This is a genomic window from Luethyella okanaganae, from assembly GCF_042660285.1.
GTDB lineage: Bacteria > Actinomycetota > Actinomycetes > Actinomycetales > Microbacteriaceae > Luethyella > Luethyella okanaganae.
The window spans coordinates 1-57,671 of sequence record NZ_JBHSTP010000003.1; the positions used below are offsets into that span (position 1 = coordinate 1).

At 66.3% G+C, this 57,671-nt stretch carries 49 protein-coding genes (1 of these 49 running past the window's edge); 23 read left to right on the forward strand and 26 right to left on the reverse strand.

Going from position 1 to position 57,671, the window contains the following annotated elements; genetic code table 11:
* On the reverse strand, positions 1–610 hold a 610-nt coding region (locus ACFQB0_RS11370; RefSeq protein WP_386731587.1), incomplete at its 3' end, for an aldehyde dehydrogenase family protein.
* Positions 611–849: 239 nt separating this feature from the next.
* Here ACFQB0_RS11370 and ACFQB0_RS11375 point away from each other — a divergent pair.
* Positions 850–1,506 carry a GntR family transcriptional regulator gene (locus tag ACFQB0_RS11375; protein WP_386732797.1) on the forward strand — a complete coding sequence of 219 codons (657 nt, stop codon included), beginning with the start codon at positions 850–852 and terminating at the stop codon, positions 1,504–1,506.
* 121 nt (positions 1,507–1,627) lie between these two features.
* Here ACFQB0_RS11375 and ACFQB0_RS11380 read toward each other — a convergent pair whose 3' ends face one another.
* From ACFQB0_RS11380 to ACFQB0_RS11400, 5 genes are read right to left on the reverse strand one after another with little or no spacing between them, the layout of a single operon-like run.
* Complete coding sequence (locus ACFQB0_RS11380; RefSeq protein ID WP_386731590.1) at positions 1,628–2,881, reverse strand: ABC transporter substrate-binding protein; 1,254 nt, start codon at positions 2,879–2,881, stop codon at positions 1,628–1,630.
* A gap of 2 nt (positions 2,882–2,883) precedes the next feature.
* Positions 2,884–4,008 carry a branched-chain amino acid ABC transporter permease gene (locus tag ACFQB0_RS11385; RefSeq protein ID WP_386731593.1) on the reverse strand — a complete coding sequence of 375 codons (1,125 nt, stop codon included), beginning with the start codon at positions 4,006–4,008 and terminating at the stop codon, positions 2,884–2,886.
* A complete protein-coding gene (locus tag ACFQB0_RS11390) occupies positions 4,008–4,889 on the reverse strand; it encodes a branched-chain amino acid ABC transporter permease (RefSeq protein WP_386731596.1) in 882 nt (293 codons plus the stop codon). The genes ACFQB0_RS11385 and ACFQB0_RS11390 overlap by 1 nt, the downstream gene beginning before the upstream one ends.
* 2 nt (positions 4,890–4,891) lie before the next feature.
* Complete coding sequence (locus ACFQB0_RS11395) at positions 4,892–5,602, reverse strand: ABC transporter ATP-binding protein (protein ID WP_386731599.1); 711 nt, start codon at positions 5,600–5,602, stop codon at positions 4,892–4,894.
* A complete protein-coding gene (locus ACFQB0_RS11400; protein WP_386731601.1) occupies positions 5,589–6,344 on the reverse strand; it encodes an ABC transporter ATP-binding protein in 756 nt (251 codons plus the stop codon). Before ACFQB0_RS11400 ends, ACFQB0_RS11395 begins: the two co-directional genes overlap by 14 nt.
* A gap of 270 nt (positions 6,345–6,614) precedes the next feature.
* On the opposite strand from ACFQB0_RS11400, the gene ACFQB0_RS11405 reads away from it, so the two are divergent.
* Entirely contained in the window at positions 6,615–6,788 is a 174-nt protein-coding gene (locus ACFQB0_RS11405) for a hypothetical protein (protein ID WP_386731603.1), read from the forward strand.
* Between the two features lie 7 nt (positions 6,789–6,795).
* The gene (locus ACFQB0_RS11410; protein ID WP_386731605.1) at positions 6,796–7,569 is read left to right on the forward strand and encodes a DUF1932 domain-containing protein; all 774 of its coding nucleotides are present in this window, start codon (positions 6,796–6,798) and stop codon (positions 7,567–7,569) included.
* 41 nt (positions 7,570–7,610) lie between these two features.
* Here the strand turns inward: ACFQB0_RS11410 and ACFQB0_RS11415 are convergent, their stop codons facing one another.
* On the reverse strand, positions 7,611–8,969 hold the full coding sequence (locus ACFQB0_RS11415; RefSeq protein ID WP_386731608.1) for an aminomethyl transferase family protein: 1,359 nt from the start codon (positions 8,967–8,969) through the stop codon (positions 7,611–7,613).
* Positions 8,970–9,118: 149 nt separating this feature from the next.
* Here ACFQB0_RS11415 and ACFQB0_RS11420 point away from each other — a divergent pair, with 149 nt between their 5' ends.
* Positions 9,119–10,051 (forward strand): LysR family transcriptional regulator, encoded by a 933-nt coding sequence (locus ACFQB0_RS11420; protein WP_386731611.1) that lies wholly within the window; start codon positions 9,119–9,121, stop codon positions 10,049–10,051.
* Between the two features lie 135 nt (positions 10,052–10,186).
* On the opposite strand, the gene ligM is transcribed toward ACFQB0_RS11420, so the two are convergent.
* Complete coding sequence (gene ligM, locus ACFQB0_RS11425; RefSeq protein WP_386731614.1) at positions 10,187–11,587, reverse strand: vanillate/3-O-methylgallate O-demethylase; 1,401 nt, start codon at positions 11,585–11,587, stop codon at positions 10,187–10,189.
* A gap of 538 nt (positions 11,588–12,125) precedes the next feature.
* Here ligM and ACFQB0_RS11430 point away from each other — a divergent pair.
* The 4 genes from ACFQB0_RS11430 to ACFQB0_RS11445 are packed head-to-tail and all read left to right on the forward strand — an operon-like array spanning position 12,126 to position 15,671.
* The gene (locus ACFQB0_RS11430) at positions 12,126–12,878 is read left to right on the forward strand and encodes a PIG-L deacetylase family protein (RefSeq protein WP_386731617.1); all 753 of its coding nucleotides are present in this window, start codon (positions 12,126–12,128) and stop codon (positions 12,876–12,878) included.
* Between the two features lie 2 nt (positions 12,879–12,880).
* Complete coding sequence (locus tag ACFQB0_RS11435; protein WP_386731620.1) at positions 12,881–13,585, forward strand: 4-carboxy-4-hydroxy-2-oxoadipate aldolase/oxaloacetate decarboxylase; 705 nt, start codon at positions 12,881–12,883, stop codon at positions 13,583–13,585.
* Positions 13,572–14,669 carry a 4-oxalomesaconate tautomerase gene (locus tag ACFQB0_RS11440; RefSeq protein ID WP_386731623.1) on the forward strand — a complete coding sequence of 366 codons (1,098 nt, stop codon included), beginning with the start codon at positions 13,572–13,574 and terminating at the stop codon, positions 14,667–14,669. The genes ACFQB0_RS11435 and ACFQB0_RS11440 overlap by 14 nt, the downstream gene beginning before the upstream one ends.
* A 51-nt stretch (positions 14,670–14,720) precedes the next feature.
* Complete coding sequence (locus tag ACFQB0_RS11445) at positions 14,721–15,671, forward strand: VOC family protein (RefSeq protein WP_386731625.1); 951 nt, start codon at positions 14,721–14,723, stop codon at positions 15,669–15,671.
* A gap of 181 nt (positions 15,672–15,852) precedes the next feature.
* Here the strand turns inward: ACFQB0_RS11445 and ACFQB0_RS11450 are convergent, their stop codons facing one another.
* Positions 15,853–16,968 carry a 5-methyltetrahydropteroyltriglutamate--homocysteine S-methyltransferase gene (locus ACFQB0_RS11450; RefSeq protein ID WP_386731628.1) on the reverse strand — a complete coding sequence of 372 codons (1,116 nt, stop codon included), beginning with the start codon at positions 16,966–16,968 and terminating at the stop codon, positions 15,853–15,855.
* Between the two features lie 447 nt (positions 16,969–17,415).
* On the opposite strand from ACFQB0_RS11450, the gene ACFQB0_RS11455 reads away from it, so the two are divergent.
* The 5 genes from ACFQB0_RS11455 (at position 17,416) to recQ (ending at position 26,355) form a co-directional block, all read left to right on the forward strand.
* The gene (locus ACFQB0_RS11455; protein WP_386731630.1) at positions 17,416–21,435 is read left to right on the forward strand and encodes an ExeM/NucH family extracellular endonuclease; all 4,020 of its coding nucleotides are present in this window, start codon (positions 17,416–17,418) and stop codon (positions 21,433–21,435) included.
* 163 nt (positions 21,436–21,598) lie between these two features.
* Complete coding sequence (locus tag ACFQB0_RS11460) at positions 21,599–22,264, forward strand: hypothetical protein (protein ID WP_386731633.1); 666 nt, start codon at positions 21,599–21,601, stop codon at positions 22,262–22,264.
* A gap of 103 nt (positions 22,265–22,367) precedes the next feature.
* The gene (locus tag ACFQB0_RS11465; RefSeq protein ID WP_386731636.1) at positions 22,368–23,102 is read left to right on the forward strand and encodes a YcnI family copper-binding membrane protein; all 735 of its coding nucleotides are present in this window, start codon (positions 22,368–22,370) and stop codon (positions 23,100–23,102) included.
* Positions 23,103–23,110: 8 nt separating this feature from the next.
* Positions 23,111–23,863 (forward strand): copper resistance CopC family protein, encoded by a 753-nt coding sequence (locus tag ACFQB0_RS11470; RefSeq protein WP_386731639.1) that lies wholly within the window; start codon positions 23,111–23,113, stop codon positions 23,861–23,863.
* 455 nt (positions 23,864–24,318) lie between these two features.
* Positions 24,319–26,355 (forward strand): DNA helicase RecQ, encoded by a 2,037-nt coding sequence (gene recQ, locus ACFQB0_RS11475; protein ID WP_386732799.1) that lies wholly within the window; start codon positions 24,319–24,321, stop codon positions 26,353–26,355.
* Positions 26,356–26,595: 240 nt separating this feature from the next.
* Here the strand turns inward: recQ and ACFQB0_RS11480 are convergent, their stop codons facing one another.
* Positions 26,596–27,867 carry a TetR/AcrR family transcriptional regulator gene (locus ACFQB0_RS11480; protein ID WP_386731641.1) on the reverse strand — a complete coding sequence of 424 codons (1,272 nt, stop codon included), beginning with the start codon at positions 27,865–27,867 and terminating at the stop codon, positions 26,596–26,598.
* Between the two features lie 151 nt (positions 27,868–28,018).
* On the opposite strand from ACFQB0_RS11480, the gene ACFQB0_RS11485 reads away from it, so the two are divergent.
* Positions 28,019–29,314 (forward strand): MFS transporter, encoded by a 1,296-nt coding sequence (locus ACFQB0_RS11485; RefSeq protein ID WP_386731644.1) that lies wholly within the window; start codon positions 28,019–28,021, stop codon positions 29,312–29,314.
* 2 nt (positions 29,315–29,316) lie between these two features.
* Complete coding sequence (locus ACFQB0_RS11490; protein ID WP_386731646.1) at positions 29,317–31,128, forward strand: glycoside hydrolase family 3 protein; 1,812 nt, start codon at positions 29,317–29,319, stop codon at positions 31,126–31,128.
* Positions 31,129–31,272: 144 nt separating this feature from the next.
* Here ACFQB0_RS11490 and ACFQB0_RS11495 read toward each other — a convergent pair whose 3' ends face one another.
* A complete protein-coding gene (locus ACFQB0_RS11495) occupies positions 31,273–31,464 on the reverse strand; it encodes a hypothetical protein (protein ID WP_386731649.1) in 192 nt (63 codons plus the stop codon).
* A 202-nt stretch (positions 31,465–31,666) separates the two neighbouring features.
* Between ACFQB0_RS11495 and ACFQB0_RS11500 the strand changes: the two genes are divergently transcribed.
* Positions 31,667–33,814: an acyl-CoA dehydrogenase family protein gene (locus tag ACFQB0_RS11500; protein WP_386731650.1), complete on the forward strand. Its 2,148-nt coding sequence runs from the start codon at positions 31,667–31,669 to the stop codon at positions 33,812–33,814.
* A 182-nt stretch (positions 33,815–33,996) separates the two neighbouring features.
* Here the strand turns inward: ACFQB0_RS11500 and ACFQB0_RS11505 are convergent, their stop codons facing one another.
* Positions 33,997–34,566, reverse strand: coding sequence for an HhH-GPD-type base excision DNA repair protein (locus ACFQB0_RS11505; protein WP_386731653.1), 570 nt, complete (start codon positions 34,564–34,566; stop codon positions 33,997–33,999).
* A 155-nt stretch (positions 34,567–34,721) separates the two neighbouring features.
* Positions 34,722–35,738: a malate dehydrogenase gene (locus ACFQB0_RS11510; RefSeq protein ID WP_386731656.1), complete on the reverse strand. Its 1,017-nt coding sequence runs from the start codon at positions 35,736–35,738 to the stop codon at positions 34,722–34,724.
* A 33-nt stretch (positions 35,739–35,771) separates the two neighbouring features.
* Between ACFQB0_RS11510 and pip the strand changes: the two genes are divergently transcribed.
* The gene (gene pip / locus ACFQB0_RS11515) at positions 35,772–36,728 is read left to right on the forward strand and encodes a prolyl aminopeptidase (protein WP_386731657.1); all 957 of its coding nucleotides are present in this window, start codon (positions 35,772–35,774) and stop codon (positions 36,726–36,728) included.
* Between the two features lie 9 nt (positions 36,729–36,737).
* On the forward strand, positions 36,738–37,604 hold the full coding sequence (gene ypfJ / locus ACFQB0_RS11520) for a KPN_02809 family neutral zinc metallopeptidase (protein WP_386731659.1): 867 nt from the start codon (positions 36,738–36,740) through the stop codon (positions 37,602–37,604).
* 609 nt (positions 37,605–38,213) lie between these two features.
* Here the strand turns inward: ypfJ and ACFQB0_RS11525 are convergent.
* Positions 38,214–38,417, reverse strand: coding sequence for a cold-shock protein (locus ACFQB0_RS11525; RefSeq protein ID WP_386731662.1), 204 nt, complete (start codon positions 38,415–38,417; stop codon positions 38,214–38,216).
* Positions 38,418–38,734: 317 nt separating this feature from the next.
* On the opposite strand from ACFQB0_RS11525, the gene ACFQB0_RS11530 reads away from it, so the two are divergent.
* Positions 38,735–38,911 carry a hypothetical protein gene (locus tag ACFQB0_RS11530; protein WP_386731665.1) on the forward strand — a complete coding sequence of 59 codons (177 nt, stop codon included), beginning with the start codon at positions 38,735–38,737 and terminating at the stop codon, positions 38,909–38,911.
* Positions 38,908–39,117 carry a hypothetical protein gene (locus tag ACFQB0_RS11535; RefSeq protein ID WP_386731668.1) on the forward strand — a complete coding sequence of 70 codons (210 nt, stop codon included), beginning with the start codon at positions 38,908–38,910 and terminating at the stop codon, positions 39,115–39,117. The genes ACFQB0_RS11530 and ACFQB0_RS11535 overlap by 4 nt, the downstream gene beginning before the upstream one ends.
* A gap of 447 nt (positions 39,118–39,564) precedes the next feature.
* Here the strand turns inward: ACFQB0_RS11535 and ACFQB0_RS11540 are convergent, their stop codons facing one another.
* The 11 genes from ACFQB0_RS11540 to ACFQB0_RS11590 all read right to left on the reverse strand — a co-directional run bounded on the left by ACFQB0_RS11540 (position 39,565) and on the right by ACFQB0_RS11590 (position 50,553).
* Positions 39,565–39,996 carry a hypothetical protein gene (locus ACFQB0_RS11540; RefSeq protein ID WP_386731670.1) on the reverse strand — a complete coding sequence of 144 codons (432 nt, stop codon included), beginning with the start codon at positions 39,994–39,996 and terminating at the stop codon, positions 39,565–39,567.
* A gap of 189 nt (positions 39,997–40,185) precedes the next feature.
* Entirely contained in the window at positions 40,186–40,833 is a 648-nt protein-coding gene (locus tag ACFQB0_RS11545) for an ABC transporter ATP-binding protein (RefSeq protein ID WP_386731672.1), read from the reverse strand.
* Positions 40,830–42,275, reverse strand: a complete 1,446-nt coding sequence (locus ACFQB0_RS11550) for a hypothetical protein (RefSeq protein ID WP_386731675.1) — start codon at positions 42,273–42,275, stop codon at positions 40,830–40,832. Before ACFQB0_RS11550 ends, ACFQB0_RS11545 begins: the two co-directional genes overlap by 4 nt.
* Complete coding sequence (locus tag ACFQB0_RS11555) at positions 42,272–43,123, reverse strand: hypothetical protein (protein WP_386731677.1); 852 nt, start codon at positions 43,121–43,123, stop codon at positions 42,272–42,274. The genes ACFQB0_RS11550 and ACFQB0_RS11555 overlap by 4 nt, the downstream gene beginning before the upstream one ends.
* Positions 43,124–43,552, reverse strand: a complete 429-nt coding sequence (locus tag ACFQB0_RS11560) for a hypothetical protein (protein ID WP_386731679.1) — start codon at positions 43,550–43,552, stop codon at positions 43,124–43,126. It abuts the gene before it with no gap.
* Positions 43,553–44,264: 712 nt separating this feature from the next.
* On the reverse strand, positions 44,265–44,660 hold the full coding sequence (locus tag ACFQB0_RS11565) for a hypothetical protein (RefSeq protein ID WP_386731682.1): 396 nt from the start codon (positions 44,658–44,660) through the stop codon (positions 44,265–44,267).
* A gap of 4 nt (positions 44,661–44,664) precedes the next feature.
* Positions 44,665–45,582 (reverse strand): nucleotidyl transferase AbiEii/AbiGii toxin family protein, encoded by a 918-nt coding sequence (locus ACFQB0_RS11570; protein ID WP_386731685.1) that lies wholly within the window; start codon positions 45,580–45,582, stop codon positions 44,665–44,667.
* The gene (locus tag ACFQB0_RS11575) at positions 45,579–46,577 is read right to left on the reverse strand and encodes a type IV toxin-antitoxin system AbiEi family antitoxin domain-containing protein (protein ID WP_386731687.1); all 999 of its coding nucleotides are present in this window, start codon (positions 46,575–46,577) and stop codon (positions 45,579–45,581) included. The genes ACFQB0_RS11570 and ACFQB0_RS11575 overlap by 4 nt, the downstream gene beginning before the upstream one ends.
* 114 nt (positions 46,578–46,691) lie before the next feature.
* Positions 46,692–47,105 carry a hypothetical protein gene (locus ACFQB0_RS11580; protein WP_386731689.1) on the reverse strand — a complete coding sequence of 138 codons (414 nt, stop codon included), beginning with the start codon at positions 47,103–47,105 and terminating at the stop codon, positions 46,692–46,694.
* A gap of 211 nt (positions 47,106–47,316) precedes the next feature.
* Positions 47,317–49,779: a MobF family relaxase gene (gene mobF / locus ACFQB0_RS11585; RefSeq protein WP_386731691.1), complete on the reverse strand. Its 2,463-nt coding sequence runs from the start codon at positions 49,777–49,779 to the stop codon at positions 47,317–47,319.
* Between the two features lie 309 nt (positions 49,780–50,088).
* Positions 50,089–50,553 carry a DUF2510 domain-containing protein gene (locus tag ACFQB0_RS11590; protein WP_386731694.1) on the reverse strand — a complete coding sequence of 155 codons (465 nt, stop codon included), beginning with the start codon at positions 50,551–50,553 and terminating at the stop codon, positions 50,089–50,091.
* A 356-nt stretch (positions 50,554–50,909) separates the two neighbouring features.
* On the opposite strand from ACFQB0_RS11590, the gene ACFQB0_RS11595 reads away from it, so the two are divergent.
* The gene (locus tag ACFQB0_RS11595; RefSeq protein WP_386731696.1) at positions 50,910–55,358 is read left to right on the forward strand and encodes an nSTAND1 domain-containing NTPase; all 4,449 of its coding nucleotides are present in this window, start codon (positions 50,910–50,912) and stop codon (positions 55,356–55,358) included.
* A 267-nt stretch (positions 55,359–55,625) separates the two neighbouring features.
* Here ACFQB0_RS11595 and ACFQB0_RS11600 read toward each other — a convergent pair whose 3' ends face one another.
* Entirely contained in the window at positions 55,626–56,333 is a 708-nt protein-coding gene (locus ACFQB0_RS11600; RefSeq protein ID WP_386731698.1) for a hypothetical protein, read from the reverse strand.
* Between the two features lie 140 nt (positions 56,334–56,473).
* Here ACFQB0_RS11600 and ACFQB0_RS11605 point away from each other — a divergent pair, with 140 nt between their 5' ends.
* Both ACFQB0_RS11605 and ACFQB0_RS11610 read left to right on the forward strand, forming a co-directional pair.
* On the forward strand, positions 56,474–56,671 hold the full coding sequence (locus ACFQB0_RS11605) for a helix-turn-helix transcriptional regulator (protein ID WP_386731701.1): 198 nt from the start codon (positions 56,474–56,476) through the stop codon (positions 56,669–56,671).
* Positions 56,671–57,671, forward strand: partial view of a tyrosine-type recombinase/integrase gene (locus ACFQB0_RS11610; RefSeq protein WP_386731704.1) — the 5' portion only. Its footprint extends 229 nt past the window's final position; the window shows 1,001 of its 1,230 coding nt (coding positions 1–1,001); its start codon is at positions 56,671–56,673; the stop codon falls past the right edge of the window. Before ACFQB0_RS11605 ends, ACFQB0_RS11610 begins: the two co-directional genes overlap by 1 nt.

The window sequence follows — 57,671 nt, forward strand, 5'->3', positions numbered from 1 at the left end:
GCTTCTCTGCGACCCGCTGCACGAGCCGGGTCGTGGCCAGCGGCGCCGAGGGCGGCGGCTTCACGATCGCGGTGTTCCCAGCCAGCAGCGCATGCGGGAGCGAGGCCCCCAGGATCGCGATCGGCCAGTTGAACGGAACGATCACCGTCACCACGCCCAGCGGCTGGTAGCCGACCTCCGTCGATACCGGGATCGCGCCAGGCACCACTGGCAACGTCCTGCCCTGGTCGACCTCCTCGGCATGCATCAACGCCAGATTCCAACGGATCTCGAACACCAACGCGTCGATGAAACCCTCGAACCGGATCTTCCCGTTCTCCTGCGACAACACCGCCGCGTCGACGTCGCGCTCATCTGCGATCCCCGCGATCGCGTCCGCCATCAACGCCGCCCGCTCCGGACCCGTCAACGCCGACCACGCCGGGAACGCCGCCCGCGCCGCGGCGACCGCGTCAGCGACATCCTCCGCCGACGCCGACGCCGCATGACCCACGACCACCCCCGGCTTCGCGGGATCCGCGATCGCAAGGGTCTCCGCGGTACTCCGCGCCACGCCCCCGATGAACAACCCGGTCCTCACCGGCGCCTCAGTGCTCACTGTGTCGGACATCGCCGGCACCCACCTCTCTGTGTCTTGGGCCATCCCATCCTCGCCGCGCTCGCCTGTCGACGGCGCGTCCTGGTGAACGGGACAAATAAACCGGGCGATCTCGGGATGCCCGTGGACATGATTATAACCGAGATTGTCGCTAAAATCGTCGACAAATTTTACCCATGCGATACTGTCAGAAGGTGCCCGAGGAGGGACGCACCGTCCGTGACCGAGGAGGCCGTCGCCTTTTGTCCACCGTGCCGCCCAACGCCCACGAGAACTCCTGGGCCGATCTCACCCAGCAGATCCGCAACGCCATTCTGGCGGGCGAACTCGCCCCATACCAACGGCTCATCGAGGCCGACATCAGCGAGCGGTTCGACGCCTCGCGAGCGGCCGTGCGGATGGCGCTGCTCAACCTGGCCGGCGAGGGTCTCGTCGAACGTCTCCCCAATCGGGGCGCGCGGGTGCGTGCGATCAGCATCGACGAGGCGATCGAGATCGTCGAGGTGAGGATCGGCCTGGAGTCGTTGTGCGCGCGCAAGGCCGCCGAGAACCTCACCGACGAGGGCGCAGAGGAACTGCTCGCCTTGCGGACGGGTATCTCAGCCGCTGTCGCCTCCGGCGATCTCGTCGAGTACGCGCGGCTGAATCAGGAGATGGACCGCTGCATTCGCGAGTTCAGCGGGCACGAGACCGCGACACAGCTGCTGGAGCGCCTGCGCGCCCAGTCGGCGCGGCACCAGTTCCGGCTTGCATTCGCGCCCGGTCGCGCCGCCGAGTCAGCACCGGAGCACATTGCGATCATCGACGCCATCCTGGCGCGCGACGCGGACGGGGCCGAGGAGGCCACCCGCACCCACCTGCTTGGCATCGTCCAGGTGCTCCGCGCTGGATCGATCGCCGCGCGCTGAGCGATTCGAGTGGATCCACGGCATCCGGCCCGCACCCGTGACCTCGCGCCCGCAGTTGGTCGCGGGCATGCGCCATGGCCCGACCGGGAACCCGACCAGGCCATGGCTGCTCAGGACGGCATCACTCCCACGAGGTGGCGGTGGCGTAGCCCTTGCCGTTGTACTTCTGGACGAACACCGTCGACACGGCGGGCTGGCCGTCGGCGGTCGTGTCGACCGCGGTGCCCTCCAGCATCAGCGGAGCCGAGAAGTCGGAGATCGACCGCAGCGCCTTCATGAAGTCGTCGCGCGTTGGCGAGGTCATCTTCTCGAAGGCCTGCTCGAGGGTCGCCCCGACCTGGTAGCTCCATGCACAGTGCGGGAACGCCGGGGTATCCGGATAGTCCGCATACGCCTTGAGGTCCGAGAGGAACGTCTTGACGTCCTCGTCGTCCGCGAACGCGGGGCTCTGCACCGCCTTGGTGAACGCGACCGAGTAGATGCCGGGGTAGACGCTCACGTCGTTCGCCTTCTGCAGGATCCCACCGGGGCTCGAGGTGTTCGACGGCAGGAACCAGTTGGGAGTCCAGCCGAGCGACTGGGCCTTGTTCAGCGATGAGATGACCAGCGGGGTGATCGACATCGCGTTGAAGAAGACATCGGCGCCCGTGGCGGCGAGCTGGGTGAGCTGGCCGTCGACCGAGGCGTCTGTGGCCTCGTAGCTGAGCTCCTCGGCGATCGTGATGTTCGAAGCGCCCTCGATGCCCTTCTTGAAGCCTTCGACATAGCCCTTGCCGTAGTCGTCGTTCTGGTACAGGACGGCGACCTTGTGCTCACTGCCCGACGTCGCCAGAAGTGTGCCGAACGCCTCGCCCTCGTTCTGATAGATCGGCACGAAGCCGAGCTGCCATGGACTCTGCTTCTGGTCGCTGAAAATCGGATCGCCCGTCATCACGAGTACCTGCGGGACCCCATCCGAGATCGCGGCCTCGCGCCATGCACGGTTGGTCGGAGTGCCGAGTCCCGCCGTCATCGCGAAGACGCTGTCTTTCAGCTGGTCGTAGTTGGCCTTCGCCTTTTGCGGGTCGTAGCCGTCGTCGAGCGGCTTGATCTCGACCTTGCGGGTCTTGCCGTCACCGAACTTCACGCCGCCGGCGGCGTTCTTGGCGCCGAAGTAGGCGGTGACGCCCGCGACGGTGCAGGTGCCGGGGCCAGCAGTGGTGCCGCTCATGGGCGTCGTGATGCCCAGTGTGATCGCCGTTTCGGTGATGCCGGGGCTCGGCGCCACGCTGTCGGACGAGGTTCCGCCTCCACCGCGCGAGCATCCGGCGAGGATGAGCGCGACGGCCGACGCCAGGGCGACGACGCCGATGGCGTTCCGTGTTCTCGTGCGCATGTTCATGCCTGTCCTTGTCTCTCTGTTGGGGGTCTCTTCGCCGCGGGATCCGAGGCTGTGGTCGCTGGCGAGGGGATCTGGTGCTCGACGGCCGCCGCATCCGCGCGCGTCGCAGGCGACGCTCCGATCGCCGGGACGCGCGTGGTCGGCGTTGCGCTGCGATGTACGCGCGACGACAGCCGGTCGATCGCACGCGGGAGCGAGACCAGGCCGCCGGGCAGCACGAACAGCACCACCAGAAGGATCGCACCCTGCAGCAGCGCGGTGAGGTTCGGGTCGATGATGTTCGTCAGCTGTGGGACGAGCACGTAGTACGCACCGCCGAGGACGGAACCGAAGATGCTCGCAGCACCGCCGATCACCATGGACGCCAACAGTGTGATCGAATGGCCGAAGCTCATCGTCTCGGGCGATGTGTATTGCACGACGACCATGTAGAGGAAGCCGCTCACCCCGCCGATGATCGAGGCGACGGTGAAGGCGAGAACCTTGTAGCGGTAGGGCGAGACGCCCATGGAGCCCGCTACCGCCTCGTTCCCCCTCACGATCGCGAAGGCGCGGCCATACTTGCCGCGCACGAGGCTGCGCGTGAGAAGGAACACGATCCCGCCGATGAGCAGCACGATGTACAGCTGCCACTGGTCGTCGTACAGCGTGCTCCACGCGGGCGCCTTCGAGAAGTTCGCCGAGAGGCCCTGCGATCCGCCGGTGAAGTCCTCGAGGCGTTTCGCGAGCGGCACGCCGACGATAGGGAGCGCGATGGTGACCATGGCTATCGCGAGTCCGCCGAGGCGCGCGGCGGCGAGGGCCACGAGAAGGCCGACGACGCCGGGGATGACGAGTGACAGCACGAACACCAGCACGATGTTCCACCCCTGGGTGACTCCGTATGCGGTGACGTATGCCCCGAGCCCGAGGAAGAAGATCTGGCCGAGCGAGACCTGTCCTGTGTAGCCCATGACGACGTTGAGGCCCAGCACGGCGACGGCGAACACCCCGATGCGGGCGATGGTCTGGTTCGCGAAGGCGGGAAGGACCAGCGGAAGGATGACGGCGAGCGCGGCGATCACGACGACGGTGACCCGGCGCACCCAGGCTTTGGCGAAGAAGGCTGTGAGGGTGGACATCAGACGCGCACCACGGCTTTCCGGCCGAACAGGCCCTGCGGGCGGCCGATCAGCACGACGAAGATGAGGATGAACGGAACCGCGATCTTCAGGTCGTAGCCGATGAAGCCGATGTAGGCGGCGGCGAGGTTCTCCAGCACCCCGATGAGCCACGCGGCGATGACGACGCCGATCGGGCTCGACAGTCCGCCCAGAATGACGGCCGCCAGCGCGTACACGAGCGCGTTGTCCATCATCCCCGGAGTGAGCGACAGCTGCGGTGCCACGAGGATGCCGGCGACGGCCCCCAGGCCGGCGGCGAGACCCCACCCGACCATGAGCAGGCGTCCGACCGGGAGACCGGAGAAAGCGGCGGACTGTGTGTTGATCGCGACCGCCCGCAAGGCGAGGCCGAGCTTCGTGCCGACGAACAGCACCTGCAGCAGCACCATGATCGCGACGATGACGATGATCGTGCCCAGCGAGCTGAAGCTCAGGACCGCGCCGAGGACGGTGACCGTTCCCGTCGGGAACAGCGGGGGGAAGATCTGGTTGTCGTACGACCAGATCCACGCGCAGATCCCGGTGATCAGAGTCAGGAGTCCGATCGTCACGACCACAGCGGTGTCCGGGTCGCCGCGCTCGAACCTCCGCATCAGGTACCACTCGATGAGGGCGCCCAGCGCGAGGGAGGCGACGATCGAGGCGAGGATCGCGAGGATCAGCGGCGCGCCGAGCTGGGTCAGCGCGAACGCGATGTAGGCGGAGAGCACAGCCATTCCGCCCTGTGCGAAGTTGATGAGGCCGGTCGCCTGGTTGACCAGCACGATCGCGAGTGCCAAGGCGGCGTAGACCGACCCTGTCGAGAGCCCGTCGATCACCAGCTGGATGAAGGTCCCCATCGTCAGCCTCCCAGGTAGGCGCGGCGGATCTCGTCCATGCCCTTGAGCTCGGCACTGGATCCGGTGAGGACAGTGCGACCGGTCTCCAGCACGGTCGCGGAATCGACGAGCGAGAAGGCGAGATTGGCGTTCTGCTCGACGACGAGCATCGCGATGCCGGACTCTTTGCGGAGCCGCCTGATCGCCTCGTACACGGACTTCGCGGTGCCAGGGGCGAGTCCGAGGGATGCTTCGTCGAGCAGCAGCAGCCGTGGTCTGGACATGAACGCGCGAGCGATCGCGAGCATCTGCTGCTCGCCGCCGGAGAGTGCCGATCCGTTGGAACGGATGCGGTTCTGCAGCTGGGGGAAGAGGGCGAGACAGTAGTCGATGTCGGTCGCGATGCCCTTGCGGTCCTTGCGCAGATAGGCGCCGACGCGAAGGTTCTCGTGCACTGTGAGGGCTCCCAGCGTGCCACGGCCCTCCGGCACATGCGCGATTCCGAGGGCGGCGACCCGGTCAGGGCGCATGCCTCGGATGTCGCGCCCGTCGTAGACGATACGGCCTCCGGTGCGCACAGTCCCGCTGATCGCGCGCAGCGTCGTCGTCTTGCCAGCGCCGTTCGCGCCGAGGATGCCGACAGCGCCCCCATCGGGCACCGACAGCGACACGCCCCCGAGCACCTGGACCGGACCGTAGGAGGCCGTCACGCCCTCCAGCTCAAGCAGCGTCACCCGCGGCATCCTTCCCGATGTACGCCTCGATCACCCGCGGGTCGGACTGCGCTTGCGCCGCCGTGCCCTCCATCAGACTCTTGCCGTGATCGAGCACGACGACCCTGTCGGTGAGCGCCGCGATGAGCCCCATGTGGTGCTCGACGATCACGACCGTCACGTCGTCCTCGTCGCGCACGCGCTTCACCGTCTGGATGAGTTGTTCGACCTCGTTGTGGGGCAGTCCGGCCGCCGGTTCGTCGAGCAGCAGCAGCTTCGGCCGCATGAGCAGCGCGCGACAGAATTCGATGCCTTTGTGCAGGCCGTGGGAGAGCTCGTCGGCGCGCACGTTCGCAGCCCAACCGAGGCCGTTGCGCTCCAGCAGCTCGAGCGCCTCCGTGCGCAGCGCCTTCTCTGAGCGGGTGGTGCGCGGCGAGCGCATCGACCACTCGAGAGGACCGCCGGGCAGCCGCGTATGCGCGCCAAGCAGCACGTTCTCCAGGACGGTGTCGCGCAGCTGAAGCGCGGGGTGCTGGAACGTGCGGGCGAGGCCGTGGCGTGCGAGCGTCGCCGGACGGGAGCCGCGCACCTCGACGCCCTCGATGAGGATCGACCCCGCGCTCGGCTTGTAGTGCCCGCTGATGCAGTTGAACAACGAGGTCTTGCCCGCGCCGTTGGGGCCGACGAGTCCGAACACCTGGCCGGGCTCGACGTCGAAGCTCACGCCTTCGAGCACCGTGACGCCGCCGAAGTGGAGATTCACGTCACGCAGGGTCAATCGAGCGGCCATCGCCTGCCTTTCGTGTCGTTCGCCTCATTGCCACCGACGCGGGACCCGGACCGTCCCCGTTTCTGAGACGCTACGGATTCGCGCTGAAATTGTCAACGATTTTGGTTTGAAAATCTGGATCTTTATGGCTTCCTTGTCCGCGATCCAGGTTCGCGGAATCTGCATGGTCTTCGCTCGGATCGAAAGGAAAGCCGACAATGACATCCCACTCTCTCGCTCGGGCGATGTCGGGGCAGAGGCCGTGTGGAACTCCGAGATCGCGGTCGCCGCGCGACTCGCGCGATCGACGACTCGCGCGATCGACGACTCGCGCGATCGACGACTCGCGCGATCGACGACACACCGGCCATCGACATGGGCGGTGCGACGGTCGCACGGGCGGATGCGTCGACTCCCGTCGTCGGTGGTCTAGGGTGAACACTCTATGACGACCATCGCGATCCTCGGCCTCGGAGAGGCCGGACGGCTGTATGCGCGCGGGCTGCATGACGCCGGCGCGGATGTGCGCGGCTACGATCCCTTCCGGCGGCTCGACGACCCTCCGATCCGGCAGGTCCCGACCATTGCTGAGGCCGCTGAAGGCGCGGATGTCATCCTCAGCCTGGTCGGAGCGAACGTCGCGCGCGCCGTCGCCGCCGACGTTCTTGCACAGACCCCGCCGACCGCCGTGTACGCCGATCTCAATACCGCAGCGCCCGCGGTCAAGCTCGAGATCGCCATGCTGGCTGCGCTGCAGGGTGTCCCGATGGCGGATGTCGCGGTGCTCGCCCCCGTGCCCCGTGCCGCGCACCGCACGGAACTGCTGGCGAGCGGCCTTGGTGCCCGTGCCCTGGCGGAGCGGCTCGCACCGTTCGGTGTTCCGATCGTCACCGTCGACGGTGAGGCCGGGGAAGCCGCACGCCTCAAGCTCCTGCGGAGCGTCTTCATGAAAGGCCTTGCCGCACTCGTCATCGAAGGGCTCGGCGCTGCGCGCGCGGTCGGTGCCGAGGAGTGGCTGCTCGATCAGATGGCACAAGAGCTCGGCCACGAGGGGCGGGCCCTCATCGATCGGCTGGCCGAGGGGACCTATCAGCACGCCGTGCGGCGGGAGCACGAGGTACGCGACGCGCTCGCCGCGCTGGAGGCGTCGGGCCAGCCCGCGGACATGACCCGTGCGACGCTCTCCTGGTTCGAACGGATCGTCGCCGAGAAGGGCTGAGCCCGGTGGCCAAGCGAGCACGAGGGCGAGGCGAAGCGCGCTCAGTCCTTCCGGTAGGCCTCCCGGGCGAACGACGAGTACGGCGCGGGCTGCACGGTCGCCCGGATCTCGACCTGGCGGTGCGCCTCGACGGCGGGCTTGCGTGAGTTGGGCTCCTCACCCCACACGACTGCGACCTCGGTGCCGGGCGCCGCATGCGTGGCGTCGATGCTCGCCAGCGACACGAACACCTGCTCGCCCGTGATGTAGCCGACATCGTGGGAGATGCCGACATCCTTCCCGCCGGCCAGCACACGGTCGACCTGATACACGCCATACCGTGCCTTGGGGAAGTCGATGTATTTCGCCGGCAGCCCCGGTTCCAGCAGCGATCGCTGGACCGCGGCCACGTCCTCGGGGCTCCACACCAGCGTGACCTTTGCGCGCACTGGCCCCGCAGCGTGTCGTTCGAGCGCCGCGCGGCCGATGAAGTCGTGGTCGAAGGCGACGCTGCGACCGTAGCCGAGGTCGTAGGGGGTGAGATAGTAGTCCTCGATGTCGTCAGAGGCGAAGCTGCCTGCAAGCGATCCGGCGCGGGCCGCCGGTAGCCACCTGAGGTAGTCGGCCATGCCTTCGCCCGTGAAGATCGCTGGCAGGGGTGATGGCACCCACGCAGATTCGAGGTTCGCCGACGAGTACGCCTTCGAGCCGATGAGCGCGAGATCGAGACCATCGCCGGCGGCGATCAGCGCGCTTCGCACCCGCTCTCCCTCCTCCCACGGTCCGAACAGCTCGAAGCCGGGCTGCCCGGCCATGCCGTGGCGCAACGAACGCACCTCGAGCCCATCGATCGTGAAGGTCGTCATGTGGAAGAACCTCGTCGGCGGCACTGGAACGCCTGTGACCTTCTCCATCAGGGTGAGGGCGTTCTTGCCCTGAAGCTCGTAGCGATACAGCGTGGGGTTCTCGCCGGGGGCGCGCATGAGCGAGTTCGCGTCGCGCTCGAAGGTCACATCGTAGTCGCCGGTCTCGCCGATGTACTGCACCCAGTCGAGCACCATGAACCACCCGACGAGGTCGAACGAGTCCTCTGCGAGATGGAACAGGATGGCATCCCCGATGAGATACCCTTCGTGGTTGACCGCCACGAACTGCTTGGCGTTGTCGACCTGAAAGTTCGCGAAGCTGTTCACGCCGATGTCGCTCAGGAGTCTCAGGGCGTCGGGACCCGAGATGAACAGGTCGGTCATGTGGTGGGACTGGTCGAGCAGGGCGACGGAGTCGCGCCAGGCGCGCTGCTCAGAGCGCCAGTTCGTGAACTCGGGAGTGACCGGGAAGATCGTCGGACGCGCCTGGGCGTTGCGCAGCAGCTCGACAGGGCCTCCCACGCGGGAGATGGCCTGGAAGACGGACTCGGGCATCGTGAACTCCTTCGTTCGATCACGGTGGATGCGGCAGCATCCGGTCTCATGTTAGTAACACAGGCATATTGCGGGACCGTATGGGCATAACCTCTGCTTATGGAGATCGAAGGATGTCTTAGCCTTCGCGCGGCTGGTCGGAGGCCGCGATGGACCTGAACCTCGTCCGCGTCTTCGTCGCGATCTACGAGACACGTGGCCTGACGGCCGCGGCCTCGCGGCTCTATGTGACGCAGCCGGCGGTGAGTCAGGCCCTCGGACGGCTGCGCCGCGAGCTGGACGATCCGCTGTTCCTGCGTGCGGGCCGCACAATGGAGCCGACGCCTCTGGCGGTGAGCGTGTTCCCCGGCTTCCGTGAGGCGATCGCGGGGATCGATCGCACGCTCGACGCCGTGCACGGGTTCGATCCGTCCGACTCGCGCAAGCTGTTCCGTGTCGCGCTGTCGGAGCTCGGCGAGATCGGCTGGCTTCCGGCGATCCTCCGTGCGGTGCGAGCCCGCGCGCCGCACATGCGTCTCGAGATCGTGCCGCTCGATGTCGGCGAGCTGCCCGATTGGCTCGCGCGCGGCACCGTCGACCTCGCGATCACGCCGGTCGCGCTTTCCGGCGCGTTCGACCGGGTGCTGCTGAAGTCGCAGGGCTATGGAGTCGCGCTGTCGGCCGCGAATCCGCTCGCCGACCGAGCGTTCGACCTCGACGCCTACCTCGACGCAGCACATGTCACGGTGGCGAGCGACTCCGGGGCACCGATGCTCGCGGCCGCGCAGCGGCGCGCCGGAGCGGAGATCGAAGCGCAGGTGGCCGTGCGGCACTTCGCGACGCTTCCGCCGCTCCTGTCGGCGAGTCGAGAACTCATCGCAACGGTGCCCGACACCATCGCGGCCGGGTGGGCGGGGACCTGGCCGCTCGTCGTGCGCGAACTGCCGTTCGAGATGGCCGAGATCGAGTTGTGCCTCTACCGTCGTGCGACGACCCAACAGACGGCAGCACTCGACTGGCTCTACGCGACCGTGGCCCGCGCGGTGCAGGGCTCCTCCGGGCAGTTCTTCGTCATCCACGGCGACGGTTCGGCACCGGCCTGAACCCCGACGGTCCGAGCGCGGCGCCTCGGGCCCGTGACGCCCGTCGCTGGAGCGTCCCAGACCTTCGGAACCGGTGACACCCGCCGCGATGCGTGCGGGTCCCGCTAGAACCGGCTGAACCCGGTTTCGGCCGTCTCAGGCGCCGCCGGTCCTCCATCCGCCGTGGTACGTGTTGCGTGCCGTCACGGCGTACGGCACCGGGCTCACGATCGCGCGCACCGCCAGTTGCTCGTGCGGCTCGACCGTCGCTTTCCGCGATCCGCCGCCCGGTTCACCCCAGACGACCTTTAGCTCGGTGCCGATCGGCACGTCGTGGTCGACCGTCGCCAACGAGAGGCCGCGTCTCTCGTTGGCCGTGACACCCGTGAACAACGAGAGCCCGACGACGGTCCCGTCGGCGTCGACGACCGAGTCGTAGTTCGACGAACCGTAGTTGGCGTTCGGCAGGTCGAAGAACTGGTAGCCGAAGCCATCACGGTCGATCACCGAGGTGAGCAGCTTCGCGAGGTCTTCGTCGTTCCAGGCGAGCGTGACCTTCTTGCGCTGGGTCGCCGGGTCGATCTTCTCGAGCGCGTCGCGGCCGACGAAGTCGTGGTCGAACTTCACGAACGAGCCATAGCCGAGCTCCCAGGGGTTGAGGTAGTAGTCCTCGATGTTCTCGGACACGAACGAGCCGGCGAGGGCGTTGATCGCCTCGTAGCTCGTGGCAGGCAGCCACTCGCGGTAGGCACGCTCTGCCTCGCTCGTGTAGATCGCGGGGAGCGGAGAGGGGATCCAGCCCGACTCCAGGGTGTTCGACGAGTAGGCACGTGAACCGCACGGTTCGAGGCCGAACTCGCGCCCGGCCTCGAGCACGGCGTCGCGGATCTTGCCGTGCTGCTCGTATGGACCCCAGATCTCGAGGCCAGGCGCGCCGGCCATGCCATGCCGGAGGGTGCGCACCTGCTCGCCTGCGATCGTCAGCTCGCCCATGTGGAAGAACCGCACCTGCTCGACTGGACCTCCCGCGAGCTTCTCGATGATCGGCCAGGCTGCCGGCCCCTGAATCTGGAACCTGTAGTACTCGCGGTGCACGGCCTGCCCGTAGGGGCGCGACGGAGAGCGGTCGTCGTAGCGCACCTCAACGTCGTACCCGCCTGTCTCGGCGTGGAACTGCAGCCAGTTCGCTCCGGGGGCGCGTCCGACATAGACGTAGTCGTGCTCCGCCTCGTGGAACAGGATGCCGTCACCGATCACGCCGCCGTTGGAGGCGGTCGGCACGAACTGCTTCGCGGTGTTCACCGGGAAGTTGGCGAAGCTGTTGATACCGGTGTCGTTCAGCAGCTTCAGTGCGTCCGGACCCGACACGAAGAGGTTCACCATGTGGTGCGTCTGGTCATACAACACAGCGGTGCTGCGCCACGCCTTCTGCTCGCGACGCCAGTTGGTGAACTCGGCCGGCACGACGGGGTAGATATATGTTCCGAGCTGCGAATCACGCAGCATCCTGACCGTGTCGCCCTTCTCGTCCAGCAGCTCTTGCAGGTTGTTCGCCATGGTTCTTCCTTCTCTCGGGGTGGTGCGATGGGCGGCCACGCGTGCCTGGCCCCTCAGTTCTTGTGGTCGTCTCTTGTGGTCGTCACTTGCGTCTTGCTTGCGGGTCTCTCGTGCGTGTGACCAGGGGTCGCGGTGCACCCACGGGAGCCGTCTCCCCGCCAACGCGGCAGTTCGGGATCGCGGCCGTTGTTCTCGGCGGGACGCGAGGATCGTGTCGTCGGTGGGCCGACTGTCGTGACGGTGAGAGCGATCCGCGTCTCGCGGCAGCCGACGGGGAGGGAGTGCGGTCGGCGGTGCCTCCCGGCGATTCCACCGCACGCGATACCGAGGCATCCGACATCGAGACTCCTTCGTCATTCGTTCCGAAGAGCGCGCGATCCATCGCTGGGAAGGATCCGCACGTTTCGTCGCCAAGATTGTATCCATAATCTTGACCAGAGCACCAGGGTTGTGGTTCGCTGAGGGATATCGGGATGCACCGCGCCCTCGATGACGAGCCGTACGCTCCCCGATTCACGGGACCGAGACAGGAGGACCCATGACCGAGACCGTGCCGACGCTTCTGGTCGTCAGCGCCCATGCCGGCGACTTCGTGTGGCGCGCGGGTGGTGCCATCGCCGCCGCCACGATGCGCGGGGAGCGCGCCGTCGTGGTGTGCCTTTCGTACGGTGAGCGGGGAGAGTCGGCGAGCCAGTGGCTGCAGGGCAAGCCGCTGGCCGAGATCAAGGCCATCCGACGGCAGGAGGCGGAGGCCGCGGCCACGGCGCTGGGTGCCGAGGTCGAGTTCCTCGACCTCGGCGACTACCCTCTGCTCGAGACCCCCGAAGCAGTCGAGAAGCTGGTGGGGGTCTTCCGTCGTGTGCAGCCGACGGTGGTTCTGACGCATCCGCTCGCCGACCCGTACAACGGCGACCATCCCGCCGCGGCGCGCATGGCGCTGCAGGCCCGCATCCTCGCACAGGCGATCGGGGTCGCCGTCGATGGCCGGTTCCCGACCACGGACGAGATCATCGGCGCCCCGCCCGTGTTCTTCTTCGAACCGCACCAGCCAGAGCAGAGCGACTTCAAGCCGAACGTGCTGCTCGATGTCACCACGGCGTTTCCGTTGAAGCAGAAGGCGATGGAGTGTCTGCCCGCTCAGAAGCACATGTGGGAGTACTACACGCAGCTCGCCATCCGCCGAGGCGTTCAGGTCAAGCGCAACGCCGGCCCGAACCTCGGGCTGCCCGTCGACACGAGGGGCGAGGCCTATATGCGCTACTACCCGCAGGTCACGGACGTGCTGGAGTGAGCATGGGACACGTCATCGTCACCGACATCGAGCGCGCGGATGCCGCGACCATCGATGCGCTCGCAGCCCACGGCGTCGCGACGGTGCACGAGGCGTTGGGCCGCACAGGACTCGCGGGAGTCTCGCTGCGGCCGATTCAAGACGGCACGCGCATCGGCGGCTCCGCTGTGACCGTGCTGAACTGGCCCGGCGACAACCTGATGATCCACGCGGCTGTCGAGCAGTGCCGGGCCGGAGACGTGCTCGTCGTCACGACCGTCTCACCGTCGCTCGACGGTTCGTTCGGCGAGCTGTTCGCCACCGCGCTGCAGCACCGCGGCGTGCGCGGCCTCGTCACGACGGGCGGAGTGCGGGACGTCGCCGACCTCAGGTCGATGGGCTTTCCCGTCTGGTCGGGTGCGGTCAACGCGCAGGGCACGGTCAAGGCGACGCCCGGCTCGGTGAACGTGCCGATCGTGGTCGGCGGAACCATCGTGCGGCCCGGTGACGTCATCGTGGCCGACGACGATGGTGTGCTGTGCGTGCCACGTGAGGAGGCCCCATCGGCGCTCGCCGCCTCCGATGCGCGCCTCGAGAAGGAGGCTGCGTCGCGCGTCGCCTATCGGAACGGCGAGCTGAGCCTCGTCCGCAACGGCTTGCGCGAAGTGCTCGCGGACCTGGGCGTCAGCTACATCACGCAGGCGGAATACGACAATGGCAGGCACTGACGGCATCCGCTGCCTGCTGATGCGGGGAGGCACGTCGAAAGGGGCGTACTTCCTCGCCTCCGAGCTGCCAGCCGACCCGGCCGAGCGAGACGAGCTGCTGCTACGCATCATGGGCACTCCAGACCCGCGGCAGATCGACGGGCTCGGAGGCGCGCATCCGCTCACGAGCAAGGTCGCCGTGGTGTCGCCTTCGACGGGTGGCGTGTCCTGCGCGGGCGGGGGCATCGATGTCGACTACCTGTTCCTGCAGCTCGGCGTCGACCAGGCGTTCGTCACCGACAAGCAGAACTGCGGCAACATCCTCGCCGGGATCGGACCGTTCGCGGTCGAGCGCGGCCTCGTCGCGGCGCTCGACGACCGCACCAGCGTCCGCATCCGCATGGTCAACACCGACTCGGTCGCCACGGCCACATTCGCGACGCCAGGCGGTTTCGTCGACTACGACGGTGGTCTCGCGATCGATGGAGTCCCGGGCACGGCAGGCGCTGTCTCCCTCGACTTCGAGGGCACGGCCGGCTCGTCGACCGGCGCGCTGTTCCCGACGGGCCGCCTCGTCGACGATGTCCTGGGCGTCCGGATCACCTGTGTCGACAACGGCATGCCGAGCGTGCTTCTTCGCGCTGGCGACCTCGGGATGACCGGCGATGAGTCGCCGGCGACCCTCGAGGCCGATACGACGCTGAAGACCGAGCTCGAGCGCATCCGCTTCGCGGCCGCCGCGCTCATGGGCATGGGGGACGTCTCTGACGCGACCGTGCCGAAGATGGTGCTGCTGTCGGAGCCCCGCGAGGGCGGAGCGATCTCGACGCGCAGCTTCATCCCGCACCGGGTGCACACCTCGATCGGGGTGCTGGGGGCGCTCACGGTGGCGGCCGGAGTCATCCCGGAGGGAGCGATCGGACACGACCTCGCCGACCTCCCCGCCTCTGGCGCGCCGTTCGTCATCGAGCACCCGACGGGCCACTTCGATGTGGATGTCGGGGTCCGGGCGTCCGGTGGCTCGTTCATCGTCACCCGCTCGGCGGCCCTGCGCACCGCCCGCAAGATCTTCGACGGCCTGGTCTTTCCGAGACCGCGCATCTAGCCGCACGACTTCATCCGCACCTCAGATCCGCACCTCAGAGAGGACCCCACCATGGCCGACCAGAACGCCTTCGACATCGCCCACATCGGCAGCGTCGAGCTGCTCACCGCAACCTTCGACAAGAGCCTGTGGTTCTTCCGCGAGCTGCTCGCCATGCGTGTTGTCGCCGAAGAGGGCGACTCGGTGTTCCTGCGATGCTGGGACGAGTACCAGCTCTACACGATCAAGCTCACCGCGTCGGACAACGCGGGCGTCGGCCGCACGACGTTCCGCACGACGAGCCAGGAGGCTCTCGAGCGGCGGGTCGCGGCCGTGGAGCGGACGGGGCTCGGCGAGGGATGGGTCGACGGCGAGGTCGGCACCGGGCCGAGCTATATGTTCCGCGACCCCGACGGTCACTCGATGGCCCTCTACTACGAGACCGAACGCTATGTCGCCACAGACGACAAGCCCGCACTGAAGAATCAGCCGTCCGCTTTTCCCGGGCGCGGTGTGAACGCGCGTCGCCTCGACCACATCAACTACCTCGCAAAGGACGTGGTGGCCAACGGCAGATTCATCGCCGAGGCGCTGGCGGGCCGCGAGAGCGAGCGTATCAAGCTCGATGACGGTGGCTATGCCGCGTGGTGGTTCCACTTCCAGAACAAGTCGTACGATGTCGTCTACTCCGACGACTGGACCCGGCACGGCAATCGTCTGCATCACATCGCGTTTGCCCCCGACACCCGGGAGGACATCCTCAAGGCGGCCGACATCTTCCTGGAGAACGGCATCCACATCGAGTCAGGGCCGCACAAGCATGCGATCAACCAGACCTTCTTCCTCTATGTGTGGGAGCCGGGCGGCAATCGCATCGAGTTCGCCAATGCCGGCGCGCGCCTGCTCCTCGATCCCGACTCGCCGGTCGTGGAGTGGACGCAGGAGGAGCGCAAGAAGGGTCAGGCCTGGGGCATGAAGACGATCGAGACCTTCCACACGCACGGCACGCCGATCGTGGAGTAGTCGCTGGGGAGAGGCCAGGAAGGCCGAGCTACCGTTCCTGAGCCGCGCGACGGTCCGATCGGGTGTACTGGATCCGTCGATCCGTCGATCCGTCGATCCGTCGATCCGTCGGCCGCATCGACCAGCCGTCGCGACTCTCCGATTCCTAAGGATGGCGACCGCCGCCGTTCCAGTGTCGCGGTCAGCGCCAGATCTCGGCCGCGATGTCGACGACCTCGCGCACCTTCGCCCATTGCTCGTCCTCAGTGAGCTCGTTGCCCTCCTCGGTCGAGGCGAAGCCGCATTGCGGGCTGAGAGCGAGCTGGCCGAGAGGAGCGAAGGCGGAGGCCTCATCGATGCGCTTCTTCACGTCGTTCACATTCTCGAGCTCGCCGCTCTTCGACGTGATCAGCCCCAGCACGACGGTCTTGTCGCCCTCTGGCAGGAATCGCAGCGGCTCGAAGCCTCCTGCGCGCTCGCTGTCGTACTCGAGGAAGTATCCGTCGTAGTCGGTCACGCCCAGCAATTGCTCGGCCACCGGCTCATAGCCACCGGACGAGATCCAGGTGGAGCGGAAATTGCCGCGGCAGACGTGGGTCGTCACGACGAGGTCATCGGGTCTACCGTCGAGCACGCGGTTCAGCAAAGATGCGTAGCGCTCGGCGATGCCGTCGGTGTCGATCCCGCGATCGCGGGCCTTTGCGAGCTCGGCCTCGGAACACAGGTAGGCCCACGCAGTGTCGTCGAACTGCAGGTAGCGGGCACCGGCATCGTAGAACGCCTGAACAGCATCGCGGTAGGCGTTCACCAGATCGTCGACGATCGCCTCGCGACCGTCGTAGGAGTCGGGTGCGATGTGGCCGGGTTCGAGACGGAAGTCGAGCACGGTCGGTGCGGGGATGCTGAACTTCGGAGCCACGCCGGTCGTGCGCTCGAGCAGGTCCTTCAGTGAGCGGAAGTGGTCGAGGAACGGGTGTTCTGGAGAGAAGCCGATCGGTCCGCTGATGTGCACCCCACGGGGCTTGGTCTGCACGCCGTGGAACTGGATGCCGTGATCGAGTTCGACGATGTCGACGCCGTCGAGGAAGCCGAAGAAGTCGAAGTGCCACCACGACCGCCTGAACTCGCCGTCGGTGGCCAGCCGCAGCCCGGTATCCGCCTCCTTGGCGACGAGATCGGCGATCTTCGCATCCACGATGGCATCGAGCTCTGCAGAGTCGATCTCCCCGGCTGCATGCCGGCTGCGGGCATGCGCCAGCTCGGCGGGACGGAGAAAGCTGCCGACGATGTCGGCGCGAAACGGTGGGCTCGTGGTCACGCTGACATGGTATCGCCGCGCACGGCAGAACCCCTCCCGTTCAGTCACGATGCGTCACACGGCCACACCCCCATCTCCCTCGAGTTCCTCCCCTCGAGTTCCTCCCCTCGAGTTCCTCCCCTCGAGTTCCTCCCCCTCCCTCGAGACTGCGTGAATCGTTGGAAAGAGGGCTCTTTCCAACGATTCACGCAGTCTCGAGGGAAAGAGGAAGGGAGGAGGGAGGAGGGAGGGAGAGGAGGAGGGGGAGGGGGGCGTGTCAAGAAGCGCATCCGCGCAGCGAACCATGACGTGCAACTTAAGAGCAGATGACGTTTGCGTTCAGCCTCTTGGCAGTCCAAGCGCCGACCCCTAGGCTGCGGGTGTCCCCTGAATCGGGGCCGAAAGTCGTTCTACTTCGCGCACCGTGGAGGGCTCGACGAGGACGTGTCCACCAACGAAGGAGACCTCTTGCACCGGCATCACAGTCCCACGGATTCACGAAACCGTTCCGGAAAGAGACGTCTCGCGGCCGTCGCGATCGCGACGGCCTCCGTGCTCGGCCTCTCGGCGCTCGGCGCGGCCCCGGCCTCCGCAGCGGAGGTCACCAAGACCATCGCCGACGTGCAGGGAACCGGTGCGACAAGCCCCCTCGTCGGCAGCGTCGTCACCGTGGAGGGCATCGTCACCGCCGACCACCGCGTCGGTGGGTACAAGGGCCTCTACATTCAGACGCAGGGCAGCGGCGGCGACGTGGATGCCACTCTTGGCGCATCCGACGGACTCTTCGTTTTCCTCGGCACCGCCAGCCCAGCCGTCGCCATCGGCGACCTCGTGCGTGTCACCGGTCCGGTGAGCGAGTACTTCGGCCTCACCCAGCTCACCGCTTCCGCCGCCGGAGCCGTCGAGCTCGTCACGGCCCAGATCGGCGTGCCCGCTGCGACCCCCCTCGCCGACAGTGTTCGCGGCGCGGACCGCGAGCAGTTCGAGGGCATGCTCGTGCAGCCGACGGGAAGTTACCGGGTGGCCTCGAGCCATCAGCTCTACAACTTCGGCACTCTCTGGCTCTCCGCAGGCGAGGAGCTTCCGGTCAAGTCCACCGAGCAGGTTCGACCTGGGCCCGACGCCAATGCGATCGCCGCCGCCAACCGGGCGGGCCGTATCTTCCTCGACGATGGATACGGCATCCAGGTCGGCAATAACGCGCACCCCGGCGAACAGCCGTACTTCAGCGCCGGCACCGTCGTGCGCAATGGTGACACGGTCGTGTTCCCCGAGCGGCCGCTCGTGCTCTCCTGGGGCTTCGACGACTGGCGCCTGCAGCCGACCATCCCGATCAACGACGCGAGCGACGCGAGCTACAAGCCGACCTTCCAGCCGACGAACCCACGGCCGGCCGCCTCACCCGAGGTCGGTGGCGACCTGCAGTTCGGCGCGTTCAACGTCTACAACTACTTCACGACCTTGAAGAGCGAGAACTCGGCGGCCCGCGGCGCGGCGAACCAGGCCGAGTTCGACGTTCAGAAGTCGAAGATCGTCGCGGCCATCAACGGCCTCGACGCCGACGTCGTCGCACTCATGGAGATCGAGAACTCGGTCAAGCTCGGCAAGCCGATCGACACCGCGCTGGCCGACCTCGTCGCAGGCCTCAACACAGCCCTCGGTGCCGAGGTGTGGGCGTACGTCCCCACACCCGCCGCGCTCAACGACGCGGCGATCACCGACTACATCACGACGGCGATTATCTACAAGAAGGATGTCGTCACTCCTGTTGGCGGGAGCCAGACCACGATCGACGAGACGGTGTGGGACATCGCACGCGAACCCATCGCCCAGACCTTCAGCTTCCAGGGCAAGACGGTGACGGTCGTCGCAAACCACCTCAAGTCGAAGAGCAAGCCGAGCGGATCGACGGCTCCCGAGCCGGCCGACGGCCAAGGTTTCTTCAACACGGAGCGCGTCGAGCAAGCCCAGGCCACACTCGCCTTCGTCCAGCAACTGCAGGCGACGAGCGGCAGCTCTGACGTGCTGCTGCTCGGCGACTTCAACGCCTACGCGAAAGAGGATCCGATCGACGTGTTCGCCCAGGCCGGCTTCGTCGACCTGCTGCCGAGCATGGCGAGCGGACAGTACAGCTACACCTTCGACGGTGAGCTCGGCTCGCTCGACCACGCCATCGTCTCTCCGTCTCTCGCGGCGACGGTCACAGGGGTCGGTGACTGGGACATCAACGCCGCCGAATGGTCCGACCGGGGCTACGCCTTCGGTGCGGCCGAGGCGGGCACCCCCTTCCGGTCGAGTGACCATGACCCGCTCAAGGTCGGCATCACCACGGAGGTGCGGCCCGTCAACATCGACGTGGTCACGGTCAACGACTTTCACGGCAGGATCGAGCAGACCGGTGCTTCCGGCGGTGCGGCGGTGCTCTCCGGAGCGGTCAAGCAGATCCGTGCGACCAATCCGAACACGGTGTTCGCAGCGGCCGGCGACCTCATCGGCGCGTCGACGTTCACCTCGTTCATCCAGCAGGACAATCCCACGATCGACGCGCTCAACGCGGCTGGTCTTGACGTGAGCTCTGTGGGCAATCACGAGTTCGACCAGGGTTTCGCCGATCTGACCGACCGGGTCGTGCCGCGAGCCCTGTGGGAGTATCTCGGAGCCAACGTCTACGACAAGGCGACCGGAAAGCCCGCGCTGCCCGAGTACTACACGAAGACGTTCGACGGCGTGACCGTTGGCTTCATCGGCGCGGTCACGAACGATTTGCCTTCACTCGTGAGCCCGTCGGGTATCGAGAACCTCGAGATCCGCGACGTCACGATCGAGACGAACCGGGTGGCCGACGATTTGCGCGACGGCGACCCGGCCAACGGTGAGGCCGACGTCATCATCCTGCTCGTGCACGAGGGGGCCGCCACGACCGACATCGCCTCGGCGACGGATGACTCGCCGTTCGGCCGCATCGTCAACGGCGTCGACTCCGACGTCAACGCCATCGTCTCCGGTCATACCCACCTCGCCTACAACCACGTGATCGGCGGGCGTCCCGTCATCTCGAGCGGCCAATACGGTGAGAAGTTCGGCCTCATGGACATCTCGGTGAACCCGCAGACCAAGGAGCTGATCTCGATCAGCAACGAGACCCTGCCGCTCATGAACATGTCGACGACCCCGCCGACACCGCTCTACCCTGTCGATCAGGATGTCGCTCCGATCGTCGCCGACGCGGTGACGGTAGCGAGCCAGCTCGGAGCGGCCAAGGTCGGCGAGATCACGGGCGACTTCAACCGTGCGAAGCAGACGAACGGTTCCGAGAACCGCGGCGGGGAATCCACTCTCGGCAACTTCGTCGCCGACGTCCAACTGCGGGCGACCGCTCCCGCCGGTGCGCAGATCGCGTTCATGAACCCGGGCGGCCTGCGCGCCGACCTGAAGTTCGCGTCGACGGGGCCTGCGGACCCCGACGGCAATGTGACCTACAAAGAGGCGGCGAGCGTCCAGCCCTTCGCCAACACGCTCGTCACGATGGACCTCACCGGGGACCAGGTTCGGCAGGTGCTCGAGCAGCAGTGGCAGCCGGCGACGGCGAGCCGTCCATTCCTCAAGCTCGGCGTGTCGAAGGGACTCAGCTACAGCTATGACCCGACGGCGGCGCCCGGTGTGCGCATCGGTGCGATCACGCTCGATGGAAGTCCCCTCGACCCGGCCGGCAGCTACCGCGTCGTCGTGAACTCGTTCCTCGCCTCGGGCGGAGACAATTTTCCGACCCTCAAGAGCGGCACCAATCGCGCCGATTCGGGCAAGGTCGACCTGCAGTCGATGGTCGACTACTTCGCCGCCAACACCACCGCATCGCCCGACCTCGCACAGCGCGCGGTCGGCGTGAGGCTCTCCGCGCCCGACGCCGACGGCTACAGCGCCGGTGACGTCGTGACCGTCGACCTGTCCTCGCTCGCCTTCACTGCCGGCGAGACGCCGGCTGCGACGGTCGACGTCTCGCTCGGCGGCTCTGTGCTGGCCTCGGCCGCCGTCGACCAGACGATCGTCGACACGACCGACGAGGCAGGCCGGGCATCCGTGCAGATCACTATTCCCGAGGGGATCGGCGGTGTGCAGCAGCTCCGCGTCGCCGTCGCCTCGACCGGAACGGCGATCGCCGTTCCGATCACGATCGTGAAGCACGAGGAGCCGGTCAAGGTCGATAGTGTCACGATCGGCTGGCCGAACAAGTTCATCGCCAGCCGCAAGGCGACGATCAAGTACACGGTCGTCGTCGCCGCGGCGGGAACCAAGCCGACCGGGACCGTCGAGATCCTCGATGGCACCTCGGTGATCGCGACGGCGAAGCTGACGGAGGCAGCCAAGGGCAAGCTGAGCGTCAAGCTGCCGAAGCTGGGCGCAGGCTTGCACCTGCTGAGCGCACGGTACAGCGGGTCGGAGACCGTCAACGGGTCGACGAGCTTGGCGGTGCCGCTCTTCCTCCGGTAGGCGACGGGCCTCTCGAAGCCGGAACCCCCCGGAGCTCAGGCTCGGGGGGTTCCGGTCTTCTCGCGCTTCCGGCCGAGCTGATCGCGAGACGGTGCACCGAGGACTCGGTCGCCGGAGAGGTCTTCGCAACCACCCCTGCCGCGGGCCGGGTATCGTTGAACGCATGACGAGCACGAGGTGGGCGCGGTTCACGCGCGGCTGGCTCGTGGCCGGCACCGCCACCTTCGTCGCAGCGCTCTCGCACACCCTCGGCGGCGGCTCGGTACCAGGTGTGCTCCCCGTTGTGATCTCGCTCGCATTTGCCGGCATGGTCTGCATCGGCCTCTCCGGCCGCACGCTCTCGCTCTGGCGCCTGACCGTCTCGGTCGTCGCGAGCCAAGCCGTGTTCCACACGCTCTTCAGCCTCGGAGCGCAGGTGTCCGGCGCCGTGGGCGATGCTGGTTTCGCCGCCTCGGCCGCGCATCATCTGACGCAGCCGGAGATCGCCCGGCAATTAGCGTCCACCGTGCCATCGGCACCGTCTGGGCTGTCCGATACCGGTGCCGGTATGGCGGGCATGAACCACGGCGACACCATGGTCGTCGCCCACATCGTCGCGGCGATCGTGACCATCGCCCTGCTGCGTCGCGGCGAAGGGGCCTTGCTGCGATTGCTGGAGCTCGCGCATCTCGGCGCCCTGGCACTGTTCTCCCCAGCTGTCGCCGTCACGGTTCCGGATGTTGCCCCCGCGCCTGTTCCCTCGCTCTTCATCTTCCGTCCCCGCGAACTCGGGGTCGTGCTCTCGTCGATGCGTCACCGCGGGCCGCCCGCGACGGCTGCGACCGTTTAGGCCCACCGCCAGCGGTCTTCAGACCTTTTTTCACTTCTGGCACCGAATCATTCAGTGACGCCTTCCGTGGTGTCCCGGTGCCCACAATCGACCAAGGATACTTATGACCACGCGTACCCCCCTCCGCCGCACCACCCTCGCCGCCTCCGCCATCGGAGCCGGCCTGTTGCTCGCCGTCGCCGCGCCGCTCTCTGCGAGCGCGCATGTCGGCGTCACGTCCGAAAACACCGCAGCCGGCTCTCACACAGTGCTCACCTTCGCCGTTCCGCACGGTTGTGACGGCTCGTCGACGACGAAGATCGCGATCGACATCCCCGAGAGCATCGTCTCGGTCACCCCGACGGTCAACCCCGGCTGGGAGGTCGAGAAGGTCTCGGTGCCGCTCCCGAAGCCGGTCACCGACAGCATGGGCAACTCCGTCACGGACAGGATCGGACGGATCGTCTACACGGCGAAGACCCCGCTGCCCGACGGGCTACGCGACACCTTCGCCCTCGCGATGACGCTGCCGCAGGATGCCGCAGGCAAGACGCTCGCCTTCCCGGTCCTGCAGAGCTGTGAGCAGGGAGTGACCAGTTGGGATCAGCTCGCAGCCGAGGGCGAGCCGGAACCGGCTCACCCCGCGCCGAGCATCGCCGTGACCGCGGCGGTTGCCGGCAACGGGCATGGTGGTGCTCACGGTGGTGCTCACGGCGCTGCAGCGAGCGCTGCCGGAGGCGGTGCCGGCGCATCGGCCGGTGACGATGTGCTCGCGCGCGTCCTCGGCGTCGGCGGCCTCGTCGTCGGGGCCGTCGGCCTCGTGCTCGCCGTCGCGGCCCGCGGCCGGGCTGCGAAATAGGGGGGATCATGCGACGCGCAACCCACCCGTTCCTCGTCGGTGCCGTCATCGGTGCTGTCGTCAGCGCGGCCGTCGCCGGTCTCGCGCTGGGTGCCGCGCCGGTGTCCGCCCACAACTACCCCGTCGAGACGGTGCCTGCGGACGGGGAGATCGTCACCGAGCAGCCCGGCGTGTTTAGCCTCACCACGAACGACGTGTTGCTCGAGGGTGGAGCGAGTGCGATGGAGATCAGCGGTCCGTCCTCCGCACCGAAGTTCTACGGAGACGGCTGTGCGACCGTGCTCGGTCCGAAGCTCGAGGCGGAGGCGCAACTAGGGGAGCCGGGCGAGTACACGGTCACGTGGCAGGTGGTGTCGGCAGACGGTCACCCGATCTCGGGCAGCTACAGCTTCGACTGGCAGCCGACCGCGGGGATTGTCCTCGCCGAGGGCCGAGCCACTGCGCCGGCGTGCGGCGGTGGCACGGCCTCGGTGACAACGCCGGCGCCGGGCGGCGATGGATCTGGTTCCGGTGCCGTCGGTCTTGAGACGTCGGAAGCGGTTCTGGGCGATATCGCCTGGGTCGCCAGCGCTCTCGGGGCCGTGCTGCTCGCGGTGCTTGCGACGTTGCTCATCCTGCGGCGCAGGTCCGCGCCCGGTTCCGGCGCAGCGGATTCCGTCGATGCTGGAGCCGACGAAAGCTCCGGCGGCCCGGGTTCCGGCGGCTCGGGTTCTGACGACGTGAGCGGCAAACCGGACCCCGGTCCCGACCGCGCCCCGTAGAGTCCCGGCCGGCATTCGCATTGCGGAAGTGGCCGGCGGCACGTGTCGTCCGTCGTCTCGGCGTCGGCGTGTCGTCGGCACTTCCGCTCAGCGGGTGCGGCCAACCGGATGAGGTGAGCGTGCCCGCTCGGACCTGTCTCGCCGGACCGACTCGGTGCGGCACCTGTCCAGACGACACGCACTTGAAGGGAGCACTGCGCGAGCCTGCCGTGTGATGGAGCCTGTCGTGTGATGTCGTGTGATGTCGTGTGATGTCGTGTGATGTCGCGTAATGTGCGTGATGTGGCCTGTCGCGTGACGAGCTGCTGGAACAGGATGCTGTCACGGGCGCCGGATACACTCTCCTGGTGACGTGGAACGTGGAACCCTCCTGGGACGATGAGGCGTTCCCTCCGCCGCCACCCGACGACTGGCTCCCATCGCACGACGACTGGCTCCCATCGGACTCCGTTCCGATGGCCGGATCTGGGAACCCACCGACCAGACCCGGGAACCCGTTGATTGAGCCTGTCGAAATCGGCGGAACGGCACAGGGCTTGGCGATCTCAACAGGCTCGATCGCCGAGAGCGCAGGCTCGATCGTCGAAAGTCCGGGCTCGATCGCCGAAGGAGTCGCCCAGGGCCGGCGTGGGGCTGCAGCGGCCCCGGCGAAGTTCGCCACGGCCGAGCAAGCACTGCACACCGTCTTCGGCTATGACTCGTTCCGGGGCGAGCAGGCCGAGATCATCGCGCAGCTCGCGGCAGGCGGAGACGCTGTGGTGCTCATGCCGACCGGCGGCGGCAAGAGCCTCTGCTATCAGATTCCCTCCCTGCTGAGGGAGGGGACCGGCGTCGTCGTCTCGCCGCTCATCGCACTCATGCAAGACCAGGTCGACGCGCTCACCGCGGTCGGGGTGCGGGCGGCCTATCTCAACTCCACCCAAGATGCCGCTGACCGGGCATCCGTCGAACGCGCCTATCTCGCCGGAGAGCTGGACCTGCTCTACGTCGCGCCCGAGCGTCTCGGCACCGAACAGGCGAAGCAACTTCTCGCACGCGGCCGGATCGCCTTGTTCGCGATCGACGAGGCCCACTGTGTGTCGCAGTGGGGGCACGACTTCCGTCCGGACTACCTCGCGCTCGGAGAGCTGGCCGAGCGTTGGCCCGAGGTGCCCCGCGTCGCCCTCACGGCGACGGCGACAGAGGCGACACACAGGGAGATCACTTCGCGCTTGCAGCTCGAGCGCGCGGCGCATTTCGTGTCGAGCTTCGACCGGCCCAACATCCAGTACCGCATCGTCTCCAAGAACGAGGTGCGCAGTCAGCTGCTCGATTTCATCCGCACCGAGCATGCCGGCGACGCGGGCATCGTCTATGCGCTCTCGCGCGCGACCACCGAGAAGACGGCGGCGTTCCTGCAGACCAACGGTCTCAACGCTCTGCCATACCACGCGGGCCTCGACGCGGCCACGCGTGCTCGCACGCAGTCGCGCTTCCTGCGCGAGGAGGGCGTGATCGTCGTCGCCACGATCGCGTTCGGCATGGGCATCGACAAGCCCGACGTGCGCTTCGTCGCCCATATCGACCTTCCCAAGTCGGTCGAGGGCTACTACCAGGAGACCGGTCGAGCCGGCCGCGACGGGGAGCCGTCGACGGCATGGCTCGCCTATGGCCTGCAAGACGTGGTGCAGCAACGACGTATGATCGAGGCCTCCGCCGGCTCGGCGCAGGCGAGTGACTCGGAGAACATCGCCCACCGTCGGCGCCTGGCGCAGCATCTCGACGCCATGCTCGCGCTGTGCGAGACCGTGCAGTGCCGACGGGTGAACCTGCTCAGCTACTTCGGCCAGGCGAGCACCCCGTGCGGCAATTGCGACACCTGTCTCACCCCGCCAGCCGCCTGGGATGGCACGGTTCCCGCTCAGAAACTGCTCTCGACGGTGGTGCGTCTGCTGCGTGAGCGCGGCCAGCGCTTCGGTGCCGGTCAGATCGTCGATATCCTGCGCGGCAAGGAGACGCCGCGCACTCGACAGCACGGTCACGAGAAGCTCGCGACCTGGGGTATCGGCGCAGACTTGAGCGACCAGCTATGGCGTGGGGTCGTGCGGCAGCTGCTCGCCCAAGGACTGCTTGCGACGACCGGCGAGTATGGCACCCTCGCGCTGACGGACGCCTCGACCGAGGTTCTCTCAGGCAGCCGAACGGTGTCGCTGCGCACCGAGCCGGAGCGGCCGGTCGGCCGCTCGGCGCGCTCTGCCAAGACCTCGGCGGCGCTCGCGGACCTCAGCGAACCGCAGCGGGAGCTCTTCGAGACGCTTCGTGCATGGCGGGCCGAACAGGCGCGAGAGCAGGGCGTGCCCGCCTACATCGTCTTCGGGGACGCGACCTTGCGAGCGGTCGCTGCAGCCGCGCCGACGACTGTCGGTGAACTCGACGGCATCACGGGTATCGGTGCGAAGAAGCTCGAGGCCTACGGCGAGCAGCTCATCGCCGTGGTCATGGCGCGCACGTAGGCACCGCATTCCCGCAGCGTGCGGTCTCGGCGCGCGGCCTTCCGCAAACTGTCTCCCTGCTGCTTGTGGCCCCCATCTCCCCCGCAAGGGAGGCCCTCGGGGGCTAAGGAGGCTGATCCCAGCCCCACCGGCCTCCCTTCCGAGCGAGATCCTCCCGTCCGGTGAGAGATGGGGTCCAATCGGTGCGGGGCGTGGGTCCAATCGGCGCGGGCGCCCCAACGAGGCTGCCTGCCGGGATATCTATCCGAGCGCGGCCACCTCAGGCACGAGCAAATGTGCGATGTGGTCGTCAAGCAGTGCCGCGATATCGATCGCGTCGCGATCGTAGAGCCACTGGTACTGCAGGCCGTCCCACAGTGCGATCAGCCAGGTGGCTTCGAACGCCGGGTCGAGGTCGGGGTCGATCGCGCCCTCGGCGGCGGCCCGGGCGAACACGTTCGTGAAGTAGCCGATGCTCGCGTCGAACCTCCACGTGAAGTAGTCGTGCGCCGGATGCGAGACCGCGGCGCCCTCGCAGGACAGCACGGCGTACAGCTCGACAAGCCCGGGCTCTTCGCGGGTGTTCCGGCGTGCGCTCTTCGCGATGCCCATGAGTTCGTCGCGGGCCGTCGCGGCGGGTGCGGCCACGCGATCGACCATTGCCGCGTCACGGTTCAGCAGCACGGCCGTCAGCAACTCGTCCTTGGTGGAGAAGTGGTGCAGCAGGGTGGACTTGCCGATGCCGACCTTCTCGGCGATCTCGCGAAGGCTGGTCGTGTGGAACCCGCCGCTCGCGAACAACGCGGTGGCATCCGCGACGATGCGCGTACGGCGCTTCCTGCCCGACTCGTATCCGAACACCCGGGGGAGGATGCTTGTGAGAGGCGTGAGTGGGGGCGCATCCGCCAGCCGGGCCTCGGAGGATCCGGCGATGCCGGAGAGCCGCTCCATGTGCCGTTCGAGCATGCCGGAGACGTCGATGCGATCGGGAAGGTAGAGCGAGATCACCTGCAGTCCGTCCCAGGCGGCGAGGATCCGTGTGGCCTCCGCGGCCGGATCGGCCACGCCGGGGAGTCCTCCTTCGTCCGTCATAGCCCGGAGGAAGGCTTTCTCAGTCAGGTCGCGAATCCGGCGATAGCGCTGCTGGAACCGCGTGTGCGACGGATGCTCAGCGCTCGTCGCCTCACCGGCGAGCGTCGCGAAGAGCTCGACGTAGCCGGGGGTGTCGGCGTTGTGGCGGGCGAGGACGGCGAAGCCCGCCAACCCCCGGTCGTGTTCAGCGTTCCACCGCTCGTTGAACTCCTCGAAACGGTCGACGACGGCGTCGAGGATGGCATCGGCCGAGGGGAAATGCCTGAGAACACCGGGATGCGAGATGCCGGCGCGCGCGGCGATGTCGCGCAGTGAAACGGCGCGGAAGCCCTCGGCCACGAAGAGCTCCTGTGCGGCGTCGAGGATGGTCTCGCGCGTGGCCATGCCACGCGCCGTTCGGCCGTCGACGGATGCTGCGACGGCGGTCCGGAAGTCGATCACTCTGCCTCCCTTGCAATCCTCACCCACTCGAGACTACGTCGATACACGGGTGCGACGATGTCACCCCGGAAAATAAATGTTACCAATCGGTCTGGGTTCGTGTATTCTCTCGGTGAACCAAAGACGGTTCACCTTCCGTGAAAGGACCCCCATGACAGAGTCGTCGACAACCGAAGGCGAGTCCCTCGGCACCCTGACCGAGACCTCATCCGTGCGCATCCGCGAACCACGCAGCTACCTTCCGGGGCTCGCAATCGCGAACTTCGGCATCTACATCGCGCTCCTCACCCCCGTGCTGGTCTCGATGGCCTTCAAGGTTCAGCACATCACCGCATCGCCAGAGGAGGCGACCGGCTCTCTCGGCCTTGTGCTGGGTGTCGGTGCGCTCTTCGCCCTCGTCGCCAACCCGCTCATCGGGCGGCTCTCCGACCGCACCACGTCGCGGTTCGGAATGCGTCGGCCGTGGATCATCGGCGGCTCGTTCGTCGGATTCCTCGCGTTCGTCGTCATCGGCACTGCGACATCCGTCTGGGTCGTGCTCGTCGCCTGGTGCCTCGTGCAGACCGCGATGAACGGCGTGCTGGCCGCGACCAACGCCACCCTCCCCGATCAGGTTCCGGCCGAGCGCCGGGGCAAGATCTCCGGCATCATCGGCCTCACGACGCCGCTCGGCATCCTCGGCGGCAACTTTCTGGTGAGCTTCCTCTCCGACGACGTCAGCCGCTTCGTCGTGCCAGCGGCCATCGGCGTGGCCCTCGCTGTGCTGTTCGCGCTGATCTTGAAGGACCGTGTCCTCGCCCAGAAGCCCGCCTCGCGGATGACCGCCGCGCAGTTCCTCGGTTCGTTCGTCTTCAACCCCCGCAAGCACCCCGACTTCGGCTGGACCTGGCTCACCAAGTTCCTCGTCATGTTCGGCTACGCCGGGATCGCCACCTTCCTGCCGTTCTACCTCATCGAGAAGTTCCGACTCTCCGAGCAGGACGCGATCACCACGATCCTGCTCGCCAACCTTGCGTCAATGGTCGCCATGATGGTCTCGAGCCCGATCGGCGGAATCCTCTCCGACAAGATCGGCAAGCGTCGCCCGTTCGTCGCGATCGCCGGCGTCGTCATGGTCGTCGGCCTCGTCGCCCTCGCCGTCGCCCCGAGCGTCCCTCTTGTCATCCTCGCCCAGGCGGTCATCGGCTTCGGTGCCGGTTCGTTCTTCTCGGTCGATCTCGCGCTCGCCACCCAGGTGCTGCCGAACCCGGACGACACGGCCAAGGATCTCGGCGTGCTCAACATCGCCAACGCCCTGCCACAGTCGATCGCCCCGGCTATCGCGCCCGCCATCATCGCCTTCGGCGCCACGACCGCCATCGGCGGCTACACCACCTACTACCTGTTCGGTGCGCTCGTCGCTCTCGCCGGCGCCGTTCTCGTCTACCGCATCAAGGGAGTGAAGTAGGCGTGTCCGACATCATCGAGACCGCGGATGCACGCGCGTCCGCCCCCGTCGACCCGAGCTATCGCGACGCGTCGCTGCCCGTCTCGGAGCGCGTCGAGCGCCTTCTCGCACAGATGACGCTCGAGGAGAAGGCCGGTCTGTTCTTCCAGGCGATGATCACGTTCGGCGAGGGGGGTGAGCTCGCCGGACCCGACCCCGCGTTCGGTCTGCCGGGCACCGATGAATACGTCGTGACCAAGGGCATGACCCACTTCAATGTGCTCGGCGCCGCCGAGACGGGTGAGCAGATGGCGGGCTGGCACAACAAGCTGCAGGCGCTCGCGGCATCGACCCGGCTCGGCATCCCGGTGACCGTCTCGACCGACCCGCGGCATTCGTTCAGCGAGAACCCCGGCGCCGCGATGCTGGCCGGCCCGTTCTCGCAGTGGCCGGAGTCGATCGGCCTCGCCGCCATCCGCGATGCGTCGCTCGTCGAGCGCTTCGGCGACATCGCCCGCCAGGAGTACACGGCGGTCGGCATCCGGGTGGCGCTGCATCCGCAGATCGATCTCGCGACCGAGCCGCGCTGGTCGCGTCAGGTCGCGACCTTCGGCGAAGATCCAGAGCTCACCTCGCAGCTCGGCGCCGCCTACATCCGCGGCTTCCAGGGCGGCGAGCTCGGCCCCGAATCGGTCGCGACCATGACCAAGCATTTTCCGGGCGGTGGCCCGCAGAAGGACGGCGAGGACCCCCACTTCGCCTACGGTCGCGAGCAGGTGTACCCCGGCGGTGAGTTCGAACTGCACCTCAAGCCCTTCGAGGCCGCGCTCGAGGCCGGCACCAGCCAGATCATGCCGTACTACGGCATGCCGGTCGGCACCGAGTATGAGGAGGTCGGCTTCGGCTTCAACAAGAGTGTCATCACGGGGCTGCTGCGTGAGCGGTACGGTTTCGACGGCATCGTCTGCACCGACTGGGGGCTTGTCTCCGACGCCGAGCTCATGGGCGAGCCGTTCCCGGCGCGCGCCTGGGGCGTCGAGCACCTCAGCCCGCGCGAGCGCATGATCAAGGTCTTGAACGCCGGTGTCGACCAGTTCGGCGGCGAGTCGAACCCCGAACTGCTCGTCGACATCGTGCGGAGCGGCGAGGTGAGCGAGGAGCGCCTCGACGTCTCGGCACGGAGGCTGCTGCGCGAGAAGTTCGTGCTCGGCCTGTTCGACCGGCCCTTCGTCGACGTCGAGCGGGCATCCGTCGTCGTCGGCTCGGCCGAGTTCGTCGCTGCAGGCGAAGCCGCGCAGCGTGCTTCGATCACGGTGCTGACGAACTCGTCCACCGAGGCCGGCATGCCCGTCCTTCCCCTCGCTCGTGGACTCCGCCTCTATGTCGACGGCATCGCACCAGAGATCGCGGGGGAGTACGGGACGGTCGTCGAGTCCGAGGCGGAGGCGGATGTCGCGATCCTCCGGATACAGGCTCCCTACGAGCAGCGCGCGACGATGTTCGAGAACTTCTTCCATGCGGGGTCGCTCGACTTCGCCGATGAGGTAGTCGAGCACATCCGCTCGGTCGCGGCGGTCGTGCCAACGGTTGTCGACGTGCTTCTCGATCGTCCGGCGATCCTCACGCCGATCGTCGGCGAAGTCGGGGCCGTCGTGGCGAACTATGGCGCCAACGCGCGGGCGCTGCTGGACGTGCTGACCGGTGCCGCTCAGCCGAGGGGGCGGCTCCCGTTCGACCTTCCGTCGAGCATGGTCGCCGTCGAGGCGAATCGTCCCGACGTGCCGTTCGACACGAAGGATCCGCTCTTCCGTTTCGGCCACGGCCTCACTCTCTGAACTCGTCGGCCGGATAGGGCGAGAGACCTTCGCGAACCGGCAGTAGACGCCCAAATCCGTCAAGGATTCGGGCGTCTACTGCTGGTTCACCGGTTCCGTCCACGTTCACGTCCACGCGGAAGTCGGTGCCTGCGACGTCGGCGATCACGACCTTCGCGTCTCGGTGGTGTCGGCGACTCGTTCGGCAGGGGTGAGGTTCACCGAGAATGTGCACGCGGTGAGAAGGAGCGCAGCCCCGGTCACCGCGAACAGGCCAGACGCACGCTCCTTGTCGATATCGATGCCGGGCTCACGCAATAGACGGCTGCGGCGGTCGACAAGGGGGCGCGGCGGCATTCACTCTTGAGTCATGCGCGAATCAACCCCAACCTTTGTCGCAACTCTCGCGACTCCACAACCTGTATTTGTCGTGACTCTACAGTTTCCTCGGGGTGCCGCGCGCTGGCCTTTGTAGGCCGCCGACGCAGTATTTCGCGGCTTCCATACCTCGTCCTACCGTTGAGGCAGACCACCCCACGCACGAAGGACGATACCGACGATGGTTGAGACTGGCGCACGTTCCCGCATCACGAAGGCTGCATTCGCGCCGAAGGGTGCTCCGACCGCGACATCGAAGACAGTCCAGGCCGAAGACATCGACACCGGGCCCGTCAAGCTCGCGGGCGATCCGACGGCGCCCACGGTCGACGTCGAGAAGCTCGGGCGCCAGCTGCTCGGAACATGGGCAGATGTGCGCTTGGCGGCGCGCGAGGTCACGGCCAAGCCGGAGATGCAGCGCATCGAGGGGCTGTCGATGGCGGAGCACCGGGAGCGTGTGCTCGGCCAGCTCAAGCTGCTCGTCGCCAACGGTCAGGTGCACCGTGCTTTTCCGAAGGGCCTGGGCGGCCTCGACGATCACGGCGGGAACATCGCCGCCTTTGAGGAGCTTGTCACCGCCGACCCCAGCCTGCAGATCAAGTCAGGCGTTCAGTGGGGCCTCTTCGGCGCAGCCGTTCTGCACCTCGGCACCGAATACCACCACCAGACCTTCCTGCCGGGCATCATGAGTCTTGCCGTGCCAGGAGCCTTCGCCATGACGGAAACCGGTCACGGTTCGGATGTCGCGTCGATCGGCACGACAGCCACGTATGACCCGGCCAGGAAACAGTTCGTGATCAACACCCCGTTCCGCGGCGCATGGAAGGACTACCTCGGCAATGCGGCCCTGCATGGCACGGCGGCGGTGGTGTTCGCGAAGCTCATCACCAACGGAGTCAACCACGGTGTGCATGCGTTCTACGTTCCGATCCGCAACGCGCGCGGTGGTTTCGTGCGTGGCGTCGGCGGCGAGGACGACGGTCTCAAGGGCGGGCTCAATGGCATCGACAACGGACGGCTGCACTTCACCAACGTGCGGATCCCCCGCGAGAATCTGCTGAACCGCTACGGCGACGTCGATGCGGACGGCACGTACACCAGTCCGATCGCGAGCCCCGGTCGCCGTTTCTTCACCATGCTGGGCACGCTCGTGCAGGGACGTGTCTCGCTCGACGGCGCCGCCACCGCGGCATCCGCTCTGGCACTGAAGATCGCGATCACCTACGGGAGCCAGCGCCGCCAGTTCACCGCCGCGAGCGACATCGACGAGGAGGTCATCCTCGACTACCAGCGTCACCAGCGTCGCCTGTTGCCACGTCTCGCCACCACGTACGCTCAGACCTTCGCACACGACGAGTTCCTCGTGAAGTTCGATGCCGTCTTCGGCGGCAAGGCCGACACCGACGACGACCGCCAGGACCTCGAGACCCTCGCGGCGGCACTCAAGCCGCTCTCGACCTGGCATGCGCTCGATACCCTTCAGGAGGCGCGGGAGGCGTGCGGCGGCGCCGGCTTCCTGGCCGAGAACCGTCTCGTCGGACTGCGCCAGGACCTCGACGTCTACGCGACTTTCGAGGGCGACAACAACGTGCTGCTGCAGCTCGTAGCCAAGCGGCTGCTCACCGATTATTCTCAGAAGTTCGCCACGGCGGATGCCGGCGCACTCGCCCGCTATGTCGTGACCCAGGCAGCCGACCGTGCCTACCACGGCACGGGTCTGCGCACGCTCGCCCAGACGGTCGCAGACTTCGGGTCGACTGCCCGCTCGGTGAGCGAGCTGCGCGATCCGCGCACGCAACGCGAACTGCTGACCGACCGAGTAGAGACGATGATCGCCGGGGTGGCCGCGAAGCTGCGCGACGCCCGCAAGCTGCCAAAACGGACCGCTGCGGATCTCTTCAATTCGCAGCAGAATGAACTCATCGAAGCAGCCCGTGCGCATGCCGAGCTGCTGCAGTGGGAGGCATTCACCCGAGGGCTCGACGAGAGCACCGATGCGGGAACCCACCAGGTGCTCACCTGGCTGCGTGATCTCTTCGGCCTCGGCCTGGTCGAGAAGAACCTCGCCTGGTACCTCGTCAACGGCCGGCTGTCCGCGCAACGTGCCCAGGCGGTGACGGCCTATATCGACCGCCTCATCGCGCGACTCCGTCCACATGCCCTCGACCTCGTAGACGCGTTCGGCTACCGGCAGGAGCACCTGCGCGCACCGATCGCGAGCGGCACCGAACTGGATCGTCAGAACGAGGCGCGCGAGTACTACCGCGCCTTGCGGGCATCCGGCACCGCTCCAGTGGACGAGAAGGCACTCACGGGCGCCAAGAAGTGACGCCGGCTCGGCCCCGGTCTGAGTGCCGTGGTCGTGCCATCGTCGTGGCCGGTGCCGAATGCTCCGGCCTCGGAGCACGGCCGATGCGCGGATGCCTGCGAGGGCGTGATTGCTGCGGATGCGCGGGATGGCTGCGGGCCCTCAATCATGCGCTCGCGCACCACCGGTGAGTCAGGGGTCGGCTAGGCCTTCTTGGCCGCGGCCTTTGCGGCCTTCTTGTGCTCGCGCACCCGGGCGAGGCTCTCGGCGTCGACGATGTCGGCGACTGAGCGGAACGAGCCCTGCTCGCCGTAGGGGGACGAGGCCTCGCGCCATCCCGGCGCCGTGAGGCCTTGCTGCTTGCCGAGCAGGGCCAGGAAGATCTTCGCCTTCTGCTCGCCGAATCCGGGCAGAGCCGTCAGCCGGCGCAGCACCTCGGCGCCGTCGGGTTCGCCGCGAATCCAGAGCGCTGACGCCTCCCCGCCCCAGTCCTCGTTCAGTGCGGAGCACAGTGCCTGCAGCCGTGCGGCCATCGACCCGGGGAAACGGTGCACGGCCGGAGGGATTCTGCACACCTCGACGAAGGCGTCGGGGTCGTACGCGGCGATCGTCTCCGCATCGAAACGGCCGAGCCGGTCACGCAGCTTGGCCGGGCCTGAGAAGGCGGTCTCCATGGTGACCTGTTGGTCGAGCAGCATCCCCAGCAGCAGGGCGAGTGGATTCTCTGAGAGGAGGGCGTCGGCCTCGGCGTCGCCCGTGATGTGCATGGTCATGCCTTCATCATCTCATCGGCCGCTCGCGGCCAGAAGCGGCTGGTGGCAGGTTCGCGCAGAGTCCCTCTATGACGGTCGCGTGCGCGCCACTTTCTGCGTTGAGCGCCATCCGAGGTGGCGTTCAACGCAGAAAACGGCGCGATGGGTGCAAGTCCTCAGATCAGACCGAGGGTCAGAACGGCATCGCGCTCCTCAGTGAGCTCGGTGACGGATGCGTCGATCCGTGCACGCGAGAACTCGTCGATCTCCAAGCCCTGCACGATCTGCCACACACCGTCGACCGAGCGGACGGGAAAGGACGAGATCAGTCCCTCCGGCACCCCGTAGGAGCCGTCGGATGACAGCGCGACCGAGGTCCAGCCGTGCGGCGTGCCGGTGATCCAGTCATGCACGTGGTCGATCGTCGCAGAGGCGGCGGATGCCACGGACGACGAGCCGCGCACCTCGATGATCTCGGCGCCGCGCTTGGCGACGCGGGGGATGAACTGGTCGGTGATCCAGGCGCGCACGGTGGCGGCATCCCCCAGCCGCTCGGCAAGCGCGTCGACGACGGGCCGCCCCGCGACCGTCGCGTGTGCGACATCCGGAAACTGCGTCGCCGAGTGGTTGCCCCAGATCGTGACATCGCGGATCTCACCGGGCGAGACGGCGAGGGCAGCGGCGAGCTGTCCCAGAGCACGGTTGTGATCGAGCCGGGTGAGCGCGGTGAAGCGTTCGACCGGGATGTCGGGTGCGTTGGCGCTCGCGATGAGGGCGTTCGTGTTGGCCGGGTTGCCGACGACCGCGATCCTCACGTCGTCGGCCGCTCCCGCATTGATGGCCGCGCCCTGCGGGGCGAAGATGCCGCCGTTGGCGGCGAGCAGGTCTCCGCGTTCCATTCCGGGGCCACGCGGGCGGGCGCCGACGAGGATGGCGACGTTGACGCCGTCGAACGCGGCGGACGCGGCGTCCGTCACCTCGACACCGGCGAGCAGAGGGAAAGCGCCGTCTTGGAGTTCGAGCGCAGCTCCCTCGGCCGCTTTGAGGCCCTGCGGGATCTCGAGCAGCCGCAGGCGTATCGGCACTCCGGGGCCTAGCAACTGGCCAGAGGCGATGCGGAAGAGCAGGGCATAGCCGATCTGGCCGCCCGCTCCGGTGACGGTGACGGTGACGGGTGAGGGTGTGTTCGCCATGCTTCAGCCTAACCGCGACAATAAGCTCGATGGATGCGCGACTTCTATCCAGACATTGAACCCTACGACAGCGGCCTGCTCGACGTCGGCGACGGCCAGCAACTCTACTGGGAGGTCTCCGGCAACCCGGATGGTAAGCCCGCCGTCTACCTGCACGGTGGACCGGGCGGAGGCAGCAACCCGAACCAACGCAGGGTGTTCGATCCGGAGAAATATCGTATCGTGCTGTTCGACCAGCGCGGTTGCGGCAAGAGCCTCCCGCACGCGAGCGCCCCGGACGCCGACCTCAGCACGAACACCACCTGGCATCTCGTCGCCGATCTGGAACGGCTGCGCGAGCACCTCGGCATCGACCGGTGGCTCGTGTGCGGCGGATCCTGGGGCAGCGCTCTGGCGCTCGCCTACGCGCAGAGACATCCGAGCAGCGTCACCGAGCTGGTGCTGCGCGGCATCTTCACGCTGCGCAAGGAGGAGCTCGACTGGTTTTACGAGGGTGGTGCCGCCGCATTGTTCCCGGACCTCTGGGAGGGCTTCGTCGCTCCCGTCCCCGTCGAGGAGCGCGGTCACCTCGTGCGTGCGTATAGTCGGCTGCTCAACGATCCCGATCCTGCCGTGCATCGTGCCGCGGGAGTGGCTTGGTCGCGTTGGGAGTCGTCGACCATCACGCTGCTGCCGTCGCCGGAGACCGTGGCGAAGTTCACCGAGCCCGACTACGCCGTTGCCTTCGCACGCATCGAGAACCACTACTTCATGAACGGCGGCTGGTGGCAGGAGGGGCAGCTCATCCGCGATGCCGGAACCCTGCGCGGCATCCCCGGTGTCATCGTCCAGGGCCGCTACGACGTGTGCACCCCGGTGATGACCGCATGGGAGCTGCACAAGGCGTGGCCCGAGGCAGAACTCCGGCTTATCCCCGATGCGGGACACTCCTTCGACGAGCCGGGGATCCGATCTGCGCTCATCGAGGCGACCGATCGCTTCGCGCGATAACGTTCTCTCATGACGTTCAACGACGACGCCGACATCAGCACAGGCAAGGTCAGCAAGCGCGGCCGGAATGTCGGCATCGCGGTCGGCGGCGGCCTGGGGGCCGTCGCGTTGTTCGTCCTCTCCCAGTTCCTCGGCGTCGACCTCACGGCACTCGTCGGTGGCCAGCAGCAACAGGTCACCGAGGAGAGCCTCGATGCGTGCCGGACCGGGGCGGATGCGAACGTCGACATCGAGTGCCGAATGAAGGGCGCTGCGGCGTCGCTGGATGCGTACTGGAGCGAGGAGTTCGTCGCGGTCGGCGGAGAGTACGTCTCGCCGCAGGACATGCAGCTGTTCACGGCATCCACCCAGACCGGATGCGGTGCGGCGTCGAGCGCGACAGGGCCGTTCTACTGTCCGCCGGACCAGACGATCTACATCGACGTGTCGTTCTACGACGAACTGCGCAACCGCTTCGGCTCGTCCGGCGGACCGCTTGCGGAGATGTACGTCGTCGCGCACGAGTGGGGTCACCACATCCAGAACATCGCCGGAATCCTCGGGACGCAGGGCGGCACCGGCCCGGCGTCGAACCAGGTGCGCGTCGAGCTGCAGGCGGATTGCTTCGCGGGAGCCTGGGCGGGGGCGGCCTCAAAGGTCGACGACTCCGCGGGCGTGGCCTTCCTCAAACCGATCACCGAGGCGCAGATCCGGGATGCCCTGAGCGCCGCGGCCGCCGTCGGCGACGATCGTATCCAGGCTGCGGCGAGCGGCCAGGTCGACCCGGAGGCGTGGACCCATGGTTCGAGCGAGCAGCGCCAGCGCTGGTTCCTCACCGGGTTCACACGGGGTGCTGGCGTCTGCAACACTTTCGCGGTCGACGCCTCGCGGCTCTAGTGCTCCTGCCCCGTCGGTCTTGTGCGTCACCCCAGTCGTGGTCGGCTGAGTTCATGGTCAGCGGTTACGACGACGGTTTCCTCGGATTCGACGTTCCGCTTTCGCTCCCTCGCGATCAGAACGCCGTATCGGGGCGTTCGTGCCGCTTCCGTTTCTGGAAGGTCGCGTTCTGGAAGGTCGCGGCTTGGTCGTCCGACGATGAGCTCGCGGCGGCCGGCTTCGTCCTCGACCAGTCGCCGGTTCTCGACCGCAATGAGCTGGAACGACGGATGCGGCTGACTGCGACGCTCGGCACCCCTTCGCTCGGCACCCCTTCGCTCGGCACCTTCGCACTTTCAGGTGTCCGTCTCCGATGTCGGCGCTCTCGCCGGGCTCGACGTCTCTCGGGTCGCCTCCGTCGATTGCTTCGTGCGCGGGGTGTTGCAGCTCGCTTGGCGGGAACTCGCCGACCGCATTCGTGCTGTAGCGGCATGCGCCGGCGCCTCTGCGCATGCGCTCGCGCCTCTGCCCAGCCTCCGTTACAGAAGGAAGGACCCCGCCGAAGCGGGGTCCTTCCTTGTTCCGTTAAGCCGGAGCGGTCTCTGTGTGAGAACAGAGCCTGTCTGAAGACTAGAGCGGGCGAATGTTCTCAGCCTGGAGGCCCTTGGGGCCACGGGCGGTCTCGAACTCGACCTTCTGGTTCTCTTCAAGGCTGCGGTAGCCATCGGTCGCGATCGCCGAGAAGTGCGCGAACACGTCTGCGCTTCCGTCGTCGGGGGTGATGAAGCCGAAGCCCTTTTCAGCGTTGAACCACTTCACGGTGCCTGTTGCCATTATTTGTCTCTCATTCTTGAGGTTCGATCGAATCCGACTGCCGGATCCGAGCGTCGCGGTGTTTTTGATTCGCCCTCAGAAAAGCACCCCCGAACCGGCTGGAACGGCGGCTGCTTGAAATACAATGCGCAACACAACAACTTGAGCGTCAACACTAGCCCATCTTGGCGACTCTGTGGTTAACAATCTTTCGGTCTGTGTTAAAACCGCCGTGCCGCGCCCATCGCGAACGAGATCGAGTCGCGAACCCGCGTCATGAATTCGGCGGATCCGAGTCTCCTTGAACGGAGTGGTTTTCGATCGGAGGAGTGATTCTGATGCAATCGACCGAATGGGCGGAGCAGCCATGGTTCCTGGCGACCGGGAACGTCGAACTCCCGCCAACCCGCCTGCGCGGGTTTCCGTTGCCATCCGATTCCTGGCGGCGGACCGACGGCGTCGAGCTGCGAGGCGCATCCGTCGTGAGTGGCGAGCACCTCGAGAACGGCTGGTGACGGCGATGCTGCAGAACATCCTCGCCCTGGTCTCGTCAGTCGCGCTCGTCGCGCTCGGCGGGATCGCCTGGTGGCTGACATCGGCGACGACCCTGCCAGAGTTGCTGTCCCTGCCGGATGCGGCGAGGACGGCGCTCCTCGCCGGCGCGCTCGCGGTGGTCGCGCTCGGCGCCGTGAGCGCCGTCAACGTCGTTCGTCGTTGGTGACGGCAGCAGGATCACGATCGACCGGGGGTGTCTCCGTGTGGCGAGGCGAGACCGTGAGGTGCCTCGAAGTTGTGATCGATCCCTCTGGCACAGTGACACAGCACGTGGATGGGCTCGCCGGACCGCGTGCTGAGGAATCGTTCGAGGTGGACGGTCGGCGGCTCCGCTGGGCACGGTCCGTCGAGTAATGGGGAAGTGTTCATCGGGTCTCCTCGACAAAGAGACGCCGACCCCGCCGATTCATGACGCGGTTCGGCGACATCCGTCGCGCGTGATGACCTCCTTGAGGCCGTGCGGCTCGACTTCCGCGTGCAGTGGCTGGCCTTGTTCGAGTGATGCGGGCTGATCAGCGTTCGCCGGGAGGGAGGACCTCGCGCGGACGGGAGGCCGCAACCTGCTGGATTGGCCTCCTCAGCTCGCGAAGGCCTCCCGTGCGGTTGTGGGTGGCTACCTCGGCCACGCGGGCGCGACTACGCCGACGACAGCCGCGGCACCGCCCTCAGCAGCGAGCGGGTGTAGTCGTGTCGCGGCCGTGACAGCACGCGCTGTGTCGACCCCGCTCGACGATGCGGCCGCCCTCGAGCACGGCGGTGTCTCTTCGAATGCCTGACTCGCCGGCGAATCGGCGCGCCAGATGCGGTATCCCTCCTGCGGCAGGCCGGTGTCGATGTCGGTGCGCGTCAGGCGTGTGAAGAGCGCATGCTCGGGGTGCCCCGCACGGGCCGTCGCCTCGGCGACAGGCGGTTCCCCAGGCGGAGACCAGTGCGTCAGCACGAGCGCCAAGGCGCCCAGAGGCTCGGTCACGGCACGGTGCCGCGCGTTGTTCCACTCCGCCCAATCGGCGAGCGGTCCGGCGTCCACGGCCGTGTCGGAAGTCATGGATCCATTCCATCGAATCGAACGGTGGGTCGAAATCGTGTTGCGGCGTGTGTCGCAGGCCGTGCTCGCTGTGTGGTCGGGCGCGCAGCCGAGGGACGGTTTCTGCGCAGACGACGACTGCCAGGCCTCCGAGGATGGTCGCCCAGCCGAGCTGTTCGCCCTTGCAGGCCCTTACAGGACAGACCCTGGTCAGCCTCGCCGACGGTTCATGAGGACGGCTCCCGCGTCGATCTCGAACACTTCGTCGGTGAGCTCGTCGATGTCTGCTCCATGATGGCTGGTGAAGACGATGGTGGCTCCCGCTCTATGACGGGCATGGATGAGGTCTTTGACTCGATGCATGCTCTCACGGTCGAGCGCGTTGAATGGCTCATCGAGAAGAAGCACATCAGGTGACTCCATGAACGCCTGGGCGAGGCTGAGTTTCTGCTTCATGCCTTGGGAGTACGCTCGAGCCTTCTTTCGCAATGGTGCATTCAGACCGATCTCCTTCAACACGTCGCGCACTTCCGCGAGTCCGATGCGGTTTCGGATGCGAGCGAGTTCGAGGAGCTGGGCTTCTGCGGAGAGCGACGGTATGTAGGCAGGACCGTCAATCGCGACGCCAAATCGGTCTGGGTACGTTCTGTGCTTGTCTAGGTAGTCGGGGTGAATGATGACTTCGCCGGTGCTGGGCAACGTGAGCCCACACATCAAGCGGAGGAGAACCGATTTGCCTGCCCCGTTCGGCCCGACAACGCCGTAGGTGCGACCTGCCTCGATGCTGAGCGTGACGTTCGCGAGAACCGACTGGCCGCGATAGGTCTTCGAAACCCCGTTGAACTGGATCACTGTCATGTGCGTGCTTTCCTTCTGAGCGTGTTTCCGGCGTGTGCGGTGACGAATGCGACCCCGAGCGCGAGAGCTGTCACAGTCAAAGTGAGTGTGGCGATCAAGACGTCGGCCCACCCGCCGTCGAGGCGCGCTGTCGCTCCACCCCCGAGCGGCGAGAACTTCATGCCTCCGGTGGCGATCAGCATGATCAGGAGTGCCGCGATCACTCCGAGAGACCAAGCGCGGGAACCTACCGTGAAAGCGAGTACGCACGCCCAGACACAGACGACCACCTGCAGAGTTCCGTTGACGAGGATCTGATATAGCCAGATGCCGAGACCAACGGCAGGCTGCGAGAAGTCTTGCCCGCCCAGCGCGACGTAGCAAGCACCCGCCAAAACCAAGAGCCCAGCGAACGCAGCCGCCGCTCGGAGTCCTTCTCCCCACGCCAGGCCGACGGCCCATCGCAAGCGCGAACCGAACCGGACGAGCTGGGCCGCCCGCTCCGCATCGGAAACGACGAGCAATCGCACCAAACTCGCGACACCGGCACCCACGAACACGAAACAGAAGATGAGAAGCTGCGTGATCGTCTGCCCGACCCCAAAGAGGGCGCTGCTCACAGCGTCGAATGCTGACTGCCGCTCGGGCGAACCGAACGCGATCCACAGGGCGGTGATGATGAACCCGCCAACGAGGTACACCACTGTTGGGCTGACTTCAAGGGTCTGATAGCGGGCTCGCCGGTCGATGCTCCACACCCAGACGACAACGACAGCGGCGACCACCGCGACAACGGTGTACGCAACGGCTGCTGTCGTTGGCTCGCGAAGTGCGCCGCTGACGTCGAGACACCAGCCGGCACTCGCGGCGCTTGATGGTGGCACAACGCCGACCGCCGACGCGACCGACCACACCCAGATGGCTGTTGCGAGAACGATCACGGCGGACCAGCGGCGAGTAGCGATCAGCACCACCATGAGCAGGGCCTGCATCACAACCAGCACCACCGTGACGAGCAGGAGCTGCAGCCCGAGAGCGAGCACGGGGGTGATGCCGGCGTCTCGGAAGAGACTGCCGATAGTGTTTGGCGCTGCCGCGGACGGTAATGGCAGCCCGGCCGACGCCACCGACGCCGCAGCGAGGACGACAGCTGCCAGTAGCAGCACTCGCAAGGTTCCCTGAATTGAGATCCACCGAAGTGCGCCGGTTCCGCTACCAAATCGCACGAGGTGCGGAGGGTTGGCGAGCTTGCGCAACATCAGAAGCGAGATTCCGAGCCAGCATGGCAGGCACACGAACGTGAGGTACTGCGGGCTCATGCTGGTCTCGAGCAGCAGATCCCACACCCCGACGTTTCCCGGACCGAACATCACATCCGCGAGGTACCGGGCGTAGAGGGCGTATCCCAGGGCGAGTGCGCCGACGATCCATGTGAGCGGCGATTTGATGGTCGACTGAATCATCCGAGACGGGCGTTTCTGGTGAGCCCGTGCATGACCAGAATCCAGCAGCAAGCGACCACGACCGCGACGACAACCGTGGGCGCAACCGTGACGGCGACAGGCTGCTGCGTCAATCCAATCGGGAACAGCGAGAACATCGGGGCGAAATGGGGAAGCTGTAGCAGTGACGTGAACAGCGTGAGTCCGAAGTACACGAACATCGGGGTGAGCAACGCGACGAATCGGTTGTTGAGTGTGACGAGTGCCGCGGTGCCGACCGCCGCGTAGACGGCCGCGCCGAAGCCGATCCAGGTCGCCATGAGCAGACTGTACACAATCGGCCCTCCCGCCATCGCCTGGCTAAGCCCGAACCGCTCGAGTTGGTCTGCCGCAAGGTCACTCTGGCCCATTCGATACACGGACGGATCCACAGATGGGTTCCCCAAGAGGGGCCAAATGGCGAACGCGAGGACGGCTTGTGCGAGGACGGCGATGAAGAACACGCCGAACGCGACAAGCATCGACGCGGTCAGCCGTGTGGCGATGGTAGCGCGGACGCTCGACCGCATCCTCGTGTTCACGATTGCCCGATGCCCGAGCTCCTCGAAGAGACGGAAGCAGCCGACGAGGACGACAAGAAGTGGGAACACGAGTGAGACTGGCGAGTTCATGAGGTCGCCGAAGAAGTCAAGGTTGTCTCGGTAGACGCCTCCGCGCGCATCGACGATTCCGAGGATGAGCGGTCCAACCCAGACTGCTACCGCGACGACCACGACCGGCCATCGCAGGATTAGCCGCGACTCACGGGCGATGTCCTGGGCGAGTCGTGGCCGGCCCGCCCAGGACCGCTTGTCAGCGAGTGCGACCACTTACTGACTACGCCAACTGCCGATGACCTGAACCTTGACGGAATTCCAGGTCGAGATCTGCATCTGCATGCGCACGGTCGTCCCCGAGGCATATGAGTTCGGCAGGTTCTCGAAGTCTCCGTCGTTCAGGTAATACACTTTCGCCCCGCAATTGGTCGGGACGTTCGTGCACATCTGTGCGTCGACTTCATAGCTGGATCCGACGGAGGAAATGCTGATCTGCCCTGGCGTGTTGTTGTACGCCTTCGTCTGTGACGTGGTCCAGCCAGCAAACTGGCCGACCGGCAAGACCGTGTCAAATGACTCGTAGGCAGTGCCGGCGTACGCGACGCCGCTCACTCCAAGCAGTGCGATGCCGCCAAACAGCCCGGCGATGATCACTTCATTGATTTCTTCATCTTCATCCTCATCGTGGGACGGAGCAACCACCAAGATGCCGCGACCGCTCCCAGCGGCGCCCGGAGCGGCCCGACGCAGATGAGGCGAGCCACCTTGCCGGCACCATATCAAGGTAGATGGATTAAGCGCCAGTACCCCGGCGCTCGAGGACTACCCGGGCGGCATCGCCACCCACCACGATCGTCTGACGGAAGAGCGCGCACGCGTCACACGCAATCGTCGAGGCTTCGCATTTTTCGACCCAAGCGGGCTAGCGCTCGCGGTCACCTACATCGACATCGGCAATCGCCGCGCCGAAACCTGCCTCGCTCCAGAAGTCGTTCATGCAATTCCCTGATCACAGCTGTGGTAACCGACACGTCAGTCCGCATACCGTCGTTGCCTCTCTTGGGTGCTCACGCATGACCTCGGGCTTGCTGGCATTGACCCGGCCACCACAAGCAGGGGAAACGATACGACCGTCTCTCCCTGTTTCCCCGAGCGACACGGTCAACTGCTTGATAGGTGGTTCCTGGGATATTGAACTGTCAAAGTGAGCGCGTCGCTTCTGCTCGAGCTCTCGTGCTTGCCTCGATGGAGAAGGAGCGGGCAAGAATGCATAAACAGATTGCTTGCGGAGTGAGCGCCGCACTCGGTTAGGCATACGGCCGAGTGCGACGCCACACCATGAGAGGCCTAGACCCGCGCCGATTCTTCGCCAGATCGACGGAGGCCACTCAACAGGTACGCGGCTGCAACACACTTAGCTCAGGCGATCGAGGAGGCGCTCCGCCTCTGTATCGCTCAGAGTCAACGTGGTCCGGTCTGCCCACAGGACAGTCGCAATTCCGCAGATGCGCGATCCCTCGTGCATCCTCAGGACGTCGCCCGGCCCGACTTCCCACCACTGCGGAACATGATCGGCGAATATCGGAATGATGACGGCCTCGGTTGTGTCGCCGGGGTGGATGTTCGACGTTCCGAAGCCAAGGACCGGCGCAGCAGTCTGATCGTTGTCGGGCCAGCCGGGCAGCCCCCAGTTCGGACGGTACTGCATGCGAGCGTCGGGCGCGTTGCCGCCGAGCAGTGGTGTTCGCCGGCCCCCCGATTCAGTGATCGTGAATGCGAGTCGAATGCCAAAGACTGGTCGGGCGTCCATTTCGTCAATCTCCGTTCCAGGTAGTCGACTCGGGCGACCAAGTCTTGGAGTGCACTTCGCCGCACAGTACGGGGTTGATGAAGATCTCCATGAGTTTGATCGCGAGGTCGACCGTCCGATAGTCGGTGCAGTACGGGACATCCTTCGCCTCCCTGGCGTACACGCGCCCCCAGGTCGAAGGGACGGTCAGCGCGGTGAACGGTGGAAGCGAGCGCGAGCGAGCCTCGGCGCGGATAGCGCGATGCAGCGCGTCGGCGTTCACGGTCTGCGTCGTCGCGAGCACGACGAGATCGACGAGGTCCTTCTCACGGCTCGACGGCCGGCCGTGGTAGTCGGCCATCGTCGCGCAAACCTTGTCAGCGATCTGGTCGACGACGGGATACAGCCAGTATGGGTTGCTCCTCAACTTCGGGAGGTCGAGCGCGTTCGCCGGTTCGGCGATCTCGACTTCGTCGGTCATGGTGACGTTCACGACGAGGTCGACGTGAAAGCTGTCTTTCTTCTTCGCGCCGATGGATACGTCGAAGCTCACCTGATAGCCCTCGGTGTAGGTCTGCTGGTTGCCGTCGATAGCGTTCAAGTGGCCGGCGTAGTCGAAACGAAAGAAGTCCCCAAGGTCGATCGCTGCCAGCCGGCGGAGGTCCTCGAGCGCAGCATCCAGTGTGCGACTTCGCCGGAAGAGGTCCACATCGGTTGTGCTGCGCGCCGACCCAACCCGAGCAAGCATGCCCGTGCCGCCCTTGAGTATCCAATCCGAATCGTTGGCCTCGGAGAACACTCGGCTGAGGAAGCGGTGGAAGTACTCCAGTCGGATACGTTCCTGAATCGTGAGCGACGGGTCCGCGCCGAATGCATTGCGGGCCGCGGACTTGATAGCCGCCTCGACGGCGCGGGGGCTTGCGTATGATTCAGTCCCGGTCACGACGTGGCCTCGCTGTTCGGTTGCGCGGTAAGCGCAAGCGACGCCCAGTCGGCCGCGCGCAGTTGTTCTGCGAGCTGAGCGCGGACGGGCTCCATCGCTGATGACGCGATCTCTCCCGCGATCTTGCTCATATCCGGTAGCGCGGAGAGGGCGGCCTTGCTCAGTGCCTCTGATATAGGCGCGATCAGTTTCGAGTACTCCTCGCGCGGGTACAGGTCCGCCAGCTGCTGCACCAGCAGTTCGAGGATCGATGTGACGTCGAACTTCGGAAGGCTCGCGAGATATCGCGCTGTGACGAGGCCGCCCAGAGATGAAACCGAGGCGATCTGCTTCGCGAGGTTTTCCTGGTCTATGCCGGCGACATGCATGAGCTCGTCGAGCAGTGCATTGCCGTCGCCCTTGCGATACCCGTTCCGTTCGGCGACCGGGCCGAGAAGCTCGGTGAGTCGATCCACATTGAGGCGAGACTGCCTGGCTGCGTCACGCAGCGCATCGCCGACGATGCTGAAGTCGTGGCGGTCCTCGACCAGGTCGGCGATCGTGCGCTCCCGAGTCGTCGTGGGCAGTCCATCCCTCACGGTGACATCCTGCTCGGGCAGTGCACGCGTTCGGTACCTGACGTCTGCTCGCTGGGTCTGCTTGCGAGTCGGGGTCGTGAATTCGCTCTTCATTCCCCGCAGATCGCCGATGCCGTGGAGTCGAGCCGCCGATTCGCCGGAGACGACGGCGCTCCCAGGGCGTTCGCCGAGGCGCTCGTAGGCGAGCTTCGCGGGATCGGTGGCCAGCCATGCGGCGTGTAGTTCTTCGTGCTGCCCGCCCGGCGCGCCCGCATCCTTGTAGACGCCGTGCGAGAGTCGGACCAGATCCCCGGAATCAGTCAGCCGAGTGAGGTTCATGTGGCTGACGCCGCGCGCGCTGGCCTGTGCAGAGGTGACCATGCCCCATTGGGACTCGGACACCTCCGCCAGTACCCGGAGCGCGTCGCGCGATTTCATGCTTGGATTCTAACGCACTGAGTGTGAGTTTCCAAGCAGCCTATCGGGGTTTGGGTCCATCCGAGGTGTGCGTTCGAGTTCAGCGTTACCACCGCGGCCATCAGCTCAAAGGTGTCAATCGCGGAGCGCATCTTCGTAAGCGCCGAGCCAGGTCGTTGCGGTGACGCGGCGGATATGCGCTGCGAACGACACGCGCACAATCCAGAACGCGCCGACAGCCACGGCGGCACCCCAGCAAAGCCAGAGCATTGAAACCCACCCTGCTGGCACTGTTGGACTGACCGCTGCGGCGAGGAAGAGGGCGAGGGCGGCGAACAGGGTGCCGGCTCCTGCTAGCGGCGCTTCAGCTCCGTTGACAGCGTGAGCTCGCAGAGTTCCGAGGACCGCGAGACGGATCTCCGGCCTGCGCTTCGTTTCCCTGACAAAGCAGATGACCCGTTCCGTGGTTAGAACGGCATCGGGTCCTGAGGGCAGATGACGGATCACGTCAGGCGATGCGCCGTGTTTGATATACGGGATCGAAGTCATCGGGGACGTGCTGTTGCGATGACCGCCAGAATCCGCCGATCCGCTTCCGGGCACAGCCGCGTGTCTGCCGCGCGCGAGCGACTATCAGCGTCAAGTGTCGAGCCGGGTAGGAATATGCCATCACCGAGGAATCCGACGCTCTGAATCGATGACATTTCCGTGGATTCGAGGCCAAAGGTGGCAAGTAGCGCGGAACCCACACGTCATCGGCTTAGGCCGACTTCTGGCGTCCTCCGCGTTGTGGTGTCCCGACTGAGGCTCGTCCCGTCCGGCCGACGAGCTGGGACTCGCCCGTAGTCGCGCCCTGCATCCCGTAGGCGGTCGACGCGTACGCCAGATGGGTGTGCTCGACGACGTACTCCGCCGGCAGTCGCACAGTGCGTTGTCTCCGACTTGACGTGTGTTCCTTCGCCCACACCGCGCCATCGTCGCCCACGCTCTGGACGATCCAGGTCTGCCGGTTCGCAACGTGCACTGCGGAGTCGTTCTGCCGGGTCTGGATCATATCGCCGCGTCCGATGCTCAAACCGTCGCTGCCGGTCGCGGTGTGGCGATCGTCGACGTGGCCGGCGCGTGCCCGTTCGTCGCGGATGCGCGTGTTCAGTTCGCGCGCTTCGTCGTTCGTCGCGACGGTGACCGCATCTCCGTCACGCCACTCACGTGCGAGCCCATCATGGAGGGCATCCGGGCTTTCATGCATCACGACGAGGCCGAGCGCCTGAAGGCGGTCGAACAGCGAGGCGGGATGCTCTCCGCGTCGCAGCTGCACGGTGAGCGCGGCATACGCGGGGTCGGCGAAGCGGTGTACGGTCGTCATGGCGTGCACGCGGGGGAGGAGTTGCGCGGCCATGTCGAGTACGCCGCCGCGCCCGATCGCGGCGAGTTGCGCGCGGTCGCCGACCAGGGCGAGGGTGGCTCCGTGCTCGTCGGCGACGGTCAGGAGCGCGAGCGCCGTGTCCTGGTCGAGCATGCCCGCTTCATCGACGATGATCCGTTCGCCCCGGACGAGACGAGCGGATGCCGCCGGGCCGGTGTACGGGGCATCCGTTGCGGGGTCGGTGTCGCCGACGGTGAGGCGGGTCCAGACGCCGTCGCGATTCCATCGCCAGCCGTGCTCGTGGACGAGCTTCGCGACGCTGACGGTTGCAACGCCGAGTTCCTGATGCGCGACATCGGCCGCCTTCTTCGTCGGCGTGATCACTCGGGTCACTCGGCCGTGCGCGGCGGCGGCCTCGATTGCGGCGGCGAGCATCGTGGTCTTGCCCGCGCCGGCCGCGCCCTCGACGACGACGAGCGGGTCGGTGGATGCCACCGCGGCAGCTGCGCGCGCCTGCGCCGCATCGAGCCGGTGCCCGCGCGCCAGACGCCTCACGTCCGGCGGGCGGTACCTGGCCCGCGCAGCGCGCCCCGCGAGCATGTCGCGCAGTCGGGTCTCGGAGGCGATGACGTGCACACTCGTAAGGTGCGCCACATGCTCGGGATGCGCGCTGTCGGGCGGCAGAACCGACAGGCAGTCCTCCGCGGCCAACCGGGTCGTAAGCATGACGAGCTCGCGCAGTGGCGCGGGGTCGGCGCGCACGCCGGCCTCCGTGATGATGCGCGTGACGTGCTCCTGAATGTCGTGCACCGTCCACGTCGACGCTGCGCCCGCGCAACGGTCGAGTGCACGCGATGCGACATCCCGCACACGCACGTCGTCCAGTGGCATCGACGTGTGCGCCGGCGCGCGCTCGATGTCAGAGCGGTAGCCGGCGTCGTCGAGTTCCGTTCGCCATGCCGCCTCGTTGCCGAGCGTGGTCGGCCTCTTGTGCGGCCGCTCGTGATCCCACGCCATCGCGATCAGCCGCGATGTCGCAGCGGGGCCAGGCCCCTGGCCAGACTGCGTCGCGCGCCACTCCTTCTCGAACCGCGCCAGATTGCGTGCCACCTGCTCGGACCGCTTGCTCATCACGGCGTTGAACGGTTGCAGTTCCGCGACTTCTCCGGTTACGGGGTCGAGGGTCAGACCGTGGGCGTCGAGGACGGCCGCGAGTTGCGGGTGTGCGGCGATGACAGCCCTACCCAGCGAACGGATCGCACCCTGCTGCCGAAACAGCGCCGCCGTGTCGAGGCCTCGCCATGCACCGGCTGCCCACACGCGCGTCCCGATCTGGAAGTGCATGTGCCGGTGCGGGTCGCCAGCCCGCGACGTCTTGTGCGAGACGGCGACCGTCTCCAGCTGCTTGACCGGCACCACGCGCTGGTTCCCGCGCGGTCCTACGCGGGTGACGGAGTGCTTGCCCAGCCACGAGCGAATCTCGGCGACCGCATCGCGCTGCGCGGCGTCGAGAGCGTCGGATACCTCGGGGTGCAGTACTGCGGCGATCGACAGGGACTTCGGCGCATTGACGACCATCTCCGCGAACCGCGGCGACCCCTGCCGGCCGTCGCCGGGCAGGCGGGGCTTACCCATCGACTCGCCGGCGAGCGGGCTGATCCAGTCCACCCACTGCGCGTACTCGCCTGGGGTCAGGGCGCCCTCGCCGATCACCTCTCCGTTGCCGTCGACAACGGAGAACTCTGCCAGGGCGGTCCCGTCCTCGAGGTAGTAGTCGTCGGCCCGCGACCGATCCGACTCGAGATAGCGGCGCGCGTCTGCCCCGGAACCCCGGTACAGGATTACGCCGCCCTTCATCGCCGCCCTCCGAGCTAGCTCAGGTTCTTGCAACTATCTACGGTAGCATACGTGCATTCGGATTTGGGCTGACGTAGGGGAGGTAAGGATGGAGTGCCGGCGGAGCATTGTTCGCATGAGTACGTTTGACGGTGGCCGGTGGTACTGGTCAGCAGCATACGAGAGTCGCGCGACTGGATCGTTGATGGATCCACTTGCGAGGACCGCTAACGGACTCCCTCGCGTAGACGCAGTAGCGGAGCACCTCGGCTATTTCGCCGGGGCGCGGGTGCCGGTCGGCATGCGCTCAGCGTAACCACCGGTCCGGTGTCAGCCGGAGATCGCGAATGTGATGCCGACCGCGATCATGACGAACACGGCCATTACGACGGGCGCTGTCAGCGTCCCGATGCCCGCCCACAGCCCGAAGCGGGCGTCGCGTCTGCCGAGCCCGCCGAACGCGCGTGCACGGCTCAGCCCGATCGCCCCGGACACGATGGCGAGGACGGTGAGGGTGAGGACTGGAAGAAAGCCGGCCCAGGACATGAGGACGGCGACGGTCTGCACTTCAACCACCGGGATGAGCGTGAGCGGCATGGGGATGATCCAGAAGACGCTTCCCACCCCGATCGCCCACCACCCGATTATGCGGGCACGGTTTGCGATCGGGTTGCCGACCGCGGCCGGACCCTGCGCAGGCTGCGCTGGCGACCACGCTGCACCGTCCCACCATCTGTTCTGCCCCGGCGTTTCAGGGTCGGGGTACCAGCCAGCTGGCGGCGAAGTGCTCGTCATGCCAGGTTTCCTCCTTCGGAACGGTCGCCCGAGCCTATCGAACTGGCACGGCTCAGCCGACGACCACCAATCTCGTCGGCAACGTATCTCCTGGCCATCGTTCTGCGCGACGGTTGTCGCCGGTTTCATAGCCGACGTCAGCTTCCGAGGTAGGCGCGGCGTTACCCATGATTGGGCGCCGCATGCGATGCGCGAAGCGCTCCACGATGCTCGGAGAGTCTCGCGCCAGTTCCACCACGAAGGGCGGATCGGGGATCTCGAAGAGCGGGCGAAGGGACGATAGCTTTGTGTGACGTGGCGATGGATCGATGCGTGTCCCATGCCAGGCGCATCGGCAGCACCGAGAAAGGCAGTGGATGACGCCTAGGCCAGGTGGTGAAGCTGACAAGTTAGGCAACAGGTACGAGTCGGCTTGGGCGATCCGCTACGCCCTCTACTGCATCGCCGACGCAACTCGCACGCTCACTGCCGAAGACATCGACCCCGATCTTGGTCGGGGCTCCGAGTTCACCTATGTCAGTCTGGCAACAACGGAGGTCCATCAGGTCAAGCGGCAGCACGGCAACAACAACTGCTGGAGCATCAAAGCGCTTACAGGGCTCGGCATCTTCAGAGCAGCGGTCGACCACGTGGCGGCAGGACGGCGGTACCACTTCGTCTCACTCATCCCTTGCGGGCCGCTCAAGGAACTGAGCGAGCGAGCACGAAAGTCTGCCGACCTGACGGTCTTCACACAGTCTTGGCTGACCGGGGAGTTGCGCACCGCTTTCGACCAGTTGGCTGCGGACGAGGTCTTGGGTGACGCACAGACCGCGTGGACGACGCTGCGGGGGATGTGGTTCGAGATCCACGACGAGGACGATGTCGTCAGGGTAAACAGCATGTTGGCCGAACTCAGTCTTGATGGCGCGTCAGGCGAGGTTGTCTCGCATGTGATCGGGGGCGTGCTGGTAGACAACCTAGGCAAACGCCTGTCCCGAACTGGGTTGCTTGATGATCTGGCTCGATACGGGATTACGCCACGAGCCACCGGTTCGCGAATGGCTGCCCGCGATCTCGTGAGGGCGGCTACTGCTAGTTGGAGCGGCACCGTGCAGCGTGAGCTACTCCAGCCGCCCATCGAGCGGGTCGAGGCCGTAGAGCTATCCCAGGTGCTGGAGACTAACCGCCTCGCACTAGTCGTTGGTACTGCAGGCGGCGGGAAGAGCTCGGTCCTTGAACAGGCTGTTGATTCCCTAAGGACGTCCGGGGCTGAGGTCCTCGCCCTACGTCTCGACCGACTAGAACCGTTTGCCTCAACCATCGATCTGGGACGACAACTCGGCTTCTCCACGTCGCCCGCAGTCGCCCTCGCTGTTGCTGCTAGTGGTCAGGATGCCTACATCGTGATCGACCAGGTGGACGCGGTGAGCCTGGCGTCAGGTCGAATGCCGCAGAGCTTCGACGTAGTTATGGACCTCATTGGTGAGGCACTGTCCGCTCCTCGTGTGCGAGTCATACTCGCCTGCCGTGAGTTTGACGTAGAGAACGACCACCGCATCCGCGCGCTGGCCGCGAGGTCAGATATCAACAGGTTGAAAGTCGAGCCTCTATCGAGAGAACAGGTCATCGCGGCAGTAACTCAAATGGGGCTGAACCCCATCGGCCTAACTGCTACCCAACTTGCGATATTGCAGACACCTCTGCACCTCGTACTCCTGAAAAGTATCGCTGCTCAGAGTGACGCGCTCTCGTTTCAATCGAGGGGCTCGCTGTTCTCGACATTCTGGGAACGCAAGCGACAGGCGGCAAAGGCAAGACGGGATGGCGTTCGCTTCAACGAAACCCTCGCTCGTGTCGCAAACGCGGCCAGCGATCGTCAGGTTCTCACTGTACCGATCGAGGTACTCGATGAGGGAGATCTACTCGACGACGCCAATGTCCTAGTTTCAGAGCACATGCTGGCACGAGACGGCAACCGCATCGCGTTCTTCCACGAGACGTACTTCGACTACGCGTTTGCGCGCCAGTGGGTGTCTCGAGGGGAATCACTTCTCAACTTCCTTCTGCGTGATGAGCAAGAACTGTTTCGTCGAGCGCAGGTACGACAGATCCTTCAGCATTTGCACGAACGCGAAGCCGACCGCTTCCTCGAGGAGCTGGAGACTCTGCTAGCGAGCGAAGAGATTCGGTTTCACATCAAGGAGACGGCTCTTGCGGTGTTTGCCAGCCTTCCCGAACCAACGACGGCCGAGGCCGACCTCGCTCTTCGTGTAGCGGCCGTCAAGCCTACGTGGGAGGGCCATCTGTGGCAGCAGCTACGGCGCGCCCAATGGTTTCGACGATTCCACGAGGACGGGCACATCGCCAGCTGGCTGGATGGCGCCGACAAGGCACTGAGGGCGCACGCGATCAACCTGATGGTCAACGGCGTGAGCGAACACGGCGACGCTGTAGCTGACCTGCTGGCGTCCCGGCAGTCCGCTCCGGAATACCTCGACTGGGTGCGGCACGTGCTTCGAGTCGCAGACGTTCATACAAATCGTCGCCTGTTCGATCTCCTGCTTGCGGTGGTGCGCGGTGGGGGGTTTGACGGCGCGGAGGGAGAGCTCTGGCTTGCCGTCCATCAACTCGCTCGGCGAGAGCCTACCTGGGCCGTAGAGCTGCTACAAGCGCGGTTTGTCGACCACAAGAATGCACTGGCGCTCGATGCCGATGAAAAGGTCGAAGCCTTGGCTATCCGCGAGTGGGGCGCCAGCGAGCTGGTGCGTGAATGCGCGGCCGCTGAACCCCAGACGTTTGTTCAGACCATCGTGCCGTACCTGCTGAAGGTCATGTCAGCCACTGAGACTCTGCCAGGCAACCAGCGCCCAGTACGCGATAGGCACTTCTCCTTCCGCTTCCCCGATCGCGATCCGGATGTCCGCCATCTCGACGAGGCCTTATTGGGCGCCACGGCCAAAGCGCTGGAATCGTTGTCCCAATCCGAGCCGCTAGCTGTGAAATCGATGCTCGAGGTTCTCGCTGAGGACCCCCACGATGCCGCGCAGTTTCTTCTCTACCGCTCGCTGATAGCTGGCGAAGGCGCATTCGCCGCATGGGCCGCAGAGTTGCTGCTCCAAGGCGCCCACCGACTCGACTGCGGCTATATCTCCGACAGCCATTGGGTCGCGCGAGAAGTTGTTCGTGCCATCGCACCCCACATCGATGATGTCACCCACCGTCAGCTCGAGGACCAATTCCGCGACCTGCGAAACCCCTACGAACGAAGACGAAACTTCGGTCGTACTGCATTCGCGTTCCTGTCGGCACTTCAGGAAAGTCGGCTTAGCCACGATGGCATGCGCCGGCTTCAGGAGTATCGGCGGAAGTTCAACGAGGATTTCCCATCCGCTCCGGTGGGCATCATTGGAGGCTCCGTCGGTTCACCCATAGCCGCTGACGCTTTGACGAAAATGACCGACGCCCACTGGCTCAACGCCATGGCGAGGCACCAGGACGACGACCACGATTGGGAAAAGGGGGGCGCCCGGGAGCTGGCAAGTCAGCTCCAAGTACACGTCGCCAACAATCCCGAACGATTCGCTCGACTCGCGCTGAAGGCAACATCTGATCTTAATCCGGCGTACGGCGATGCATTTCTGATGGGCTTCGGTACCGCCGAAACGATTGCGGAGCCTGATGTGATTTTCGCGGCGATCAGGCACATTGCCTCCTTCGGCCATGACGAAAATGATCGCTGGCTGGGCATGGCGCTGCGGCGGCGGCTCCGCGACGCGCCGCTCGACTTGGTGGAACTGATTCTCGACCGCAGTATCCACTCCCCCCACCCGGATGACAACACACCCCTTTTCAGCCGCAACGGCGAAGAGCGGCGCGCGGAGAGCCTCCGGATGAGCGGAATCAATACAACTCGCGGCAGTCTGGCAGAGTCTCTCGGTGACCTTCTCGTCTACGACGCGGACGGGCGGCGAACCGAGCTGGTCAGCGCTCACCTTGAAGAGCTAGCGGCTGACCCCGTCCTCAGTGTTCGGACCTGCGTTGCACACACGATTGCTGCTTCTCTGCGCTTCGACCGCCCCTCGGCATACCGAGCGTTCGAGCGGCTCATCCAGGCTGACGACATTCTCCTCGCGACTGACCTAGTACAGCGATTGATGCTCTACATCGGCAACGTGAACCCGGAACTGATTGAACCCGTAATCGAACGGATGCTGCGTTCCGCGGATGACGAAGCGCGCCACGCAGGGGGGCGGCTCGCTGCCTTCGCTGCGTTGGAATGGGAGCGCCCGAAACTCCTTACGCAAGCAATGCGCGCGGACGCCCCTGCGCGACGCGGCGCGGCGCATGTATGCGCGGCGCGAGTCGAGCGAACTCTGAACCCAGAGTTGGCCACTTCGGCTCTGACCGAACTCATGAACGACCGCGACGGCGATGTCCGGAAGGCGGCGGCCGAACTCGCGATAAACCTTCGCGAAAGACCGTTGCAACCTTTCGCGTCGCTCCTCGAGGCGCTAATCGACTCCAGTGCCTATGCAGATGCATCCCCGCAATTGCTAATCACGCTTGAGCAGGCTCCCGACAAGGTAGATGCGCTAGTGCTCAGGGTGGCGCAGCGGTTCATGTCACTCTACGATCGGGACGCAGGCGACATCCGCACGTCGGCGGCCGGGGATGCGCACTACGTGAGCGGGCTAGTTGTGCGCGGCTTGGCGCAGTCGCGAGATCGAGCGCATCGGGCCGCGCTCCTTGATGTTCTCGATGTTTTGCTCGCGCTTGGCGTCTACGGCATCGGCGAAGCCATTGCACATTCGGAGCGCCTGTAGAGGGTCCGAAGAACAGTGCCCGCGCGCGGGTCCTCGGCCGCCCGTCGGTCGACCCCGGCCGCACCCGCGCCGGTGTGCGAGTTGTCGTGGCCGTATGCCTCGCCCGGTGAAGATGCCCGCAGAGGCGCGTCAACTGCAACAGTGGATCTCCGTCTGGAATCGGCATACCGGCGGGTGCCCACGCGCTGGATACGCTCCCTGCGTGCCGTAGCCCGCTTCGGAGCCACTACCGAATGTGCGGGCCTCAGTTCCCACTTCGTCGTGGTGTTACCCCGCGCGCCCGCGCCGCCCAGGCGGCAGCAACCCCCGTTCCCGAGCCTTCGTCACCCACCCCTGCGCAGTCGACAACGCGACTCCGTTGACCTGCGCCATCGTCGCGCTCGGATTCGCGTCGCCCTGCTGCGTGAGCCGGCCATGCTGCAGCGCGACCATCTCGTAGAAGTCGGGCACCTTCTTGGGGTCACCCAGCGGCTTGAGCAGGTCCCGCTCGCTGACCTTCCGCCCCGATGGCAGCACGATCTTGCCGCCCGTGACCGTCTCGGTCCGCTTCATGGCGAAGAGCCGCTTGTTGATGGCCGCCTCGATGCGCGCGGTCGGCAATTCGCGCAGGAGCTGGCTCGTGATCGGGTCGCCCGGGCGCCATGGCAGGTAGATCACGCCGGTGATGCGTACCTCCTCGGGCACAGCGAACAGCTGGCGCTGCAGCCGGATCATCACTCGCGTGTGCGTTTCCGAATGCTCGATGTAGCGCCAGCGCCCGTCGATCGTTTCGTTATCCTCGGAGGGCTGCGACTCCGACTCTGAATCCGTCGTGATCCAGTCGTCGTATCCGAGGATCGCGTCGATCTGCGCGCTCGCGTCGTCGTCGCGTTCTCCGGGGAAGCGGTGCGGCAGGTACCACCCATCGGGCAAGTCGGCGGCGACGAGCAGACCGTCGGATGACTGGTCAGCCCAGCGGGGCGTCGAAGCGGGCATGGGTTGAGTCTAGTCACTCAACTCAGATACTTGCCGAAATCGGCGGCACCGTGATATTCTCAGGTACTTGCAAATAGCCGCGCTTGTGCCGGCGTGCACCAGATGCCAGCACTGCGGCGAAATAGCCGAAGGGGTGCATCATGGTCGACGCCGCGCTGAGGGTGGAGTACCTGAACCGCATCGAGGCAGCTGCGCGGTGCCGCGTTCCGGTCTCGACGTTCGACAAGCTGCGCCACGACGGGCTGATTCCCGAGCCCGATGCGCGCATGGGCAAGCATCTGCTCTGGAGCGCCGACACGCTCGACGAGCTGCTCGCCCGGGGCGGCACGGAGCACTGATGGCCGGGCGGCCGACGAAGGACTCCCCGTCGCGGGTCGATCCGCGCACGGGTCGGCCGCTGCCCGAAGGCATCCGGTGGCGAGCTGATCGCCAGCGCTACCAGATCCGCGTCGTCGGCCCGAGCGTCGAGGGTGGCGCTGCCGAGCGATCGCGCACCTTCTTGACCCTCGCCGAGGCGAAGCGCGAGCTTGCGAAGATGGTCGCCGGCCGCAACCCGAACGGTTCGATGACACTCGAGCAGTGGCACGAGAAGTACTGGCCGGCGATCGAGTCCTCGGTGCGGCCGGCCACCGCGCGCACCTACGGCGTGGCCTGGCGGCTCCGCGTGAAGCCGAGCCTGGGCAGGCACCGGCTCGAGGACATCACCTCGCCGATGATCGAGTCGGCGATGGTGGCGTGGTCGGGTGGAGCATCCGCCAAGAACGACGCGCTCGCCGTACTGTCACGCCTGCTGGACGGCGCGCGCCGATCACGCTTCATCGACTACAACCCCGCACGCGAGGTGAAGCGGCCGAGCATGCGCGAATCGATCTCGCCGGTCTCGCGCGCGCTCACCCTCGACCAGATTCGAACGCTGCTTGACCTCGTGCCAGACGGCGTCTACCGCCGCTACCTCGCAGCGCTCGTCTACACCGGCATGCGGGCAGGGGAGGCGACCGCGCTGCGCGTCGGCGATGTCGACTTCGAGCGCGGCATCATCCGCGTCAGCCGGTCGCTGAGTCCGGGCCAGCGCGGCGAGCTGATCGAGCAGTCGCCGAAGAGTCACAAGTTCCGCGACGTGCCACTAATCGATGCGCTGCGCCCCTACGCCGAGGAGGCTGCCCAAGGCAAGGCTGCGGGCGACCTGCTGTTCGACGGTGTTGACGGCGGGCGGCTCACCAACCACAACGCGCGTCGAGGAGTCGACTGGGAGACGCTTCGCGAGGCGATCGGCCGGCCCGACCTTCGCATCCACGATCTCCGGCACACCTTCGCAACAATTCTGTTCGACGCTGGCGC

Bases quoted from the DNA above. Each gene is read 5' to 3' on its own strand.
- ACFQB0_RS11380 (WP_386731590.1), bottom strand. From the start codon at position 2,881: ATGCGCACGAGAACACGGAACGCCATCGGCGTCGTCGCCCTGGCGTCG.
- ACFQB0_RS11385 (WP_386731593.1), bottom strand. From the start codon at position 4,008: ATGTCCACCCTCACAGCCTTCTTCGCCAAAGCCTGGGTGCGCCGGGTC.
- ACFQB0_RS11390 (WP_386731596.1), bottom strand. From the start codon at position 4,889: ATGGGGACCTTCATCCAGCTGGTGATCGACGGGCTCTCGACAGGGTCG.
- ACFQB0_RS11410 (WP_386731605.1), top strand. From the start codon at position 6,796: ATGACGACCATCGCGATCCTCGGCCTCGGAGAGGCCGGACGGCTGTAT.
- ACFQB0_RS11415 (WP_386731608.1), bottom strand. From the start codon at position 8,969: ATGCCCGAGTCCGTCTTCCAGGCCATCTCCCGCGTGGGAGGCCCTGTC.
- ACFQB0_RS11420 (WP_386731611.1), top strand. From the start codon at position 9,119: ATGGACCTGAACCTCGTCCGCGTCTTCGTCGCGATCTACGAGACACGT.
- ligM (WP_386731614.1), bottom strand. From the start codon at position 11,587: ATGGCGAACAACCTGCAAGAGCTGCTGGACGAGAAGGGCGACACGGTC.
- ACFQB0_RS11430 (WP_386731617.1), top strand. From the start codon at position 12,126: ATGACCGAGACCGTGCCGACGCTTCTGGTCGTCAGCGCCCATGCCGGC.
- ACFQB0_RS11435 (WP_386731620.1), top strand. From the start codon at position 12,881: ATGGGACACGTCATCGTCACCGACATCGAGCGCGCGGATGCCGCGACC.
- ACFQB0_RS11440 (WP_386731623.1), top strand. From the start codon at position 13,572: ATGGCAGGCACTGACGGCATCCGCTGCCTGCTGATGCGGGGAGGCACG.
- ACFQB0_RS11445 (WP_386731625.1), top strand. From the start codon at position 14,721: ATGGCCGACCAGAACGCCTTCGACATCGCCCACATCGGCAGCGTCGAG.
- ACFQB0_RS11460 (WP_386731633.1), top strand. From the start codon at position 21,599: ATGACGAGCACGAGGTGGGCGCGGTTCACGCGCGGCTGGCTCGTGGCC.
- ACFQB0_RS11465 (WP_386731636.1), top strand. From the start codon at position 22,368: ATGACCACGCGTACCCCCCTCCGCCGCACCACCCTCGCCGCCTCCGCC.
- ACFQB0_RS11470 (WP_386731639.1), top strand. From the start codon at position 23,111: ATGCGACGCGCAACCCACCCGTTCCTCGTCGGTGCCGTCATCGGTGCT.
- recQ (WP_386732799.1), top strand. From the start codon at position 24,319: ATGGCCGGATCTGGGAACCCACCGACCAGACCCGGGAACCCGTTGATT.
- ACFQB0_RS11485 (WP_386731644.1), top strand. From the start codon at position 28,019: ATGACAGAGTCGTCGACAACCGAAGGCGAGTCCCTCGGCACCCTGACC.
- ACFQB0_RS11495 (WP_386731649.1), bottom strand. From the start codon at position 31,464: ATGCCGCCGCGCCCCCTTGTCGACCGCCGCAGCCGTCTATTGCGTGAG.
- ACFQB0_RS11500 (WP_386731650.1), top strand. From the start codon at position 31,667: ATGGTTGAGACTGGCGCACGTTCCCGCATCACGAAGGCTGCATTCGCG.
- ACFQB0_RS11505 (WP_386731653.1), bottom strand. From the start codon at position 34,566: ATGACCATGCACATCACGGGCGACGCCGAGGCCGACGCCCTCCTCTCA.
- ACFQB0_RS11510 (WP_386731656.1), bottom strand. From the start codon at position 35,738: ATGGCGAACACACCCTCACCCGTCACCGTCACCGTCACCGGAGCGGGC.
- pip (WP_386731657.1), top strand. From the start codon at position 35,772: ATGCGCGACTTCTATCCAGACATTGAACCCTACGACAGCGGCCTGCTC.
- ypfJ (WP_386731659.1), top strand. From the start codon at position 36,738: ATGACGTTCAACGACGACGCCGACATCAGCACAGGCAAGGTCAGCAAG.
- ACFQB0_RS11525 (WP_386731662.1), bottom strand. From the start codon at position 38,417: ATGGCAACAGGCACCGTGAAGTGGTTCAACGCTGAAAAGGGCTTCGGC.
- ACFQB0_RS11530 (WP_386731665.1), top strand. From the start codon at position 38,735: ATGCAATCGACCGAATGGGCGGAGCAGCCATGGTTCCTGGCGACCGGG.
- ACFQB0_RS11540 (WP_386731670.1), bottom strand. From the start codon at position 39,996: ATGACTTCCGACACGGCCGTGGACGCCGGACCGCTCGCCGATTGGGCG.
- ACFQB0_RS11545 (WP_386731672.1), bottom strand. From the start codon at position 40,833: ATGACAGTGATCCAGTTCAACGGGGTTTCGAAGACCTATCGCGGCCAG.
- ACFQB0_RS11550 (WP_386731675.1), bottom strand. From the start codon at position 42,275: ATGATTCAGTCGACCATCAAATCGCCGCTCACATGGATCGTCGGCGCA.
- ACFQB0_RS11565 (WP_386731682.1), bottom strand. From the start codon at position 44,660: ATGGACGCCCGACCAGTCTTTGGCATTCGACTCGCATTCACGATCACT.
- ACFQB0_RS11575 (WP_386731687.1), bottom strand. From the start codon at position 46,577: ATGAAATCGCGCGACGCGCTCCGGGTACTGGCGGAGGTGTCCGAGTCC.
- ACFQB0_RS11580 (WP_386731689.1), bottom strand. From the start codon at position 47,105: ATGACTTCGATCCCGTATATCAAACACGGCGCATCGCCTGACGTGATC.
- mobF (WP_386731691.1), bottom strand. From the start codon at position 49,779: ATGAAGGGCGGCGTAATCCTGTACCGGGGTTCCGGGGCAGACGCGCGC.
- ACFQB0_RS11590 (WP_386731694.1), bottom strand. From the start codon at position 50,553: ATGACGAGCACTTCGCCGCCAGCTGGCTGGTACCCCGACCCTGAAACG.
- ACFQB0_RS11595 (WP_386731696.1), top strand. From the start codon at position 50,910: ATGACGCCTAGGCCAGGTGGTGAAGCTGACAAGTTAGGCAACAGGTAC.
- ACFQB0_RS11600 (WP_386731698.1), bottom strand. From the start codon at position 56,333: ATGCCCGCTTCGACGCCCCGCTGGGCTGACCAGTCATCCGACGGTCTG.
- ACFQB0_RS11605 (WP_386731701.1), top strand. From the start codon at position 56,474: ATGGTCGACGCCGCGCTGAGGGTGGAGTACCTGAACCGCATCGAGGCA.